This window comes from Lysobacter sp. A286 (genome assembly GCF_054052105.1).
The window spans coordinates 1-57,671 of the sequence record NZ_JBSVRJ010000006.1; the positions used below are offsets into that span (position 1 = coordinate 1).

The following is a 57,671-nucleotide window of genomic DNA, read 5'->3' on the forward strand; positions in this document are numbered from 1 at the left end:
CTACAGCACCGCGACCGGCACCGAAGCCACGGCAGCGGCCACCCAGGCCACCGCCAATGGTTTCCGCAGTGCGGCCAACGGCGACGGATCCACCGCCGTGGGCAGCTATACCGAAGCCGACGGTTTCCTGTCCTCGGCGATCGGTTACGGTTCGGTCGCCTCCAACGATTACGCCACGGCGCTGGGTGCATCCGCGACCGCGAGCGGCGCCAGCAGTACCGCAATAGGTGAGTCCAGCTCGGCTTCGGGCCTGGAAAGCACGGCGGTCGGTGGAACCGCTTTCGGGTTCATCGCCACCGAAGCCGCCGGCGAGGGCGCATCCGCCTTCGGCAATGGTTCCTGGGCCAGCGCCGACTACAGCACTTCCATCGGCTGGTTGAGCAGCGCCGACGGAATTGGCTCGACCACCGTGGGCGCCGCGGCGTGGGCCGAGGCGGATGATTCAACCGCACTGGGCTATGGCACATACGCTGCCGCTCCCAACAGCGTCGCTTTGGGCGCCGGATCGGTGGCTGACCGCGCCGACACCGTCTCCGTCGGCGAGGTCGGCGGCGAACGCCAGATCACCAACGTCGCCGCCGGTACCGAGGGCACCGATGCGGTGAACCTGGACCAGCTCAACTCCGTGGCGGACGCTGCCGAAGAGACCAGCCGACTGTTCCAGGCAACGGGCGACGGTGAAGCCATCGTTGCGGGCGAGGACTCCGTGGCCGCGGGCAGCAATGCTTACGCGGAAGGCGATTACGCCACCGCCATTGGCTCCAGCAGCAGCGCAATCGGTGACGGTGCCAGCGCGTCCGGCTCCGGCGCCGTGGCGGTCGGCACCCAGGCGACCGCCAACGGCTTCAATGCCGTGGCTTTGGCCGACAACGCGACCGCCAGCGGTGCCAACAGCAACGCGTCTGGCGAGTACGCCAGCGCCACCGGCGCCGAGAGCGAGGCCGGCGGGTTGTATGCCACCGCTACCGGTGCCGCGGCGATCGCCAGTGGTGATGGCAGCGTGGCGACCGGTTCGCTGAGTGAAGCCTCCGGAATCGAATCCACCGCAAGCGGGTTCTTCAGCCTGGCCAGTGGCGATGCCGCCACGGCACTGGGTGCGGAAAGTGTTGCCAGTGGCAATATTTCGGCGGCCGTAGGCTTCCTCGCCGAAGCCACCGGCGACTTCGCCACTTCGCTGGGCGGACTGTCCACGGCGTCCGGCTATAACAGCACCGCCGTCGGCAGCGCCGCCACGGCACCAGGCGATGACAGCACCGCTATCGGATCCGACAGCGTTGCCGATGCCGACAACAGCGTGGCATTGGGCGTGGGCTCGCATGCCGATCGCGCCAACAGCCTCTCTGTGGGAGGGGTCGGCAGCGAGCGACAGATCACCAATGTCGCGGCAGGAACATTCGACACCGACGCCGTCAACATGTTCCAGCTGAGCTCCATGGCCACTGCCTTGGGCGGCGGCGCAGGCTTTAGTGGAGGCATTTTCAGCGGGCCCAGTTACATGATCCAGGGCAGCAACTACACCAATGTCGGTGCTGCTTTCACTGCGATTGATGTCGAGCTTGGAATCATCAACGCGGTGATCGACAACCTGCCCCCAGGCCTGACCAGGCCGCGTCAGCTGTCGGCAACGACGCTGGTAGCCGAGACCGCCACCGCGGCGACTCCCACCTCCGCAGCAGCGCCCGCAGTCGCAACTGCAGCTGTAGCTGTAGCTGTAGCGTCGCAAAGTACGGCTCCTGCTGCCTCGGCAGGCTCCGACGGAGGAATCGCGATGGGCAATGGCAGCCACGCGGAGGACGGCAACGACATCGCGATTGGCAACAATAGCGTCGTCAATGCGGCCAACAGCACCGCGGTGGGTACCAACAGCAGCGTGGATGCGGCGGCAAGCAACGCGGTCGCGATCGGTGCCGATACCAACGTGACCGCCTCCGGCGGTGCCGCGTTGGGTCAAGGCGCCACGGTCACGGCCGAGGGTGCAGTTGCACTCGGCCAGGGGTCGGTGGCCGACGAGGCCAATACGGTCTCCGTCGGTTCGGCCAGCAACCAGCGCCGGGTAACCAACGTCGCGGCTGGCACCGCTGACACCGATGCCACCAACGTGGCGCAGGTGCAAGCCGGCAACGCCGCCACCCTGGCCAGCGCGCAGGGCTACACCGACACCACTGCGACCCAGACGCTGACCTCGGCCTACAACTACACCGACACCAGCACCACCAACGCGTTGAATTCGGCCAAGGCCTATACCGACCAGAGCATTGGCCTGCTCAACGACGACTTCAATGCGTTGCGCGGCGAGGTCAATGAGCGCTTCTACGAAGTCGACCACCGGTTCGACCAGATGGGCGCGATGAGCGCGGCGATGTTGAACATGGCCACCAGTGCAGCAGGCGTCCGTACCCCGAACCGGGTCGGTGTCGGCGTCGGCTTCCAGAACGGCGCATCGGCGCTGTCGGTCGGTTACCAGCGCGCCCTGTCCGACCGCGCCACGGTGACCTTCGGCGGAGCATTCAGCGGCGACGACGCTTCTGTCGGCGCTGGTGTCGGCTTTGGCTGGTAATTCCCCCGGCGGGGTCGGAATCAGGACTTCCTGGCCCCGCCACCGCAATGCTGCAGCAACAAGCCTGTTCCAGATCGACGCTTTTCAAATACCCGCATGTCAATCACCACGAGGAAGTGCCAGATGAATAGCAAGAACCCATCGTTCCGCATCAGCCTGCTCGCCACCGCAGTGGCAGTCACCCTCGCCGCCCCCGCGGCAATGGCTGCCGGCGTTGCACCGCTGCCGACCCGTGGTGCTCCCCAGGCTGCCCCCGCAGCCCAGGACGGCGCCCGCCTGATCATTCGCTACCAGGACAGCAACCTGTCCCGCGCAGCCAAGTTGCAGACCGTCAATACCGCCGCCTCGCGCAGCCGTGCAATGTTGTCGGCCAGCTCTCGCAGCGGCGCCAAGGCACCCGATTCCCGGTACATGCGCAAACTTGCCGTGGGCGCCGACCTGGTTCGGCTGGACCGGGATCTCGACCCGGCGGCACTGAAGGCACTGGTGCGGGAGCTTTCTGCCGACCCGGCGGTGAAGTCCGTCCAGGTCGACCGGATGATGCATGCGATCGACAAGACCAGCGGGCAGGTCGCCAGCCGCGACCTGGTACAGCCGCAACTGGTGGTCGACGACCCGTACTTCGCCCAGTACCAGTGGCACCTTCAAGACACGGCTGGAGGCATCAACGCACCGGAAGCCTGGGACATCTCCACCGGTGAAGGCGTAGTGGTGGCGGTGCTTGACACCGGCATCATCGACCATCCGGACATGGATGCGAACATGCTGGCCGGTTATGACTTCATCACCGACGCCGAGGTATCGCGTCGTCCGACCGATGAGCGCGTACCTGGCGCACACGACTACGGCGACTGGTATGACGCTGGCGAATGCGACGAGGTGGAACCCTCGGGCAGTTCGTTCCACGGCACCCACGTCTCTGGCACGATTGCCGAACTGAGCAACAACGGCGTCGGCATGGCAGGCGTTGCCCATAACGCCAAGGTCCTGCCGGTGCGCGTGCTCGGCAAATGCGGCGGCTACACCTCCGACATCGCCGACGCGATCGTCTGGGCCGCGGGCGGCGACGTTCCCGGCGTGCCCACCAATACCAACCCCGCCGAGATCATCAACATGAGCCTGGGCGGTACTGGCAGTTGCGACCCGACCAGCCAGGCGGCGATCAACCAGGCGGTCGGATTGGGTACCACGGTGGTGGTCGCGGCGGGCAACAGCAATAGCGATGCTGCCAACCACTCACCGGCCAGCTGCGACAACGTCATCTCGGTCGGCGCCGCCGGCATCACCGGCGCCCGCGCCTACTACTCCAACTACGGCGACAACGTCGACCTGTCAGGTCCCGGCGGTGGGGTTACCGATGGCAATCCAGACGGCTACGTCTGGCAGGCTGGCAACGACTCCGCTACGTCGCCGGAACTGGGTGCGGTCACTTACATGGGCATGGCCGGCACGTCGATGGCCGCCCCCCACGTTGCGGCAGTAGGCGCGCTGGTCCAGAGCACCGTGGTTGCAGCAGGCCAGGCACCCAAGACGCCGGCCGAACTGGAAGCCATCCTGGTCGACAGTGCACGGCCGTTCCCGTCTACTCCCGATCGCGACATCGGCAGTGGCCTGCTTGACGCCCCCGATGCACTTGCCAAGGCGATGGAAGTGCCGTGCGATCCTGCCGTGGAGGACTGCGCTCCGGATGCGATCGAGCTGACCAACAGGGTGGCCGTACGCAACCTGTCCGGCGCGTCGGGCAGCGAAACGCTGTACAGCATCGAGGTCCCGGCCGGCTCGCGGTTGCTGAACGTGATGACCTACGGCGGCAGCGGCAACATCAGCGTGTATGTCAGCGCCGGCGAGGCGCCGACCACCGCGGCGTATGACCACGAGTCCTCACGCCCGGGCAACAACGAGACCGTCCGCGTGCGTAACCCGGAAGCCACCACGTACTACATCCTGATGGTCGGTGAAAGCGCCTACAGCCGCGCGAGCATCCAGGCCCGCGTCGACTGACCAACCACGGCAAGGACGCACCACCAAAACCCCGGCTTCGGCCGGGGTTTTGGTTGCAGACCCTCCGCTACACTCGCAGACCTGATTCTCCGGAGCCCGTCATGCATCGTCGCCTGCTTGTTCCCGCACTGTTATCCAGCGTAGTTGCGCTATCGGGCTGCCAGCACGGCCTCACTCATCCAGGTACGGGCGCCCCCAAGGCCGAGGTCCAGCCGTCTGCCTTGGTTGCCGCAGCGGACGACAACCTCAACGCGGTTTTGTGGATGCAGTCATCGGTTGAGTTTCGTGCCACCGCGGCCCAGACCTATCGCGCCGCAGCGGACCAGCTCGACGCCGCCCTGGCCGACCCGCAATGGGATGCCCTGGTCGCCGATGAGCGCGCCAACCCCGCAACCGGGTTGAAGCCGGCAGTCATCGTCGACATCGACGAGACCGTGTTGGACAACTCGCCCTACCAAGCGCAATTGATCCAGACCGGGCTGCAATACGACCCTGTCACCTGGGCGGCGTGGGTCACCGAGGCAAGCGCCCGCCCGGTCCCCGGCGTGCTCGAGTTCGCGCAGGCGGCCAGTGCCCGCGGCATCACCATGATCTACATCTCCAACCGTAACCACGACCAGCAGGCCGCAACCCTGGCCAACCTGCGCGCGGTGGGCCTGCCGGTCGCCGACGACTCGGTGTTCCTGGGCAAGGGCCTGCAGGTCGAGCACTGCGAGCAACCCTCCAGCAGCGACAAGCAGTGCCGTCGCCAGTTGATTGGTCGCAACTATCGGGTGCTGATGCTGTTCGGCGACCAGTTGGGTGATTTTGTCCAGGTCGAACCCAACACAAGCACCCATCGGCAGGCGCTGTTGGAGCAATACGGCGACCGTTTCGGCGAGCGTTGGTGGATGCTGTCCAATCCGACTTATGGCGATTGGTTGCCGGCCCTGTTCGGTAACGACTGGAGCCTGTCGCCGGCAGCGCAACGCGAGGCAAAGCGCGCCGCGCTGGACACTGCGGGCGCTGTCGTGGAACCGGGTCACGATTGATCGTGTGCGCTCGCGCGTCCTTCTGCCTGCAAGTCCGTGGACGCTGACCGCGGTGGGCGGCCATTGTTGTCCAGCTCATCGACTCGGCTTGTAACGAGGGCCGGTGGCGGCGAAGATGCCGGACTGCGACTGGGGAGCCGCTGCATGCTATTGATCCGACGCAACACCTTCAGGCTGCTATCGACAAGACTGTTATCGGCCCTCGCGCTGCTGGCGATCATCACCACCGTGGGCGTCGCGTGCGACCGCACCCCGACCGAGGCCCCGGCCAGCGCCGAGCCAACCGGGCCGGTCGCCGCGGTTAACCGGCTGGTCGAGGACCTTCGAGCCAACGACGTGGCCGCTTACTCGCGCCACGCTTTGCCGCCAGCGTTGTACCAGCGGATGAGCGTTGCATGGAGCGAGGGACGCACTATCTGGCCACTGACCGAACTGCCCCTGGACGACCGCCTGCCGGGATTCATCACCCTGTTGGCGGAACCGGAGGCAGAGAAGACCCTGCTGGCCGCCTACAACCGCCAATTTGCCGGCGCAGACCGGGAGTTGCGCACCGCGGCGGCGACGTTGGGCTTGTTCGCCACCCAGTATGTGCAAGGCAGCGCTGACTACAGCACCGCGGAGCGCGAGCACTATGTGCAGCTGATCGCGGCGTTGAGCGAATGGGCCAAACAGGCTCCATTGGGTGACGTGGCCCAGGCCAGGATAGCCATACCCCAACTGGTGGCTGCTGCGCGCCTGACTGGTCTGGCCGCTCCCGATGCGTTTCGCACGACCGGGATGGATCGCAGCCTGGATCGCCTCGCCCCGTTCTTCGCACGTTTCAAACAGGCATTGACCGGCTACGGCCTGGATCTCGACCAGGCGCTGGATAGCGCCAAGGTCCGGCTTCTCGAACAGACCGGTGACCAGGCCCGGGTTTCGGTGGCTTACACCCTTGCCGGCATCGCCATCGAAGCCGAGGTTCGGGTCGAGCGGCACGATGGACACTGGTACCTGACCGACCTGTTGCGTCACGCCCGGTCCCAGGTTCCGGCTGCAAGTACCGGCGCTGAACCGGGCTCACCACCGGCCACCCTCGAAACGCCGACCGATCTCACCGTTCGCTGAGCCGTCTATCCATCGCGAGCGAACCGGCATAATGGCGCCGATGCCAAAACAGACACCCCTGCAGTTTCCTGGCGACGATGCCAATACGGACCCCGCCGCGAAAGCGACGGCGGGCCATCCGGACTTGCCGGGGTCGTCCGGCGATGCGGCCCACCCCACCCCGCCGGTGGCGGATCGCGCGCGCGACCAGTCGCTGTCCAGCTTCGAGCCGGGGTCGACCCTGGGCGATGAAGCCGAGCCGGTCACGGACAAGACAACGGCCGCAGGTGTCGCCTCGGAGCGCTCACAGGACTCGGGGCGACCCTGGTGGGCGCGCCTGCTGGGCCGCCTGTTGGCGCCATGGATCGCGCTGACGATTGAACCCAGGGAGCCGGCGGCCCATGCAGCCGGGCTGGGTGAGCATCCCATCTGCTATGTGATCGAGCATTACGGCCTGTCCAATGCCCTGATTCTGGAGCGGGCGTGTCAAGACAGCGGCCTGCCTTCACCGCTGCAACCGTTGCCCGGTGACCCACTGGGACGCAAACGCGCGTATGTCGCGCTGTCGCGGCGCAACGCCAGCACGTTGGCACCCCTGCAGCAGTCGCTGGGTAGCGCACCGCCATCATCCAAAAGCCACTCCGAATCGCTGGCACGGCTGCTGAAAGCCCACCGCGATGACCCCGCGCTCGACGTCCTGCTGGTGCCGGTATCGATCTTCGTCGGCCGCGCACCGGACAAGACCAGCGGTTGGTTTTCGGTCCTGTTCTCGGAGAACTGGGCATTGGTCGGCCGCTTCCGCCGCTTGCTGGCGATCCTGCTCAACGGCCGCGCCACCACGGTGAGGTTCGCGCCACCGATCAGCCTGCGCGGGATCATTGCCGAGAACCTGCCGCCGGAACGCACGGTGCGCAAGCTCTCACGCGTGCTACGCACCCATTTCCGCCGCATCCGCGCCGCGGTCATTGGCCCGGATCTGTCGACCCGACGCCTGTTGGTCGACAAGGTGCTGGCCACCGACTCGGTCAAGGACGCCATCGCCGACCAGGCACGACGCGACAATTCCAGCACCGCGGAGGCGTGGAAGAAGGCCCACGGCTACGCCTACGAAATCGCCGCCGACTATTCCCACCCGGTGGTGCGCTCGGCCAGCTTCCTGCTGACCCTGGTCTGGAACCGGATCTACCGCGGCGTGCTGGTCCATCACCTGGACAAGCTCAAGCAGGCCGCGCCGGGGCACGAGGTCATCTATGTGCCCTGCCATCGCAGCCACATGGATTACCTGCTGCTGAGCTACCTGCTGTACACCCGTGGCATCGTGCCGCCGCACATCGTCGCCGGCATCAACCTCAACCTGCCGGTCATCGGCACGTTGCTGCGCAAGGGCGGCGCGTTCTTCATCCGTCGCAGTATCCGCGGCAGCATGCTGTATTCGACCGTGCTCAGCGAGTACGTCGCCAAGCTGGTCTCCGGTGGCTACTCGATCGAGTACTTCGTCGAAGGCGGCCGGTCGCGTACCGGCCGGCTGCTGCCTCCCAAGGGCGGCATGGTATCGATGACCGTACGCGCGTTCCTGCGCCAGCCAACCCGCCCGGTATTGTTCCAGCCGGTCTACATCGGCTACGAGAAGCTGATGGAGGGCAACAGTTACCTGGACGAGTTGTCGGGCAAACAGAAGAAGGGCGAGTCGATCTGGCAACTGCTGGCCGGCATCCCGAAGGTACTGCGCTCCAACTACGGCCAGGTGGTGGTCAACTTCGGCGAGCCGATCAAGCTCGACGACGTGCTCGCCGAGCACGCGCCCGACTGGGAAGGCAAGGCGCTGGGCGATGACGAGAAGCCGGCCTGGCTGTCGGGAACGGTCGAGTCGCTGGCCCGGCGCATCCAGGTCAACGTCAACCGCGCGGCCGACGTCAACCCGATCAACCTGCTCGCACTGGCGCTGCTGTCGACGCCCAAGCACGCCATGGGCGAGGCCGACCTGCTGGCCCAGATCGCGCTGTCAACCACGCTGCTGGCCGAGCTGCCGTACTCGGACCGGGTCACCGTGACTCCGCACACACCGGCGCAGATCATCGCCCACGCCGAAGACATCGGCGTACTGACCCGCACCGCCCACCCACTGGGCGACGTGTTGCAGGTCGGCGGCGACCAGTCGGTGTTGCTGAGCTATTTCCGCAACAACGTGCTGCACCTGTTTACCGCGGCCTCGTGGATTGCCTGCTGCTTCCAGAACAACCGCCGCATGGCTCAGGACAGCGTGTTGCGGCTGGGCCGCAGCGTGTATCCGTTCCTGCAGACCGAGCTGTTCCTGCCGTGGAGCGAGGACGAGTTCGTGGAGCGCCTCACCGGCACCATCGACATCTTCGTGCGCGAAGGGCTGCTGGAGCGCGTCAATGACGAGGACGGCGGCATCCTGGCCCGCAATGCCGGTCAGAGCGACGAGGTGTTCCGGCTGCGCGCAATCGGCCATTCCCTGCAGCAGGCGTTCGAGCGCTATTACATCACCATCTCGGTGCTGGTGAAGAACGGCAGCGGCACCCTGTCCACCGGTCAGTTGGAAAGCCTGTGCCAGCTTGCCGCGCAACGTCTCAGCCTGCTCTACGCCCCGGCCGCGCCGGAGTTCTTCGACAAGACCCTGTTCCGCGGCTTCATCCAGAAGCTGCGCGAGATCAAGCTGGTCCGGCTCGACGAGAACGCCAAGCTGGTGTTCGACCAACTGCTGGAAACCTGGGCGCGCGATGCCAAGTTCATCCTCGGCCGGGAGCTTCGCCACAGTATCGAGAAGGTCAGTCCGGAGGCCGCCAAACCCGACCCGGATGCGCTTCCCACCAACCCCTGACCAGCGTGCTGCGGCCGGTTCATGGTAGAGGTAGGATGAATAGCGCCGCCGGATCCGTCGCGGGCCGGCCGTGATCGATGTATGCCGGCTTCGGGCCGGTCGCCGCGACCACAGCTCGAGGACTGTGCAATGGCTCAACCGCCACCCGCCGCCACTGCTGCTGCTGACACCGTCTTACCGGACGCGCCTGGTAGCGGCCAGTCACCCGACCCGCCACCGCCACTTGCCAATGCTCCGCAACAGCTGGTGGCCGGCCTGCTCGGCAAAGCCGACATCCGCATCAACGGCGATCGTCCCTGGGACATGCAACTGCACGATCCGGCCGCTCTGGAACGTGCCCTGGCAGAGGGCAACCTCGGCCTCGGCGAGGCCTACATGGCCGGCGCCTGGGACTGCGAGCAGCTGGACGGCTTCTTCGACCGTCTGTTGCGGGCCCATCTCGAACGCGAGGTAGCACCGGCGCGTATTGCCTGGCACGCGTTGCAGGTGCGGATGTTCAACCGCCAGAACCGCACCCGCGCATGGCAGGTCGGCAAGACCCATTACGACCTGGGCAACCGCTTCTATGAAGCGATGCTCGACCCGCTCATGGTCTACTCCTGCGGCTACTGGCGTGACGCCGACACTCTTGCCCAGGCCCAGGTCGCCAAGCTGGACCTGATCTGTCGCAAGCTGGACCTGAAGCCGGGCATGCGCGTGCTCGACATCGGTTGCGGCTGGGGCAGCTTCATGGGTTACGCCGCAGAACATTACGGCGTCCACTGCATCGGGGTGACGGTATCGAAGGAACAAGCCCGATACAGCCAGCAGCGTTACGCGGGGTTGCCGCTGGAGTTCCTCCTGCAGGATTATCGCGAGCTTGACCAGGACGCCCTCGGTGGGCCGGTCGACCGCATCGCCAGCGTCGGCATGTTCGAGCACGTCGGCCACAAGAACCACCGCGAGTACATGGAGGTTGCCGAGCGTTGCCTGGCCGACGATGGCCTGTTCCTGCTGCACTCCATCGGCAAGAACCAGCGCGACGCGGTGCCGGACCGGTGGATCGACAAGCATATCTTTCCCAACGGCGAGACACCATCGACTGGCCAGATCGGCGATGCCATCGACGGGCTGTTCGTTGCCGAGGACGTGCACAACTTCGGTGCCTATTACGACCCCACCCTGATGGCCTGGCATGCCAACTTCGAGGCGGCCTGGCCGCAGTTTGCCGACGAGCTGGGCGAGACGTTCCGCCGCAAGTGGCGTTATTACCTGCTCTCGTGCGCCGGTGCGTTCCGCGCCCGCGAGTTGCAGCTGTGGCAATGGGTGCTGTCGAAGAATGGCGTTGCCGGCGGTTACCAGCGACCGGGCTGATCCAACGCCGGCGGCTTCCACGCAGCGCCGGATTCCAGGCTCACGCAGGCCAGTCGGGGATCAATGCGCTTTGCAGGCGCGCGATGCAATCCTTCAGCCACAACTTGTGTTTCTTCAGCCGTTTCAAGGCCAGCTCGTCGGCTGCGTCCGGCCCGGACGCGACCAGCCGGGCGATCTCGGCATCGAGCTCACGGTGTTCGTGGCGCAGTTGCACCAGGCGTCGTTCGATGTCAGCTGGGTCGTCGCTGTCGTTCATCCCTGCACAATAGCGCGGCCGCGCAAGCGACACGACACTTGCCTACCGAAGCACGGGCAACGCGGGCCGCGGCCGGTAGAATGGCCAGTCCGCACGACCGCTGCCTCTTTCCCGGATATCGAATGTTCTTCCGCAACCTGACCCTGTTCCGCTTCCCCCCCAGCACCAAACTCGACGATCTCGATGCCGGCCTGCAGGAATGCCAGCTCAAGCCGGTCGGCGCACTGGAGCTGTCCTCACGCGGCTTCATCTCGCCGTTCGGCCGTGATGCCGAGGAGCTGTCGCATCGGCTGGGGGATGCGCTGTGGCTGACCATGGGTGGCGAGGATCGATTGCTGCCCGGCTCTGTGGTCAACGACATGCTGGCGCGCAAGCTGGCCCAGATCGAACAGACTGAAGGCCGCAAGCCTGGCGGGCGCACCCGCAAGCGGATCAAGGACGAGCTGATCACCGAGCTGATGCCGCGGGCGTTCATCAAGCCCAGCCGCACCGATGCGCTGCTCGACCTGGAACACGGCATCGTGGTGATCGACACCTCCAGCCGCAAGAGCGCGGAGAACGTCTGCAGCGAGATCCGCCGCGCGTTGGGCAGTTTCCCAGCCTTGCCGCTGAGCGCCGAAGTCGCTCCACGCTCGATCCTGACCGGCTGGGTTGCCGGCGAGCCATTGCCCGATGGCCTGAGCATCGGCGACGAATGCGAACTGCGCGATCCGGCCGATCACGGCGCGGTGGTCAAGGTGCAGCGCATGGAGCTGGACAACGACGAGATCGCCAAGCATCTGGAGACCGGCAAGCAGGTCACCCGACTGGCCCTGACTCTGGATGACCACGTCTCGTTCGTACTCGGCGAGGATCTGGTGGTGCGCAAGTTCAAGCTGCTTGACGGCGCCGTCGACCAGCTCGAGTCCACCGACAGTGATGACGTGCGCGCCGAGCTGGATGCGCGCTTTGCGCTGATGAGCGCGGAGGTCAAGCGATTGTTCGTGGTACTGGAAGCCGCGTTCAAGATCAGCAAGTCGGAATAGTCCGTCACCGGAACCGCCGTGAGCCCCAATCCGTTCCGCCCGCTGGCCCGCAAACCCCGATCGGTGGAGCGCGACGCGTTCGAGTTGATACTGGCGGACGGCCGGGTGTTGGTGGTGCAACGGTTCCGCGACCCGCGCGCGCGGCGGATCAAGCTGTCCGTTGACGAGCGCGGCCCACGCTTGACCTTGCCGCTGCGCGCCAGCCTGGCCAGCGGCGAGCGCTTCAGCCGCGAGCACGCCGATTGGTTGGCGGCACAGGTCGACCACCACACCGTGGACGTACCGGCGGCGGTGGATCGACTGCAGACCACGGCCTTGCCACTGCGAGGCCGGATGCTTCCCCTGCGCTGGCAATCCGGGCGTCACACCCGGCTCCAGCATGACGGTGAGGATGCCGACGCCTGTGGCACCGGCCTGGTCATCAGCCTGCCTGGCCGCGCTGGTCCCTCCGCGATCGCCCGCGCGCTGCGTGACTTCTACGAAGGTCAGGCGCGAGCCAACATTGGTCGTTGGCTGCCGGCGTACCAGGCCGGACTGCCACGGCCGCCGCGGCAATTCCGGTTCAAGCAGATGTCGTCGCAGTGGGGCTCGCTGGCACCCGATGGCACAGTGGCGCTGGACCTGTCACTGGTGCTGGCGCGACCGTCGGCGTTTGAGTATGTGCTGGTCCACGAGCTGTGCCATCTGCTCCAGGCCAACCACTCCGCTGCTTTCTGGACTGAAGTCGAGACGCGTTTCCCGGCGTGGCGGGAGGATCGGGATTACCTGAAAAGCGAGGGGCGCCGACTCAAGGCGACCTTGCGGGCGTTACTCGACGGGCAGCACTGAAAAAATCACCGATGGCCGTGGCAACCTCCGCAGGCGCTTCCATGTGTACGTGGTGGCCTCCCTGCAACACCACCAGATCCGCATCCACCAGGCAACCAAAACGTGCGCGGCGCAGTGTCTCCGGGAAGTAAACCTGGGCCGGCTCGGCATAGATCACCCGGACCGGGCAGGTGATTGCCGCCAACTGGCTACGCACTTGCGCTTCGCTCAGTCGTACCGCGGTGGGACGGGTCAGGCGCGGATCACTGCGCCAGCTGAAGCCGCGTGCCCGGTTCTCGCCGCGGGCGGGTGCCAGGCCGCGGGCGACCAGCAGGCTCGCCGCGGCTTCGCTGATTCCGCCGGCCATCATCCGGGCGCGGACTGCGGTCGCCGGGTCGGCAAACACCCGCAGCGGCTTTCGTTCGGCAGACCGCTGCGAAAAGGATCGATGCAGGCGAATCACGGCCTCCTCGTCCTCGTTGTCCTGCTCGGCCAACGCGCCCAGCGACTCAATCGTGCACAGCCGCTCGATCCGCTCCGGTGCGGCGGCGGCCATCACGCTGGCCACGGCGCCGCCCAGCGAGTGGCCAAGCAGCGAGAACCGCTCCCAACCCAGCGCATCGGCCGCGGCAAAGACCACCCGGGCGGTATTGACCACGGTGTATTCGGCAGCCGCTGGCAGGTGTCCGCTGGCACCATGGCCAGGCATATCCAGCGCGACCAGGTCGATCCCGTCCAGGCACCGCTGCAGCGGCACGAAACTGGCAGCGTTATCCAGCCAGCCGTGCAAAGCCAACACCCGCGGCGCCCCCGGCGCAGCATTGCGCAAGCCGGCAAACCGGCCCAGCGACGTGTCGAGGTTGATCTCGCGCATGCCGTGCGCATCGACGCTGCTCAAACCCATGCCTCCAACTCGCGTCGTGCGATTGCCGCCAATGCCGCGGCGTGTGCCGGGTTGTCGTTCAGGCACGGGATGTAGCGCAGCCGGCCACCGCGCGCGGCGAAGTCCTCGGCCAGCATGATTGCAATCTCCTCCAGGGTTTCCAGGCAGTCGGCCGCGAATCCCGGCGCCACGATGTCCACCTTGCGTACGCCACGGTCGGCCAACGCGACCAGCGTGTTGGCGGTGGCCGGCTCCAACCAGCGCTCACGGCCGAATCGCGATTGGTAGCTGACGCCCCATTGCGCCTCATCCAGCCCCAGCGCCGCCGCGATCGCCTGGGCACCGGCTTCGCATTGACGCTGGTAGGGGTCACCCGCGTCGACCAGGCGTTGCGGCAAGCCATGGAAGGAAAACAGCAGGAGCTCGCTGGCACCATGTTGGGCGCGGTGGGCCCGGATCGAGCTGGCCACGGCATCGACCCAGCCCGCATCCAGGTGATAGTCCTGGACCATGCGCAACGGCAGCGATCCGGCCCGCGCAACCACGTCGGCCACCGAAGCGGTGGTGGTGGTCGAATATTGCGGATACAACGGCAACACCAGCGCGCGCTGGATCCCTTCCGACGACAATCGCTGCAACACCTGCGCCAGTGAGGGCTCGCCGTAGCGCATCGTATCGATCACGCGCACCCCGGGCATTTCGCGCTGAACCGCTTCGGCCAGGCGCCGGGTATGCACGGCAAGCGGCGAGCCCTCATCCATCCACACGCTGGCGTACTTGGGCGCCACCTTTGGTGCACGCAGCGGCAGGATCAGCCCGTGCAACAAGGGCAGCCAGAACCACCGTGGCAGCGAAACCACCCGCCGATCGCCGAGGAACTCCCCCAGGTAACGACGGATCGCCGCAGCGGTGGGCGCGGCCGGGGTGCCCAGGTTGACCAGTACCAGTGCCGTGTCGGTTCCTACCTTATTCATCGCCTTCTCATTAGCCTGAACTCCATTCGCGCGTCGCGGTCAATTGCAGCGCACCCATTATGATTCGTTGCGCACCGCTTGCATCCACGTCCCCGGAGTTGCCCATGCCAATCCTGCCCCGACTCGCCATCGCCTTGCTCACGTTTGGTCTGGCCGCCCCTGCCATGGCGGGTGTTGCCGAGGACGAGCGTGCACGCAATGCGTTGCGCGTACTCAATGAAATCCAGGCCATCCCCGAGTCAAGCATTCCGGACATCCTGTTCGACGAGGCCAAGGCGATAGTGGTCGTGCCCGACACGCTCAAGATCGGCCTGGTGATCGGCGGTCGCCGTGGCCACGGCCTGGTTTCGGTCAAGACGCCGCAAGGGACGTGGTCCAATCCTGCCTTCGTCAAGCTGACCGGTGGCAGCATCGGCTTCCAGGCCGGCGTGCAGTCCTCCGACGTGGTGATGGTCTTCACCAGCCAGCGTGGCGTGGACTCCATCGTCAACGGCAAGATCACCCTGGGCGCGGATGCCAGCATCGCCGCCGGGCCGATCGGGCGAACCACCAGCCTGGCCACCGACGGCAAGTTGAAGGCGGAGATCTGGTCGTGGTCACGCGCCCGTGGCCTGTTTGCGGGCGTCGCGCTGGACGGGGGGGTAGTGAGCATCGACGACGACGCCAATGTTGCCGCCTACGGCCCGGGCACTACGCCGCGGATGATCTTCGAAGGCCGCGCCGAGGCGCGTCCATCCGACGCCATCGTGGGTTTCCGCGACCAGTTGGAAGAAGCCACGGCAGCGGCGCGTAGCGCGCGACAGGGCGATACGCCCGCACCGGCGGCCGCCGTGATTGCAGCCCCGCAATACACACCGCCGCCGGTCAATGCTCCAGTGAATGCGCCCACAAACCAGCCGCAGCCGTTCCAGACCGTGGACAGCCCCACCGCGCCACCCATCCAGACCGAACCACTGCCTCCGATCGAGTAGTGATCGCCAGCCGGCGACTGGCCGTTGGCTGAGGCACTGGCCAATATAGCGATGCCATTCGGTTAGGCTGGCTTGCGCTATCCTGCATCCCCACTTCCAGCGAGAGATCCGATGGGCAGTTTAAGTATTTGGCACTGGCTGGTCGTGCTGGTGATCGTGGTACTGGTGTTTGGAACCAAGCGCCTGAAAAACGTGGGCAAGGACGTGGGTGAGGCGGTCAAGGGCTTCAAGCAGGGAATCCACGACGCGGACGACGACACCGCACGCAAGGACCAGCCGCCGGCGCAGCTGTCGGATGCGGCTCGTCGCGACAGCGCCAACAACGAGACGCCTTCACACAACAAGGAAGCCGCGCACGACGACGAGCACACCCCGCGCTGAGCGCGGGCATCGGCGTCCTCCGGCTACCGGCATGTTCGACATCGGCTTTTCAGAGCTTTTCGTGGTGGCGATCGTGGCGTTGCTGGTACTGGGCCCCGAACGCCTGCCACGCGCTGCGCGATTCGCCGGACTGTGGGTTCGCCGCGCCCGCGCGCAGTGGTACTCGGTGAAGTCCGAACTGGAAAGAGAGTTGGCAGACGAGGATCTCAAGAACAGCCTGCGCAAGACCCAGGACGAATTGCGCGATGCCCGCGACCAGTTGCAGGCCAGCGGCGAGGGCCTGCGACGCGACCTGCAACACGGCCGCGTGATTGCCGAGCGTGAATGGAACCAAGCCACCCAGGCGCAACCGAGCGCCGACCACGAGTCGCATGGATCCGGGCAGCCCGTACTCGGCGGCGACCAGACACACGATGAATCATCTCCCGGCGAACCCGGTCCGCCGCGCGATGAGCCGACCGAGCCCGAGCACCGGGAACCCGGTCCAACTGCCCCGGAGCGGCGTGAGCCCGACCCTCTCGGCCCTGACCCGGTCCGACGCGACCCACCATCGCCTGACGAGCCGGTCCGCGACCCGCCGTCGTCGCGCCCATGACTACGCCGAACGAGCCACCTGATGCCGAGTCGGGCAACGACCCCCGCCTGCTCGATCACCTGATCGAACTGCGCTCACGGTTGTTGCGTGCGGTCGTCGGGTTGGTCGTGGTGCTGGTGGTGATGCTGCCGTTCGGCAATGACCTCTATGCCCTGCTCGCCGCGCCGCTGCTGGAAAAGTTGCCCGCCGGTGGCCAACTGATCGCGGTGGAGGTCGCCAGTCCGTTCTTCACTCCGGTGAAACTGGCCTTCTTCGCCGCCGTGATGGTGTCGATGCCCTGGCTGCTTTACCAGGCGTGGGCGTTCGTCGCACCGGGCCTGTACCAGCGCGAGAAGCGGCTCGCCATTCCGCTGCTCGCCTCGGCCGTCCTGCTTTTCTATGCCGGCTGCGCGTTCGCGTTCTTCCTGGTGCTGCCGATGGTATTCGGCTTCCTGACCCGCATCGCGCCCGATGGCGTGGCCATGATGACCGACATCAGCGCCTATCTAGATTTCGTGCTGGTGATCTTCCTGGCCTTCGGCGCCAGTTTCGAGCTGCCCGTCGCGCTGGTGATCGCGACGCTGCTCGGCTGGGTCACGCCGCAGCAGTTGCGTGAATCACGTGGTTACGCGGTGGTGGGTATCTTCATCGTCGCCGCGGTGATCACCCCGCCGGACGTGGTGTCGCAACTGATGCTGGCGATCCCGATGTGCCTGTTGTATGAGGTCGGCATCGTCGCATCGCGTTGGCTGGCCCCGCCCGCCGCGGTCGCCCCGGAAGAGTAGCTGTGACCGCGCATCCCGACGGCCGGCTGCTGACTCCCGCGGGGTTCTGGCAGCGTGCCGCGGCATGGTCAATCGATATGGCATCGATCATGCCGCTGGCCCTGCTGCTGGCTTGGCCGGTCATCTCGGCTCCGGCGCATGCCGTGCCGTCTCGGGTGACCGGCTTGTTGCAGGCGGCAAGCCAAGCCATGGCCGACGCGATCATTGATTACGTTCCCCTGCCGCAACTGGCGGCGGCAATGCTGCACAACCCGGCGTTGCATGAGGCGAGCCTGAGCTTGCAATCGACGTTGTGGTCGCTGACATGGCCGCTGCTACTCGCGATCGCCTTGCTTGGTGGCGGTTATCACGTCGCCTGCGAGGGCTCGCACCGACGAGCGACACCGGGCCAGCGACTGCTTGGTTTACAGGTCGTCGACCTGGGGGGCCAAACATTGACACCGGGCCACGCCCTCAACCGTCACCTTGCGGGCAGCCTGTCCTGGGCGACATTGAACGTCGGTCACCTGATGGCGGCATTGGCGCCGAGACACTTGGCCTTGCACGACCGCATCAGCGCGACGCGGGTCGTAGCCGCCCCAATGGCGACACCCCGAGCGGTGGCAACCGGTGGCCCAGGCGACAGACTGCCAACCTGGGCCTGGGTCTGGCTTGGAATACTCGCGATCGCCACCATCGCACTGACGCTATGGGGCATGACTGCGGCGATGGCGGTGATGCGCACCACGCTGGAGCAGGCACTGCTCTGACGCGGATCCGATCAGGCGGTAAGCGCTTCGGCCGGGGTGGTTGCATCGCTGCCGCCCTCACACACGTCGCGCCACAGGTGGTACATCACGCCAAACGCGACGACACACACGGCCAACAGGAACAGCAAATACAGCGGAATGCCGATCAGCATGGTGATCCACATGCCCAGGAACTTGCCCAATAAGCTCACCACCAGCACCACGATGCCCGCGATGATGACAAGCACGATCATCGCCACCACGTAGCTCACGAACAACACCAGCAGCGGCAAAACATTCTTGAATGCGCCGGCAACACCCTCACCAAACGCGGCAAAAACGCCGCGGCGGCGCAAGCAGATCTGTCCGATCGCAACCGACTGGATGGCGAAAAACAGCATGCCGACCACCATCATCACCAGGTAGGCAGCGCCCAGCCCGGCGGGCAGGCTGGCCATCATTGCCGTCGGATCGGCGAGCGCCTGCGATTGCATCATCTGCAGATACCAGGTCATGACGCCGCCGGCGAACACCGACAACAAGGCGGCCATGATGACGTTCTGCACGATGGCCATCAGCACCAGCAAGCCGATCAGGCGCGACGAGGTTGCCATGTCGCCCAGCCCGGAAAACACATCGACTACGCGTGCAGGACGCCCGTTCTCCGCTGCGTCGATCAGCCGCCAGTAGCCGACCATCAGCATGCCCATCACCACCAGGACCAGCACGCCCACGAGCATGCCGATGATGACCATGCCGACGAGGTTGTCTCCGAGCATGGCGAACATCGCGGCGGCCCCCAGCATCGCCACCACTCCCACCACGAGCATGGCCACCAGCAACAGCGCTGCGCCGCCGAATACCGCGACCGGATTGTTGCGGCCCAGATTGATGCCGCGTTTCAGCCAGTCAAAGCCGGCCATCGGACTCATTGCGTGTGTCGTCATTTTCCTTTCCCCTGTTGGTGTTGTTGTTTTGCCAACGTTCCCCGTAACGGCCGTCCTCCCCCGAGGACTGCGCCGCCACTGCATGCTCTGCTACTACATACCCCGTTGCTGCATGCCCGTCACACCTTGCGGCCGATCAGGCCTCGAAACCGCCTGCCGACACCACCGGTGTCGTTGGCGCGGTCGGTGCGTCACCGATCATCTGCCGCCAAGCGAGATAGGCCACCCCGCCCATCACCGGCAGAAGGATCGCCATCAGCAGCAGTTGGACCACGAACATCGACGCCATCGCCCCGATTGCCATGCTCAACACCATCCCGACCAGTTGCAACGCCAGGCTCAGCGCGACCATCGCTATCACCAACAGCACTAACAGCACCAATACCGCGCCGAGGTTGCTCAGGCAGGCGCGGAAGCTCAGCTTCATCGCCGCGAAGGCGCCGCGATCGGTGAACATCACCTCGGGAATCGCAACGAAGGTAAAGAATCCGGCGACTACGCCGACCACCAACGCGGCAATCATCCAGCCAAACAGCCTACCCAGCGGCAGCGACTCGACCAGCGCGGGATCCGGATTGACCTGCAGCTCGACCATGAGCTCGGATAGGCGCACCAGCTCCTGGCTTCCCACCATCGCCACCAGCAACACCATCACCACCACCAACGCGGCGATCTGCGGCAGCAGCATCGCCAACAGCTGCGGCACCTTGCCATCACGCACGCCCTGCACCAGGTCGGCCGGCGACGCCGGGCGCCCTTGGTCGACTTCACGCGTCGCGTAAACAACGCCGGCAAACAGGACCGGCCCAAGCACCGCCAACACCAGACTCAGCCAGACCTGCCCACCGACCGACGCCAAGGTCGACAGGCCACCCCAGATGACACCCAGCAGGCCCAGCGTCAGCGGCGCCTTGCGCAACAACGCCAACCCGCCCAGCAACCATTCCGCGCCTGCACCGGCAGGCACCTTGCGAATATCCGTCATGACCCGGTTTTCTCCCTTGTAGATACGCCCTGTGTCAGCCCGCGCGCATGGTGGACGAAGCGGCGCAGCACCCGTCGACCCTGCGGGCAAGCCCCCACCGCCGCCAGCATCGCACGTGGATCGAGCCCTTCGCGCTGCAATGCAATCTTGCGCGCATCGATATAACCACGCATATGGGTGGCGCTGAATTCGGGATGGAATTGGACCCCCCAGGCGTTATCGCCCCAGCGGAAGGCCTGGCAAGGGTCGGCTGCCGATCGCGCCAGCACCGTGGCGTCGGCGGGGGCGCGCAATACGGCCTGCAGGTGGGTCAGCTGTGCATCGAACGACGCAGGCAACGGCGCGAACAACGGATCCTGCGCGGCCGCAGGCAGCAGCTCGATCTCAACGGTGCCCATTTCGCGACCGGCCGGGTTGTCGCCGACTTCGCCGCCCAGCGCGTGCGCCAGCAGTTGATGGCCGTAGCAAATGCCAAACAGCGGCAAGCCCGCGTGCGCCGCGTCGCGCAACCAGGCCGCAGTGGCCTCGCTCCACGCCAGGCGCTCGGTGACCATCGCGGCCGACCCGGTCACGATCACACCGGCGAAGCCTTCGCGATTGGGCAATGCGTCACCGGTCTGGACATCGATCACCACCGCACCGTCGCGTGGCAAGCGCGCGGCCACCCGGATCCAGTGCGCAAAATCGCCGTGGCGGCGCAGGGGTTCGGCCGGCTGGCCGGTCGCGATAATCAGGAAAGGCATGGTCACGGACAGCGTATCCCAGTGTGAAACGGCGAAAAAACGACGCGTGCAAAGCGGGCCGTATACTAACTTGCTTTGCCCCACGGCCTTTCAAGCATGTCGCAGCCTGACTCACGCGCCTTGTCGCCCACGAGCTCCCAGCCTCCCACCTTCCAGCAACTCATCCAGCGCCTGAATGCGTACTGGGCCGAGCAGGGCTGCGTGTTGATCCAGCCGCTGGACTTGGAGGTCGGTGCCGGCACCTTCCATCCGGCCACCTTCCTGCGCGCGCTGGGGCCGGAGCCGTGGAACGCGGCGTACGTGCAACCCTGCCGCCGCCCGACCGACGGCCGCTACGGCGACAACCCCAACCGGTTGCAGCGTTACTACCAGTACCAGGTCGCGATGAAGCCCTCGCCCGACAATATCGTCGAGCTGTACTTCGACTCGCTGAAAGCACTCGGCGTGGACCCGCTGGTGCACGACCTGCGGCTGGTCGAGGACAACTGGGAATCGCCGACACTCGGCGCCTGGGGCCTGGGCTGGGAAGTCTGGCTCAACGGCATGGAGGTGACCCAGTTCACCTACTTCCAGCAGGCCGGCGGGATGGAATGCAGGCCGGTGCTGGGCGAGATCACCTACGGTCTGGAGCGCCTGTGCATGTACCTGCAAGGCGTAGACAACGTGTTCGACCTGGTCTGGACCCACGGCCCGGACGGCACGCCGGTGACCTACCGCGACGTCTACCACCAGAACGAGGTCGAGCAGAGCACCTACAACTTCGAGCATGCCAACGTGGAGGTGCTGTTCCGGCGCTTCGACGAGTGCGAGGCGGAGGCGCTGGCACTGGTCGAACTCAACCTGCCGCTGCCAGCCTATGAGCAGGTGATGAAGGCCAGCCACAGCTTCAACATGCTCGATGCGCGCCGCGCGATCAGCGTCACCGAGCGCCAGCGCTACATCCTGCGCGTGCGCAAGATCTCCCAGGCGGTGGCCGTGGCCTATCACGCCCAGCGCGAGAAGCTGGGGTTCCCGGGAATGAAGAGCGCCACCGCCCAGCAGGCCGGCAAGGAGAGCGTGTGATGAACAACATCACCTCGGGCAACACGGGCGTGCGGATGCAACCGCTGCTGATCGAACTGGGGACCGAAGAATTGCCGGTCAAGGCGTTGGCCGGGCTGGCGCAAGCGTTTTTCGATGGCGTCATCAACGGGCTGGTCACGCGCGGCGTCGCCTTCGAGCGCGACGAGGCCAAGCCGCTGTACACCCCACGCCGGCTTGCGGTGCTACTGCCCGGAGTGGCCGTTGAGCAACCCGTACAGTCTTCCGAAGTGCTGGGGCCGTACCTCAACATCGCGCTGGACGCCGATGGCCAGCCGACGCGCGCACTGCAGGGCTTTGCCGCCAAGGCCGGCGTCGAGTGGACCGCGCTGGAGAAGACCACCGACAACAAAGGGGAGCGTTTCGTGCACCGCTCGGTCAAGCCGGGCGCGAAGACCGCCGACCTGCTGGGCGCGATCATCAGCGACGCGCTGGCGGCGATGCCGATCCCCAAGCCGATGCGCTGGGGCGACCACGACTACCGCTTCGCCCGGCCGGTGCATTGGCTGGTGGTATTGCTGGGCAACAACGTGGTCGAGGTGGAGCTGCTGGGCGTGCGCAGCGATCGCATGAGTCGCGGTCATCGTTTCATGCATGACAAGCCGGTCTGGTTCAGCACGCCCGGCGATTACGTGGGGTCGCTGCGTGGCGCGAAAGTGCTGGTGGATGCCGACGAGCGGCGCGAAAGCATCGTTCGCCAGGTCGAGGCCGCGGCGCAGGCATGCAACGGCGTGGCGCGGATCGAGCCTGGCATCCTGGAAGAGGTCAACGGCCTGGTCGAATGGCCCAGCGCGATCACCTGCGGGTTCGAGTCCGAGTTCCTCGCGGTCCCGGCCGAGGCATTGATCGCGGCCATGGAAACCCACCAGAAGTTCTTCCCGGTGCTGGATGGGCAGGGCCGGCTCAGCGAGCATTTCGTCGCCATTGCCAACATCGACAGCAAGGATGAGGCCGAAGTCCGCAAGGGTTACGAGCGGGTGATCCGGCCGCGCTTCAGCGACGCCAAATTCTTCTTCGTGGAGGACATGAAGCAGGGACTGGCGTCGATGAGCGACGGCCTGAAAGCAGTGACGTATCAGGGCAAGCTGGGCAGCGTCGCCGACAAGGTCACGCGCGTGTCGGCATTGGCCGAGTGGATCGCCTCGCAGGTTGACGTCGACCCGAGCCTGGCCCGACGTGCCGCCGAGTTGTCCAAGGCCGACCTGCAATCGCGGCTGGTGGGCGAGTTTCCCGAGTTGCAGGGCATCGCCGGGCGCTACTACGCGGCCGTGGAGAACGAGCCGGTCGAGGTCGCCCATGCGATCGACGAGGCCTACATGCCGCGTTTCTCCGGCGATGCGATCGCGCCATCGAAGCTCGGCCAGGTGCTGGCCATCGCCGAGCGACTGGATACCCTGGCCGGCGGTTTTGTCGCCGGCCTGAAGCCGACCGGCAACAAGGATCCGTTCGCACTTCGGCGCAATGCGCTGAGCCTGGCGCGCACCTTGCTCGAAGGCGGCCACGATCTGTTGCTGCACGAACTGGTGGAGCGCGCCATCGCCGCCCAGCCACTGCAAAATCCGGACATCGGCAGTTTTGATGTCACCGCCTTCGTCTACGATCGCCTGCGCGGCTATTACGCCGACCAGGGCATCTCGGTGCAGCAGTTCGAGGCGGTGGCCCATGTGGCCCACGACTCGCTGCTCGATTTCGACCACCGCCTCAAGGCGATCGGGGCGTTTGCGGCCCTGCCGGAAGCGGCCGCATTGGCCGCCGCCAACAAGCGCAGCCGCAACATCCTCAAGAAGGTCGAGGGTCCGGTGCCGGACATCGTCGACACGAGCCTCTTTTGCGAGCCGGCCGAACGCGAGTTGGCGGAAGCGGTCGACGCGGCGATCGCCGACACCGACCCGCTGCTGGAGCAGGACGATTACGTGGCCGTACTCGGCCGGCTGGCCCGGCTGCGTCCGCAGGTCGATGCCTTCTTCGAGCAGGTGATGGTCAACGCCGACGATGAGAAGGTGCGCAACAACCGGCTGGCGCTGCTCAAGCGTCTGAGTGACCGGCTGGGCAGCGTGGCGGCAATCGAATACCTATCGATTTGAGGCCGGTCGATCTGAGGCCGGTCCTAATCCATTCTTGACACGCTACCGGTATCCTCGCCCGCATGCGCCTTCCCCGCCTCGCCCTGCCCATCGCCGCGTTGTGCTTGTTTGCCAGCGACCCGGCGCACGCAGCGAAGGTGGACAAGGTGATCGTCACCGGCCTGGACGACGCGATGACCGAGAACGTGCGCAGCGCCGTGGCGCTGGTCGACGTGGTCGGCAAGGACCTGTCAGGCCGACGGTTGGCCTACCTGGTGCGCGAGGCCGAAGACCAGACCCGTGAAGCACTGGAGCCGTTCGGCTATTACTCACCCACGATTACCGTGGAGCGCGACCGCGGCGACGCCACCTCCACGGTGACCATCGCGGTCGATCCCGGGGAGCCGGTGCGGGTGCGACGCGAGCACGTTGCCATCGAAGGCGACGGCGGCCGTGACCGGTACCTGACCGAAGACATCGCCGCGTTCCAGCCGGAGGTTGGCGAGGTGTTCGAGCACCCGGTATATGAAGCCAGCAAGACCCGCATCAGCCGACGGCTTGGCCAGCGCGGCTATTTCGACGCGGACTTTGCCCATCGCCGGGTGGAAGTCACTCGCGCGGAGCACGCGGCCGACATCGACCTGGTGTGGACCAGTGGCCCGCGCTACGACATGGGTGTGATCACGTTCGAGCAAAAGCCCAAGGCCATCCTGCGCACCTCGCTGCTCGACAATCTGGTCTATTGGGAAACCGGCAGCTATTACCACCAGGGCAAGCTGGATCGGCTGCGCGAGTCGCTGTCACGGCTGGATTATTTTTCCTCGGTCGTCATCAATCCCAACCCTGACGAGGCCGTCGATGGCCAGGTTCCCATCGACGTGCTGCTGTTCCCCGCCAAACGCAGCGTTTACAGCGCCGGCCTGAGCTATGGCACCGACAGTGGTCCGGGTGTGCGGCTGGGGATGGAGCGCCGTTACGTCAACGATCGTGGCCACAAGGCACTGGTCCAGCTCGACTACGCGCAGCGCCGCAAGACCCTGACCACGCAGTACCGCATCCCCGCGTTCGCGTGGGTGGATGGCTGGTATACCTTCAGTGCACAAGCGGCGGACGAACAGACCGACTACATAGACAGTCGCCGGATCGAGTTCGTCGGCAGTCGCAACGGACGCATCAACAACCATCTCAACGTCACCGCGTCGCTGCATGCGTTGCGCGAGCGCTGGTCCTATCTGGCCGATGACGATGGCGACGCCAGTACCGGCCCGGAGTACCGCTACGCAACCTTCACCTATCCGTCGTTGCGGGCCGAATACATCGATGCCGACAGTCTGGTCTTTCCGCGCGACGGCCTCGCCGGCACCTTGATGGTGCGCGGCGGTCTGGAAGGCGTGGGCAGCGATGCCAACTTTTCCCAGGCCAGGGCGACGCTGCGCTGGTATCGCGGGATGGGCGATCGCGACCGGTTGATCGTGCGCGGCGAACTGGGCCATACCTTTACCGACGACCTGGTCGCAATGCCGCCAAGCCTGCGCTTCTTTGCCGGCGGTGACCGCAGCATCCGTGGTTACGCCTGGCGCGAGGTCGGTCCACGTGTGGAGGGCAGCGACGGCAAGCTGTACGCACTGGGCGCGAAGAACGTGGCGACTGCCAGCGTCGAGTACGAGCACTACTTCACCCAGAACTGGGGCGCAGCGGCGTTCGTCGATAGCGGTAGCGCGTTCGACGGTACGCCGGACTGGCACACCGGCGTCGGCGCCGGCGTGCGCTGGCGCTCCCCGGTCGGCCCGGTCCGGGTCGATATCGGCCATGGCCTGGACGATCCCGACGCCGGGTTCCAGATCTACCTCAGCATCGGCGCGGACCTGTAGCCGATGGCCGGCATCCTGCGCCGACGGATCGATCCCGACCTCACGGCGGAACAACGCGAGCAGCGGATTGCCGAGCTGCGAGCGCGGCGCAAGGCGCGTGCGCGCTACCTGGCCATCCGTGGCGCAGTGCTGGTCGCTCTGGTGGTCGTCGGGCTGGGTGTATTTGGCTACTGGTTGCTGGGCAGCATCGGCGGACGCGAGTTCCTGCTCGGCCAGGTGGTCTCGCGCTTGCCCGATAACGCCACCTTGAGCTGGAGCAAGGCCGAAGGACCCGCGTCGGGACCGTTGACCATGCATGACGTGCGCTTTACCTACGACGCCATCGTGTTCACCGCGCAGCGTGTCACCGTGGACCCGGCGTTGCGTCCGCTGCTGGGCCGACGGCTGCGGCTGGACGCCATGCAGATCGAGAACGCGACGCTGGACCTGCCGCAAGGCGATGAGCCGTTTGAGTTGCCGCGCTGGCCTGACTCGTTACCGCAGATCGCTCCGCCGCTGGCGCTGCAGGCCGACGACGTGCAAATCGACGGCTTCCTGATCAGCAGCGAAGGGGTGCCCACCATCGATATCCATCGCCTGCGCGGCGGCCTCGACGCCGGCCCGGGCGCGCTGCATATCGAGCATCTGGTCGTCGACAGCGACCGTGGCCGGTTCACCGCACACGGCGATTACGTGCCCGCGGACCGCTACCGCAGCGACCTGGTGGCAACCGCGATACTGCCGGCGGCCACGGGGCGCACCCCGGCCCGGCTGGGTTTTGTGGCCAAAGGCGACCTGGACCGCATGGACGTGGCGCTGGCCGGCCGCGCACCGGAAGCCTTCCAGGTGACACTGGTGCTGCGCGGCGACGGCGGAGAACCGCAGCTGGTCACCGGCGCCGGCGAGGTCGTGTCGGGCCCGGCGATGACCGCCACCAAGGGACCGCGCTGGCAATTGCGCGCCAACGCCGAGGCACTCGATATCGGCTTGTTGACCGGCTCGAACGCCGCAGCTTCGCCGACACCAGTGGCATTTCAGTTCCAGGCCGACGGGATTGGCGGCGACGCCCGCTTGCGCGGCGAGCTGCGGCAAGGCGATTTCCAGGCCCGCGTGGTCAATTCCCGGCTTCAAGTCCAGGACCAGGTGCTGCAACTGAACCCGCTGCGGCTGCAGTTGTTGGGAGGCACGGTCATCGCGCGCGGCAGCGCCGACTTCAACAACCCGGACAATCCGGAATTTCGTTTCGCCACCAACGTGCGCGACCTGCAATGGGGTGGTTCCAACGGTGCGACCCCTTCGTCGGCGACTGTCGCTGACAATCCAATCATCCACGCCGATGCGGATTTGGGCCTGGCCGGCACGATGAAGGCTTGGGCGCTGGTTGGCACGGCCACCCTCTCCCGCGCCGGTGAGCAGGCGCAACTGACCCTGGACGGTCGCGGCGATGCCCAGCAGATGCAGCTGCAGCGCCTGGACGTACAGATGCCGACCGGCACCCTGGCCACCACCGGCACGGTGGCGTGGGCACCGAGCCTGGGTTGGAATCTCGACGCGAAACTGGCCGGCTTTGATCCGGGTTACTTCGCCGCCGGCTGGGATGGGGCGGTGAATGGCCACATCACCAGTGACGGACTCACCCGCGACGACGGCGGTCTGGACATCCATGCCGAACTGGCGGACCTGGGTGGCCGTCTGCGCGGGCGACCACTCGATGGCGACGCCAGCTTCACCATGCACGGTGCGGCGCCCACCGGAGGCAACGCAAGCTACGAGGGCGAGCTGGCCCTCACCCTCGGCGGCAGCCGCGTGGAAGCCCACGGCCGCGTCGGCGACACCCTGGACATCAACGCGCGGTTCTCGCCGCTGCAGCTGGCCGACCTGTTGCCCGACAGTGCCGGCAGCCTGAGCGGCGAGATCCACCTGACTGGCTCGCCCAAGGCACCCGACATCAGCGCTGACCTGGACGGCAACGGGATTGTCTTTGGCGATTACTCGGCCGGCTCGATCCGCATCGACGGCAGCTTGCCGTGGTCGCGCGGCAGCGGCTCGTTGAGCGTGCGTGCCGGCGACCTGGTCGCGGGCATCGAACTGGACACACTGGCCATCGACGCCCGTGGGGCCGTCGAGCATCTGGCGCTTGATTCCAACACCAGCGGCGCATTGGGCAGCCTGGCCCTGTCCGCCAAGCTCGACCGGCAAGGCCGTCGCTGGCAAGGCTTGCTGCAAACGCTGCGGCTGGAGCTACAACGCGGCGCGGACTGGCACTTGCTGCAACCGGCGGCCTTCGCCTGGAACCCGGCCCCCGCCGGCACCGGCAGCCTCGACAATGCGTGCCTGGCGTCCAGTGCCGGCGGCTCGGCGTGTGTGGCGGTTGACTGGCCGCGACCGGGCATCAACATCACCGGACAAGGGCTGCCATTGGCATTGGTGCAGCCCTACCTGCCACAACGCGAAGAGGATCGGCCGTGGGTGATGCGTGGCGAGATCGCCATCGATGCGCAACTGCGTCCCGTCGGCGACCACTGGGAAGGCAAGGTGCGGCTCAGCTCGGACAGTGGCGGCATCAAGGCCAGTCCGCGTGCGCGAAGCGAGCTGATTGAATACGACAACCTGTCGCTGACGGCGGACTTCCGCCGCCAGGGCATCGAGGCAGTGCTCGCCTCCGGGTTCAACGATGACGGCCGCATCGATGCGCACGTCATCACCGGCTGGGATGCCTATTCTCCCCTCTCCGGCCAGGTCTCGCTGGACACCGATGAGCTCACCTGGCTGGAATTGTTTGTTGCCGACATCGTCGAGCCGACCGGCCAGCTGAGCGCCGATATCCGCCTGGGCGGCACCCGCGCGGAGCCACAACTGGGCGGACAGGCGCAACTGACCGATTTCAGCACCGAGATTCCGGCACTGGCCATCACCCTGCGCGAGGGCAACCTGCAGCTCAACGCCCTGGCCGACGGGACGGCGCAGATCCATGGCAGCGTGCGTTCCGCATCGACCGCCGGCAACCCCGGCAGCGGCGTGCTCAACATCGATGGCAGCCTGGGCTGGCAAGGCAACGAGACGCCGCTGGTGCTCATGGTCCGCGGCACCGATGTTCTGGTGTCGGACAGCCTGGAGCTGCGCGTGGTCGCCAGCCCGGACCTGGAGCTGCAGTACCAGGCCGGCCAACCACTGCAACTGAGCGGTCGGGTAGAGGTGCCGGAGGCCCGCATCAACCTGGAACAACTCGACCAGACGGTAGCGGTGTCCGATGACGTGGTGGTGCTCGACCCGGTCGATCCCGAGGAAGGTCCCGGTACGCCGCTGCAGATGGAGCTGGTGATCCGGCTCGGCGACGACGTGCAGATGAACGGCTTCGGCCTGGACGGGAAGCTGGGCGGCGGCATGCGTATCGTGTCGCGCCCCGGCCGCGAGATGACCGCCACCGGCATCATCACCGTGGCGGGCGAGTACACCGCCTATGGGCAGGACCTGCGCATCACCAGCAGCCAGTTGAGCTGGTCCAACGATCCGATTGCCGACCCCGCGATCCGGCTGCGCGCGGAGCGGAAGATTGGCGATGTCACCGCCGGCGTCGATGTCAGTGGCCGCGCCTCCGACCCGCAGGCCGAGGTCTGGTCCAATCCCGCCAGCTCCCAGGCCGAATCGCTCGCCTACCTCACCCTGGGCCGCCCACTGTCGACCCTGAGCGGCAGCGAGCGCGGCCAGCTCAACGCCGCCAGCGCCGCCCTCACCGCCGGCGGCAGCCTGCTGGCCTCCCAGCTGGGTGCGAAGATCGGCTTGGACGAAGCCGGGGTGATGCAGAGCCAGGCGCTCGGCGGCAGCGTGTTCGGCGTTGGCAAGCAGCTCTCGCCAAGGCTGTACGTCGGCTACGGCGTGTCGTTGCTGGGCACCGGCCAGGTGTTGACGTTGAAGTACCTGCTCGACCACGGTTTTGATATCGAGATCGAATCCAGCTCGATCGAGAACCGCGGCTCGGTCAACTGGCGCAAGGAAAAATAACGCCGCGCTGTCAATGCCCGGTCGACTTGGCAATCACGCTGAGCTGGCCATTGGGCTCCACTGTCACCAGCGCCGCATCTTCAACTTTCTCCAGGCCGTTGAGTCGCAACTGACTCAGCAGCTCCAGCTCGGTGACCAGCTCCTGGCGCATCGCTCGTCGCAGCATCTCGCCTTCGCGCACGATCACCACCGGAGCCTCGACGGTCCAGCGCGCGAACAGCGGTGACCGGAACTCCAGCATGTTGATCAACCATGACCATGCCAGCACCACACCCGCCAGGACGACAAAATCCAGCGGGTGTTTCGCACCCGTCGACATCGAATCGGCCACCAGCCCGCCCATTATGACCAGCGCCAGCAGGTCCGTTGGCGAGAGCCCGCCGATCTCGCGTTTGGGGAGCAACCGCAGCACGATCGCCAGCGAGAAATAGATCAACGTGGCGCGCGCCAGCAACTTCCATAGCGGCATCGACAGTTCGAATATCTCCATCGGCATCCGCCTCGCTGGTCACGTCATGTCGTCGAGCCCGTGGCCCCTTCCGAAGGCCGCGCCAGCAGTGCTGGCAGATCGCCCGGCAAGCCGCATGGGTCGGGGCACAGTAGCTACGCACCTCGTCGAGCCGATGTGAAGCCGGCGCCAGACGGCTTCAGTCGTGTGCCGGCGCCTTCGCTGATGCCGTGGTGTCGATCAAGTGGCCGAGCTTGTCCTGCTTGGTCGCCAGGTAGCGCCGGTTGCTGGGATTGTGGCCGACCAGGATCGCGACCCGCTCGGTGACCGCAACGCCCACCGCCTGCATGGCCTTGACCTTGGCCGGGTTGTTGGTCATCAGGCGCAGCGCGCTCACGTCGAAATGCGCCAGCATCGGCTTGCATATCCCGTAATCACGCAGGTCCGGGGCAAACCCCAGCGCCTCGTTGGCTTCCACCGTGTCCGCACCGGCATCCTGCAGCGCATAGGCGCGGATCTTGTTGAGCAAGCCAATGCCGCGGCCTTCCTGGCGCAAGTACAGCAGCATGCCGCGACCTTCGGCGGCGATACGCTTGAGCGCCTCTTCCAGTTGCGCGCCGCAGTCACAGCGGCGGCTGAACATGGCATCGCCGGTCAGGCATTCCGAATGCACCCGCGCCAGCACCGGCTCGCCATCGGAAATCGAACCGAGGGTCAACACCACGTGTTCACCGCCGGTGACCCGATCGGCAAAACCGTGCATCCGGAAGTTCGCCCATGGCATCGGCAGATCGCAGCTGTCAACGTAGTCGAGGCGGGGTGCACGTTCCGCAGACGTTTCCAGGCCGGCGTCCATGTCGTTCAATTTGGCCCCGGTAGCGGCATGCAGCGAGGTCGCGGTATCGATGGCTGGTTTGGCATCACTCATGGGGGGCCTGCAAACGCTCCGTACTAGGGGCATGAATCAAGGGTATGTATCAAGGGCTGTATCAGCGGTCGTGGGCACTATCTTCCTCCAAACCGCTTGTCGGGCGAAGCCAAGCGCTCCCGCGGCCAGTGGACAAACAGCGGACAAACACGAATCCGGCAACCCGACCCACGCTACATGGGGGCGCCATGACCGAATAAAAAAGACCGGATCAGCGCAACGGATCGTTCTGCGCGACCGGCGATTGCATGACCGCACCGCGCAAACCCGGCGTGCCGTCCACGACCTCGGTCCAGACCACATGGGCGTCGCCACCGGCAAGGGCGATCTGCGGAAAGCCGGTACCGCGCCCACGCCCGGCGACCCTGGCCAGCTCGATGCGTTGCTCTTCCCGAACCAGCCCGGGCGAATAGCGCGCCAGTTGCAGGGACTGGCCCTGCGCGTCTTCACGCACCCACACCACCCACGCCGAATTGGCGTCCATGGCCACCGCGATACGCCCGTGCACCGTTTCACCGTGGTCCAGCGTGATCGGGGCGGCGAAGGTGTCGCCGGCATCGTCGCTGTAGGCAAGCTTGACGGTCGGGATATCGCCGGCAGGGGTGGATTGACTGGTGTACCAGCCGACCACGACCTGGTCGCCACTGGCGGCAATCGACGGGCCGTTGACCGGGCAGGCCGGCATTTCCCACTGGTCGGGATAGACGATATGCGGCGGCGTCCAGTTGCCGTCCTGCCATCGGGTGACCGCAATATCGCGGATCTCCCCGACGCTCCGGTCACGGTAGGCCAGCAGCGGGCCTTTGGACGTCACCGCGATGGCGGTCTGGCAACAGTCACACGTCATCGCGTCGATGCGGGTGTCGGCCGACTTGCGCAGCAGGACCTTGTCCGCACCCATGCCGGCGAACTGCGCGGCGTCAAACTGCGCGGCGCGCAAGCTCATCGCGCCCGCGTTGCCGGAATGGCCGTCATGCCCGGCGCTCGCATCGTGGCCGCCGCCCGCCGTCTGGCGACCATCCAGCCACGCCACGCCAAGTCCGGCCTCGCCCTGTGGCCACAATGAGACAAACCCATGCTCGGTCGCAGTGCCATCGTCGTTGACCAGTACCGGCGCCGACCACGTGCCGCCACCATCGTTGGATCGCACCAGAGCGATGTCATAGGCGTATACGGCGGCGGCGGATTTTTGCAGCCAGTGCGCCCACAACGCACCATCATTGCCCATTGCGATATGCGGGGTGTCGGCCCAGTTGACGAACCAGTCGTCCCCGGTCGCTATCGTCGCCGGCGCCGTCCAACCGGCCACGTCGTTGCCGTCAGGCTTCCCGGCAGCAGAAAAAACCAGCGCGTGGCCACCGGCCTGCCTGGGTTCAATCCAGGACAACAGCAAGGTGCCATCCGGCGCTGCCACCAGATCCGGCTGCGCCGCGCCGACCGGCGCCGGCAACCGCCATGGATGACGTTGATACTCGGTCGCGGTGGTCGAGGAGGGGGCGTCAAGCGCACCGTCGCCGATAGCCGCGCTATCGACCGCCGCGGTGCCGGCGTCTGGTGCCGGGCTGCAAGCGCCGCAAAGGATTGCGGTGGCCAAGACCGCAGTTGTCAGCACATCCAGGCGGGTCGGCTTCATCGCGACAGTCTACCGCTGCTGTCCGTCAACCGCCGACCCGGCGCCCACACTCGATGGCGCGGGTTGCCGCCAACATCAGGCGACGGCATGACCCAGCCACGACAGCAGCACGGTGGCGATCGCAAAGTAGATCAGGATGCCCACGCCATCGGCCAGTGACGTGATCAGTGGCGAGCTGGCCGATGCGGGGTCGGCCTTGAACCGGTTCAGCAGGAACGGCAGCGACATGCCCATGACGCTGCCCACCAGCACGATCAGCAGCATCGTCAAGGCCACCACCAGGGCAATCGCCGGACCGCCACGAAACAGGCCGATCGCACTCACGGCGAACGCCATCGTCAGCCCCAGCAACGTGGAGACCACCACCTCGCGCCCCAGCATCTTGCCCCAGTCGCGCATCTCCACGTCACCGGTCGCCAGCGCACGCACCATCAGCGTGGCCGACTGCGCACCGGCGTTGCCGCCGCTGGCGATCAGCAACGGCAGGAAGAACACCAGCGCCATGTTGGCCGCGATCAGGTCCTCGAAGTGGGCGATGCCGGCACCGGAGAACAGGTTCGCGAACACCAGCAGCACCAGCCAGTACACGCGCTGGCGGTACAGCAGCCCCACGGTGGCATCCTTCATGCTCATCGTCAGGCTGCCCAGGGTGCCGCCGGCCTTGTGGAAGTCCTCGGTCGCTTCCGCCTCGGCCACGTCCATCGCGTCATCGGCGGTGACGATGCCGACGATGCGCTCGTCATGGTCGACCACCGGCAATGCCATGAAGTCGTATCGCGCGATCTTGTTGGCGGCTTCGTTCTGGTCGGCATCGACGTGGACGGTGACGGGATTGGCGGCCATCACCTCCGACACCGGGGTGGCCGGATCGGCCAGGATCAAGCGCCGCAACGTGACCACACCCAGCAGATGGCGATCATGGTCGATCACGTAGGAGGTGTAGATGGTCTCCTTGTCGGGCGCGACCCGGCGCAACTCGGCGATTGCCTCGCCTGCGGTCAGCTCGGGCGTCAGGGTCGCGTATTCGGAGGTCATCAGCGCGCCGACGCTGTCGCGCGGGTAGCTGGCCAAGCGGCGGATATCGTCGCGTTCGGCTTGCGCCAATGCAGGCAACAGGCGCTCGCGCCGATCCGACGGCAAGGTGTTGAACAGGTCCACGCGCTCGTCAGCGGACATCAGCTTGAGCAGTTCCAGTACCGCCGGGCGTTGCATGCCGGCCACCAGCAAGGTCTGCAGTTCCAGCGGCAGGTAGCCAAACACCAGCGCGCGCTCGTCGGCGGCGATCAACGGCAGCACTGCGGCCTGTTGCTCCGGCGAAAGGCGGGTCAGCACGTCCGCCAGGTCGGCGGCCAGCACTTCGCTCAACGCGGTCTGCAGGGCCCCGAGATTGTCGCGCTCAAGCTGGTCGTGCCCAAGCTCGGCCGCGATCGCCTCGGCGACCAGGTCGGCATCGAAGTTGCCGTGGATATCGGCGCGGTAAAACGGCCGCACGGCCTGTTGGGGGTTGGGTTGCATCTTCATGCCTCCGGCCGGTCGCTATCGTGCGATCGCGGAAGCGGGCAACACCGGTTTACCGGGTCGTCGCAGGCTCCACGCATCGCCGCGCGAGCGTGCGGGCCATGGTGTCGGGGAATGTTCTAGATCGACTCGGTGTGTCCACGGTGTGGTCATGGCCGGGGGAGTGGGGCCCCGGCAAGCTGCCGCAGTTTAGGCAGCCGCCCGCAAACCGGTCAACCGGGAGTTGACGCCGGCACCAAGTCTCTCAGGCGACCTGGTGGCGTCGCGCGCCCACCAGGTGCACCAGCAGCAACGAGATCGCTGCCGGCGTCATGCCGGGGATGCGTTGGGCCTGACCGATGGTCTGCGGCCGCACCCGCTCGAGCTTGCCGCTGAGCTCCGCCGACAGTCCGCGAACCCGGGCAAAGTCGAAATCCGACGGAATCGCGGTGGTCTCATGGCGTTGCTGCCGGGCAATTTCCTCGTTCTGGCGGTTGAGGTAGCCCGAGTACTTCACCCCGATCTCGACCTGCTCGGCCACCGCCGGATCGGCCACCGCCGGCCCCAGCGAAGCCACTGTCACCAGCCGCGCATAGGTCACTTCCGGGCGCTTGAGCAGGTCGCGCGCGCTGCTCTCGCGGCTCAACTCGATCCCCAGGCTGGCGTTGATCTCGCGGCCCAGCGGATTGTTGGGCGAGGCCCAGATCGCAGCCAGCCGCGCGTTCTCGGTCTCGATTGCCTCGCGCTTGGCGGCAAACGCGGCCCAGCGCGCATCGCCGACCAGACCCAGGTTGCGGCCAGTTTCGGTCAGCCGCAGGTCGGCATTGTCCTCGCGCAGCTGCAGGCGGTACTCGGCACGGCTGGTGAACATCCGGTACGGCTCGACGGTGCCGTGGGTGATCAGGTCATCGACCAGCACACCGATGTACGCCTCGTCGCGGCGCGGACACCAACCGGCCTCCCCACGCACCTGACGCGCCGCATTGACCCCGGCCAGCAGCCCCTGCGCGGCGGCCTCCTCGTAACCGGTGGTGCCATTGATCTGACCGGCGAAGAACAAGCCCTCGACCGCCTTGGTTTCCAAGGTGCTCTTCAGCCCGCGCGGATCGAAAAAGTCGTACTCGATCGCGTAACCGGCGCGGGTGATGTGGGCATTCTCGAACCCGCGGATCGAGCGCACCAGCTCCAATTGCACATCGAACGGCAGCGAGGTGGAAATGCCGTTGGGGTAGATCTCGGCCACGCCCAGTCCCTCCGGCTCGACGAAGATCTGGTGGCTGGTCTTCTCGGCGAAACGCACCACCTTGTCCTCGATCGACGGGCAGTAGCGCGGGCCGATCCCCTCGATCTGGCCGGTGTACAGCGGCGAGCGGTCGAGCGCGCCGCGGATGATCTCGTGGGTGCGCTCGCAGGTCTCGGCGATCCAGCACGACAGCTGGCGCGGGTGGTCGTCGCGCGAGCCCATGAACGACATCACCGGGCGCGGATCGTCACCGGGCTGCTCGACCATCACCGAGTAGTCCAGGCTGCGTCCGTCGATACGCGGCGGGGTGCCGGTCTTCAGCCGGTCCACCACGAACGGGCCTTCGCGCAACCGCTGCGCCAAGGTGACTGATGGCGGATCGCCCGCGCGCCCGGCCGCGTAGGTGGTCAGGCCGACGTGCACCTTGCCGGCGAGGAAGGTGCCGGCGGTCAGGATCACCGCCGGCGCATGGAAGCGCAGGCCGGTCTGGGTGGTGACGCCGTTGACCTTGGCGTTGTCGAAATCGATGTCATCGACGCCGGCCTGGAACAGGGTCAGGTTGGGCTGGTTCTCCACCGCACGGCGGATAAAGGCGCGGTAGAGGCTGCGATCGGCCTGGCAACGCGTCGCCCGCACCGCCGGCCCCTTGCTCGCGTTGAGTCGACGCCACTGGATGCCTGCCGCATCGGCGGCGTGCGCCATGATGCCGCCGAGCGCATCGATCTCCCGCACCAGATGGCCCTTGCCGATCCCGCCGATCGCCGGGTTGCAACTCATCGCGCCGACCGTCTCGACGTTATGGGTCAGCAGCAGGGTGCGCGCCCCGGCGCGCGCCGACGCCAGCGCGGCCTCGGTGCCGGCATGGCCGCCACCGACCACGATCACGTCGTATTGAAAGAAATCATTGCTCATCGCAAGACCCTGGCCAATGGGCCGTCGTTGGGTGACCCGTCGTGACATCCCGAGCCGCCGCAGGGCGTGGATTCTACGCCGTTCACCGGTGTGTCGCGTTCGCGCATTCCGGCCAGACATACCGGACACGCCGGGAACTTGGCACGCTTCATGCTTTATCAATCATGCACCCAACAGGGCAGGCGCCTGGCGCCGGTCGGAATTGGAACAGGGCCGACCAAGTGCCTGTTGGGGAAGCACGGGGGCCGAATGTCGGGGGACATTCGGCCCTTTTTCTATGCATGAAATGAGACCGGTGTCGCACTTTGCGCGAATAAAAGCCGATCCCCTGCCCCGGCGACACACCTCGATCCACGGATTCCTGCCGGCCCCCGGAACATCCCAAACAAGCGAAAGCCCCGCCAGAGCGGGGCTTTCAGTGTAGGTGTCGACGTCAAACGAGGGCGGAACAGGGGGGATCCGAGATTCCTCGTGAGACGTCGACATTGAGACGATACCTGATTACGTCGCATTGCGACGCTCTCTGTCAATACCGGCGCATGGTAGTCATCCGGTGTTGGATTACCGGATCCGGCGTGAATGCGCTATTTCTGCCTGATGGGTTGGGAATTGTCCCGTCCGGCCTTGGACTTGCGGATCATCGTCTCCATCCGTGAACCACGATTGTTGCTGCTTCCCGATGATGGGCGCGTGGAGGTCGGGCGAACCGGCGCAGCGATGACACTACGCTGCACCGCCGCAGGCGAACCGGTCGGACGCTCGGAGCGCTGGATCCGTTCGCGCTGCAGGCGCTCGTAATCCCGCCACGGCGCACGATCGCGGTCGGTATCCGGTCGCGGCGTGTGGTTGCCGTTGTTGCCGTGATTGTTGTTGTGGCCGGGCCGCACCACGATCACCGGTGGCCGGTAGTAGCCATAGGGATAGCGGCGGTTATAGCTGTTGCCGTAATAGGCGTTGCCGTAATAGGCGTTGCCGTAGTAGCCCGGGTAACGATTACTGTAGTAGCCGTCGTTCCCGTACCGGTTGTAGTACCGGTAGTCGGTGCTCGGCTGACCGTAGTAGTAGTCGCCGCGAGCCTGTTGATAGCCGTATCCGCCGGTCATGCAACCGCCCAGCAGCGCCATCGCGGAAAGTGGCAAGATCAGTTTTCTAAGCATTGCGGGATCCCCCGTTATGATGTAGCCATCGTCGGCTTCCGGCATTGAACTAGCGCTTAACTCGGCAATTCGATCATTCAGCTCCATGCTGGCATGGCCGCTGGCCTGGCGCCGTCCGGCTTGCTGCGCCCCATCCTGTCGCGCCGGACTCATCCAATGCAAATCACCCTCCCCGAGATTCCGTCCGGTCAGCCGACCTCCGCTGCGCTGGATTTTGATGCCATCCTCCACGCCGCCGCGCGCATTGCGCCGCACGTCCACGCGACCCCCGTGTTGCGGTCGCGCACCCTGGACACCTTGGCCGGCTGCGAGCTCCATTTCAAATGCGAGAACCTGCAGCGGACCGGAGCGTTCAAGTTCCGCGGTGCGTGCAATACGATTTTCTCGCTGACCGAGACCGAACTCGCCCGCGGCATCGTCACCCAGAGCTCAGGCAACCACGGCGCGGCGATAGCGCTGGCGTGCCGGTTGCGCCACGCCGGGGCGACCGTGGTAGCGCCACGCAACGCCTCCGCGGTCAAGCTGGCGGCAATGCGCAATTACGGCGCGCGGGTGATCCTCTGCGATCCGACGCAGGCATCGCGCGACCAGGTCACAGCCGAGGTGCTGCGCGACACCGGCGCGATATTGGTGCATCCATTCAACGACACCCGGGTGATCGCCGGCCAGGGCACCGCGACGCTGGAACTGCTGCACAGCGTCGCCAACCTGGACACGGTGATCACACCCGTCAGTGGTGGTGGCCTGTTGTCGGGTGCGGCGTTGGCCGCGCATGGCATCGATCCGGCGATCGAGGTGCTGGGCGCCGAGCCCGAAGGCGCGCGCGACGCGCATGATTCGCTGCAGGCCGGGACGCGCATCTCCGGCCGCGCCGTCGACACCATCTGCGACGGCTTGCGCGCCGAACTGGGGACACTGACCTTCCCGATCGTGCAAGCCCACGTGCGCGCCATCCTGCTGGCCAGCGACCCACAGGTAGTGGCGGCGATGCGGCTGTTGTGGGAGCGCATGAAGCTGGTGGTGGAGCCGTCTGCCGCCGTGCCGCTGGCGGTGGTGCTGGCCCATCCCGGGCGTTTCGCCGGACGTCGCGTCGGCATCATCCTCTCCGGCGGCAACGTCGATCTGGACACGCTGCCGGCGTTGCTGGCGCTGGAAACCGCCTGAGGCTCCGTGCTATCGCAATGGCACAACGTCCGCGCCCGGCGCAGCGACACTGGTACCAATTGCCAACTGCTCCAGGCCTTCACCCAGCAACAGGCGTGCGACCGAGGCGCGTTCCGGTAACGGCCGGTCGTGCAACGCGTCCAGCAACCAGCCAATCGACCGGCAGCGGGCGTCGGTGTCAGTGCCATTCAGGCCGGCGACAAACCCGTCATTGACCAGTGCCGCGCGTACCCCGGCGGCTTTCAGTGACTGCCGTGCCACCGCCTCGTCGTAAGGCTGTACCGGCGCTTGCATGGCCGCGACAAACACGTTGGCCACTGCGGTGGCGAAGCGGTCCTGGTTGACCGGTCCCAGCCGGTTGGCGATCGCGTTCAGCCCGGCCAGGCTGCGGTCCGTGCCGGGATCGAACAACTGGCACAACGCGGCGGCTTCTTCCGGGCTACGGGTGCTTGCGTGGGCGGCCTGCAACAGTCCGTCAATGGCCGGGTCCGGCGCGCGACGCAGCAACTCGCGGCCGTCGGCCACCAGTACACCCGGATCAAACCCCCACTGTTCAATGACGCTGGTGGGCGCGTCCTGCGCGCGCACCGGCAGCAGACTGCTGACCAGCAGGGTGAGGACGGAAGTCGCCAAGGCTATGGAGGTTGGGCTGAACATGCTCGACTCGTTGCGTGGCGTGACGTGTGAACGAATCTAGCGGCCCGCGGCTGAACGCAACGTGCGTTTCAGGCGCGGCGTTTGCGCGTTCCAAGCGCCGCGCGAGGCGTTCTAGCCGCCGCGCTACTCGCGTTAAGCGCCGCGTTCGCTTCGCAAGTCCTGGATGGCACGCCGGTCACCGGCGGCGTTGCGGGCCGCTACCCAGCTGGAGCCGATAATGCCGACGATCACGATCCCCGCGCCCCACAACGCCAGCCCTTGCGGCCAAGCCTCGCCCAGCCAGAGCACCCCCATGATGGTGGCGAACAGGATCTCCGCCCCCTGCATCGCCTCGACCGCCGCCAGGCCCGTCGCGGTGTCGCGAACCATGCCGGTGGCCTGGAAAAACAGCACGGTGGCGATGATCCCGGCGCCCACTGCTACCCCGGCCGCCAACCACACCTGGTCGACGGGTGGCAGTCCGGCCTGGCTACCGGCATACAACGCCACCAGCAGCCACGCCGGCTGGCTCGCCAGGGTCAGTCCAAACACGCGCTGGGTGGCATTGAGCTCCGGGACACCGGGTTGGGCCACCCGCTCCAGGTGCAGCAACAAACCGCGGTTGCCCAGCGGAAAGGCCACCGCGGCGATCACGACGCAGAACAAGGCGATCCAACCGTCGCGATCAAGCCCCCCACCGCTGACGCCAAACTGCATCAGCAATACGCCCGCCACCACCACCAGTCCGGTGCCCAGTGCAGGCAGCGGAATGCGCGCACGTTCGTCGGAGTACAACAGCGGAGCGCACAACATCCCGGCAATCACGGTCAGCATGAAGGTGCCGGCCACCAACCATGACGGGCCGCTGGCGGCGGCGTAGCTCAGGCCGATGTAGAACAACACGAACCCCACCGTGCTCCAGCCCAACCACGGCCACGGATGCGCCCGGATCGCCCGCCACACCGGCTTGATTCCGCCCTGCCAGTGCATCAACGGCAGCATCAGCGGCAAAGCGATCAGGTAACGCAGCGCGGCCGTCCACGCCCAATGCCCGCCACTGGTCGCCGCCGCCCGGTTGAGCACATAGGTACTGGTGAAAAACAGCCCCGACAGCAACGCTATCGCGACCGCAAGCAAGGTCAATTTGCGCTGATTCAACGGCCAGATCCGGAGCGCTTGCGAACCTGGATGGTCGACAGTGGCACCTGCACTTCGTCGACCCCATCGACCCGGATCGGCGCACCCGGCGGCGGGCCCCAGGCGTGGGCGTAGATCACCTCCCAGGTCACCGGCAGCTGGCCATCGGCCCCGCGCAATGCTTCGTAGGCCAGGCAGGCCCGGGCAAACCTGGCACGGCCGGTAAGGCTGCGGCGACGCGTAGCCAGCGCGTTGGTGGCACCGAGCGCCTGCAGCTCGCGCATCAGACTGGCCAGGTCGGGGTGGCCGAGGCGGAACTCGTCGCGGTCCAGCACCGGGTCCTTGAAACCAGCCGCGATCAGCGCATCACCGAATGGGCCGATCGCGGTGAACGGGCTCACATGCGGCGCCTCATCCGCGTCGGCAAACGCCTGCCGCAACTCGATCAGGGTATCCATGCCGAACGTCGACACCAGCATCAGGCCACCGGGCTTGAGTACCCGCCGGATGCCGGCGAACACCGCCGGCAGGTCCTCGACCCATTGCAGGCACAGATTGGAAAACAGCACGTCGACGCTGCGGTCGGCCAGCGGCAGCGCGCGCGCGTCGGCGCAGACCGGAACCGGCTTGTTCGCAAACGGATTGAGGCGTGGCAGCCCGGCCGGGCGCCCGGCTGCACTTACCTGCGCCAGCATCCCCGGGGCCGCGTCGATCGCCAGCACCCGCGCCTTCGGCCAGCGCTTCTGCAACGTCGCCGACATATGCCCCGGCCCGCAGCCCAGGTCGACCACGACCTTTGGCGGCGCCAGTGCGAGCGCGGGGTCGTCGAGATAGTCCAGCGACTCGGCCAGCCGCGACGCGACTTCGCGCTGCAACGCGGCGGCGGAATCGTAGTCACTTGCGGCGCGCGAGAACGCGCGGCGCACCTGGCGATGGTCAAACAAGCCGTTCATGCCGGCTGCTCCGTATGGATCGATTGCATGAACGCGTCGATCTCGGTTGCGACTTCATCGGCGGCGCCCAGGAACGGCGCGTGACCGGCATTGCCAATCACCACGCTGCGCGCATTGGGCGCCAACGCGGCGGCGGCCGGCATCGCGGTGGCGGGAACCAGGCGGTCGCGGCGGCCGGACAACCACAGGCTGGGTACCTGCAGGTCCGCCAGTTCGGCACGCATATCCACCGAGTCCAGCAAGCGCAAGCCCTCCAATAGCGCGTGCGGCGCCGGCTCACCACGCTCGAACGCCTGGGTCTTCAGCTCACGCAGTTCTTCCTGCGCGCTGCTGGAGCCCAGCGCCTCCAGCGCCAGGAAGCCCTCCAGGGTGCCGCGAAAATCACGCATCAATGCTTGTCCGAAGTCCGCAAACAGCTCGCGCCCGACTCCGTGCGGCCAACTGTCATCGTCACTACGCACGAAGCGCGGCGAGGAGGCGACCATCACCAGGCCGCGGACGTTGTCGGGGTGGTCCAGTGCGGCACGCATCGCCACCTGGCCACCCAGTGACCAGCCCAGCCAGACCGCATCCGGCACTCGCGCCACCAGCGCTTGCGCCAATGCCGCCGGCTCCAGGCTGCTGGCGTCGTCACGGGAATGGCCGTGGCCGGGCAAGTCGACGCTGTGCAGCGTATAGCGTCCGGCCAGCCGGTCGACCAAGGGGGCGAACAGGCCGCCGTGCATCGCCCAGCCGTGGATCAGGCCGAGTGCCGGGCCGTGCCCGCGGGTTTGAATGTGCATGGTGTTCTTGCGGCTACCGCGGCTGGAGTGAGGAGAGGGTCGAGTGCATTGCCGCTCGCGCTACGCCATCGCCCCGGCCTGGATCGCGGCAACCCGCGCTTCCGCCTCGGCGCGGTCCCGGGCCCGAAGCAACGCCTCGACCAGCCCATCGATATCGCTGCTGGCATGCAACGCCGACAAGGTTACCCGCAGCCGCGCGCGACCGTCCGGAACCGTGGGCGGCCGGATCGCGGCGACCCAGTAACCCTCGCGCTCCAGGGCGGCGGCCATCGACAGCGCACGCGCATCATCACCGACCAGTACCGGCTGGATCGGTGTGTCCGACGGCAGCAGTGTCAGCCCGGCGCTGCGCGCACGAAAGCGGAAATGGGCCGCCAGCTCGACCAGCTTCTCGCGCCGCCAGTGCTCCTTGCGGGCCAGCCGCACCGCCGTCAGGCTGGCAGCGGCCTGGGCCGGCGGCAACGCGGTGGTATAGAGATAGGGCCGTGCGGTTTCCGCCAGGTGCTCGATCAAGTCATGGTCACCCACTACCGCTGCGCCATAACTGCCCAGCGCCTTGCCCAGGGTCGCCAGTTGCAGCGGGACCTGTTTCACCGACAAACCCGCTTCGGCCACGCTGCCTTGCCCATCGGGCCCCAGCACGCCAATGCCGTGGGCATCGTCGACATACAGCAGCGCGTTCTGGACGCGCGCGACCAACGCCAGCTGGCGCAGCGGCGCGACATCGCCATCCATGCTGAACACGCCATCGGTGGCCAGCATTGCAACGCCTTTGGGCAGGCTGCGCAGCTGGCGGATCGCACCCTCCGCGTCGGCGTGTGGATAGCGCCTCAGGTGGCAACCGGCCAGGCGCGCCGCATCGATCAGGCTGGCGTGGTTGAGGCGGTCCTGGACGCAGATATCCTCATCGCCGAGCAACGCCTGAACCACCGCCAGGTTGGCCAGAAACCCGCTGCCGAACAGCAGGGCCTGCGGCGCGCCGAGCCAATCGGCCAGCTCTTTCTCCAGCCGGTCGTGCAAGTCGTGGTGGCCGCAGACCAGGTGCGACCCCAGGCCACCGGCGCCCTCGCGCGCCGCCGCATCCTGCAGCGCACCGACTACGGCGTAATGTTGGGACAGGCCAAGGTAATCGTTGCTGCAGAAATTCAGCAGTTGGCGGCCATCGACGATGCAACGCGCGCCATCGCGATGGCTGACCACGCGCCGGACCCGGCTACGCGACGCGGCGACCCGCGCCAGACGCGCAGCCTCGATGCGTTCACGCCAGGACGCACGCGCCATGTTCAGACTACGCCGGCGGTGCGGACGGTATCCATGCCGGGAAGTGTATCCCGGGTTTCAATCTCGATGTGGTTCGCCTCGATGCGGCCAGTCTCCACGATGTCGGCGTGCACGGTCGCGCCCGGCGGCGGTGCCTGCTCGACGACCGGCATCGGCCGCAGACCCAGGCGCTCGAACAAGGCCCGATCGCGGTTGGTCTCGGGGTTGTCGGTGGTCAGCAACTTCTCGCCGTAGAAGATCGAGTTGGCGCCGGCCACGAAACACAGCGCCTGCAACTCGTCGGACATCTGCTGACGCCCGGCGGACAGGCGCACCATCGACAACGGCATCAGCAAGCGCGCCACGGCAATCGTGCGGGCAAACTCGAATGGATCCAGCTCGGCCAGGTTCTTGTCGTCGGCCAGCGGCGTGCCCTCGACCTTGACCAACCGGTTGATCGGCACCGACTCGGGATGCGACGGCAGGTTGGCCAGCGTCTGCAGCAGGCCGGCGCGCTGGTCGCGCGACTCGCCCAACCCGACGATGCCGCCGCAGCAGGTCTTCAGGCCGACGCCGCGCACGTGGGCCAGCGTATCCAGCCGGTCCTGGTAGTCGCGGGTGTGGATGATCTGGTCGTAGAACTCCGGCGCGGTGTCCAGGTTGTGGTTGTAGTAGTCCAGCCCCGCCGCTTTCAACGATTGTGCCTGGCCGCCGCTGAGCATTCCCAGCGTCGCGCAGGTCTCCAACCCTAGCGCCTTCACCTCGCGGATCATCGCGGCGACCTTCGGGATGTCGCGGTCGGCCGGTGAGCGCCACGCCGCGCCCATGCAGAACCGCGAAGCGCCGGCCGCCTTGGCCGCACGCGCCTTGTCCAGCACCGCGTCGGTCGACATCAGCTTCTGCGCGTCCACCCCGGTGTGATAGCGCTGCGCCTGCGGGCAGTAGGAGCAATCCTCGGGGCAGCCGCCGGTCTTTACCGACAACAAGGTGCTGACCTGGACCTCGTTGGGGTCGAAGTTGGCGCGATGCACGCTGGCCGCACGGAACAGCAACTCGGGAAACGGCAAGTCGAACAGGGCGCGCACTTCACTGCGGGTCCAGTCATGACGGATCCGGGGCGGCGCGACAGCTGGATCGCGGGCGGTGGTTTCACTGACAGCAGGCATGGCGGTTTTCCGACAGATGACGACAAGGCTAAACGTGGCAGTCTGGAAAGCATGGCCTGCACTGTCAACCAAATAGCTCCCAAGAAAGTTGACAGTCAACCACAACGCAAGACCAGCCGGCATGCACGCTGCAGGTGGTGCTAACGCGCCCCATGCATCGCCCAGCCGCCCGCGCGCTGGCGTGCGCTGTACTAGTGACTGGCACCAGCGACCGTCGCACTCTGGCCCTATGATCGCCAGCGTGGCCCTCGCAATCTGGCCCCATAGCCCGAGGAGCCTAGACCGTGACCGACCACACCCAACTGCAACAGCGCCGCATCGCCGCAATTCCCCGCGGGGTGGCGACCGCGATGTCGAACTTCGCCGACCGCGCCGAGAACGCCGAGCTGTGGGATACCGACGGCAAGCGTTTCGTCGATTTCGCCGGCGGCATCGCCGTGCTCAACGTCGGCCATCGCCATCCAAAAGTGATGGCGGCGGTGCGCGACCAGTTGGACCGCTATACCCACACCGCCTTCCAGGTCATGGCCTACGAGCCTTACGTGGCGCTGGCCGAACGCCTGAACGCGCTGGCGCCAATCGACGGCCCGGCCAAGACCATCCTGTTTTCCACCGGTGCCGAGGCGGTGGAGAACGCGGTCAAGATCGCCCGCGCCGCGACCCGTCGCCGGGCGGTGATCGCCTTCTCCGGAGGCTTCCACGGCCGCAGCTTCATGGCGATGGCGATGACCGGCAAGACCGTGCCGTACAAGCGCGGTTTCGGCCCCCTGCCGGGCGACGTCCACCACCTGCCGTTCCCGGCCGCGCACACGGGCGGCACGGTGGAAGAGAGTCTGGCTGCGCTGGATGCCCTGTTCCGCACCGACGTCTCGCCCGAGGACGTCGCGGCGATCGTGATCGAGCCGGTTCAGGGCGAAGGCGGCTTCCTGCCCGCGCCGACCGAGCTGATGCTCGCGTTGCGACGGATCGCCGACGAGCACGGCATCGTGCTGGTCGCCGACGAGGTCCAGACCGGCTTCGGCCGCACCGGGCGCATGTTCGGCATCGAACACACCGGCGTCCGCCCCGACCTCATGATCGTGGCCAAGTCGCTTGCCGGCGGCTTCCCGCTGTCCGGCGTGATCGGCCGCGCGGCGCTGATGGACGCGGCCGAGCCCGGCGGACTGGGCGGCACCTATGCCGGCTCGCCGATCGCCTGCGCCGCCGCGCTGGCGGTGCTGGACGTGATCGAGGAAGAAGCGCTGCTGGAGCGCGCGCGCGATCTCGGCAAGCGGGTCGAGGAGCGCCTGGCGGCCTTCGCACAGCGCGACGACCTGCGGCCGATCGGCAACGTCCGCGGCCTGGGCTCGATGCTCGCCTTCGACCTGCTGGCCAGGCGCGGCGACGCCGAGCCCGATCCGGCCGCGACCCGCGCGGTACTGCAGCGTGCGCATGCGCTGGGCCTGGTGCTGCTGGGCTGCGGCGGCCAGGGTGAATCGATCCGGCTGCTGTACCCGCTGACGATCACCGACGCCGTCTTCGAGGAGGGCATGGCGCTGCTGGAGAATGCCCTGAAGGCCGACTGACGATGCGATGAAGAACCAGCCCTGCACCGCCGACCTGCTGTCCATCACCCTGGATCCGGGCAGCCCGCTGAGCCTGCAGCAGCAGCTGCGGCAGCAGGTCACCGATGCGATCCTTCGCGGTGCCCTGAGACCGGGGCGGCGGCTGCCGTCCTCGCGCCTGCTGGCCGAGCGGATCGGCGTGTCGCGCAACACCGTCAGCCTCGCTTATGACGCGCTGCTCGCCGAGGGCCACCTGAGCAGCCGTCCGCGCAGCGGCCTGTACGTGTCGGCGCGCGCACCCGGACCGGTGGTGGGCCGGGCGGCGCGCGGCATCGAGCCGCCATCGCCACTGACCTCGCGCCTGCCTCCGGCACCGGAGGAGGATGGCTTCCGGTGTCCGCAACACTGGCACCGCTACCCGTTCCCGTTCATCGACGGACGCGTGGACCGGGAGTTGGCGCCGGTGGCCGAGTGGAGCGAGGCGATCCGCCTCGCGGGCTCGCGCCACGAGGTCGTGGAATGGCCGCTCGAAGCCGGCAGTCGCGACGATTCGATGCTGGTTGAGGAAATGCGCGGCAAGGTGCTGCCCATGCGCGGCATCGAAGCCGGCGCCGACGAACTGCTGATGACGATCTCGGCCGCTCAGGCGCTGTATCTCGCCGCGGAGATCCTGATCCGCCGCGGTACCCGGGTGGCACTGGAGCGGCCGATCGATGCCGAGTTCGAACGCCGACTGCGCCGGCGCGACGTGGAAGTCACGATCCTCGACCCGACCTCACGCGAGCCGCTACCGGCCGGCGTGGTGGTGGTCACCAGCGCGCGCCACGGCATCGCGGCCGAGTCGAGTTATCCGCGTGAACTGCTCGAACGCGTCGCCGCAGCGGACGGGCTGCTGATCGAGCAGGATGTCCCGGCCGGCGTGCAGGACGGCGGCCGCGTCGCACCGGCACTGCGCGCGCTGGACCAGCAAGGCCGGGTGGTCTACGTCGGCAGCCTGGCGCCGTCGGCCTCCTGCGGCGAACCTCCAGGCGTGCTGGTGGCACCGGCAGCCTTCATCGAGCGCGCGCGCCGGCTCCGTCGCCACCAGGGCGCAGTGCCACCGCGCGTGTTGCAGCGCGCATGGGCCTACTTCATCGGCCTGGGGCACTACTCGGCGTCGCTGGTGCGCGCCGGCCGCATCCTGGCCGAACGTCGCACCGCGCTGCGCGACGCACTCAACCATTACCTGCACGAGATGGTCAGCATCGATACCTCGCCCGGTGCCAGCGCGTACCGGGTGAGTTTCGGCACCGACATGGACGCGCGCGAACTGGCGCGCCAGGCGGCTCTGATCGGCGTGCTGGTCGAGCCGATGCGCTACGCCGACGGCCGCGAGGCACTGTGCATGGGCGTAACCGGCATCACCGCCTCCCGCATCCGCGAAGGCGTGCGCCACCTCGCGCACCTGGTCCGCGGCGACCTGGCACCGGCCTCGCGCCGCATCGGGGACGAGACCGCGGCGCCGGTGGCCGGCAGGGCGCTGCGCCGGGCCATGGCCGGCAGCACCCTGCTCTACAGCACCGTCTACGGCGAGCCCTGCACGCTGGAGATCCACACCACCGGCGGTCTGTCCGGTACCGCCGGCTACACCGACGAGGACTGCGACCAGGGCCACTGGTGGGTTGAGGGTGGCCGCTGGTACCGGCAGTGGCGGTCCTGGGCCTACGGCGAGGCGTCCGGCTTCACCGTGGTACTGGACGGCGACCAGGTGCGCTTCTATGGCGACGACGGCCTGCTGGTCGACACCGCGGTGCTGACCCGCAAGACCCCGGCGCATCGGCGCAGGTGAGCCCACTGGCTCCACCGCTTGTCCCCAACTGGATCTAAGCGCAGCCGCGATGCCGGGCCTACCGTCGGGCATATCGACATCGAACAGGATCACGCCTTGGGGAACCGAAACTCTTCACCCTCCTTCGGAATTGCCGGACTCCAGCTCGACCTCGCGTCGGGCGACAACCTGGAGCGGATCGCGAAGGAGGTCTCCCAGGTCGCCAGGCGCTTCCCCTGGGTGAGGATGGTGCTGCTGGGTGAGCTGGGCTGCTTTGGTGCCAACACCAGCCACGCGCAGTGCCTGCCCGGTGACGCCGAAGAGATCCTGCGCGGCATCGCCCGCGACAACGGCCTGTGGCTGATCCCCGGTTCGCTGTACGAACGTGACGGCGACAAGGTCTACAACACCACCCCGGTGATCGACCCCGAAGGGAACGTCATCGCGCGCTACCGCAAGATGTTCCCGTTCGCGCCCTACGAGCGCGATGTCGCGCCCGGCAGCGAGTTCGTGGTGTTCGACGTGCCCGGCGCCGGCCGCTTCGGCGTGTCGATCTGCTACGACATGTGGTTCCCGGAGACCACGCGATCGCTGGTCGCCCTGGGCGCGGAGGTGATCCTGCACCCGACACTGACCAACTCCATCGACCGCGAGGCGGAGCTCGCGATCGCCCGTGCCAGCGCGACCACCAACCAGTGCTATTTCGTCGACATCAACGTCGCCGGCCAGCTCGGCGTCGGCCGCTCGGTGGTCTGCGGACCCGGCGGCGAGGTCATCCACCAGGCCGGCAGCGGGCGCGAGGTGATCGCGTTCGAGGTCGACTTCGCCCACGTCCGCCGCTGCCGCGAACGCGGCTGGAACGGGCTCGGGCAGCCACTGAAGAGCTTCCGCGACAGCACTGCCGTGTTTCCCGCCTACGGCGCCGCGTCGGCGCCCTCGACCGCACTGGACGCACTCGGGCCGCTGCAACTGCCCGGGGCCGAATGAGCCCGCAACCCATCCGCCACGTTTCCAAATTCTTGCCTGGGGAGGCCGAGAACATGAACGCAACGCACACACGCAAGACCCTGCCGCACCACTATCGCCCTCGCTGTTCTCCGCTCGCCGTCGCGATCATGGTCGGACTATTGGCGCAGGCGCCCGCGTTCGCACAGCAGGCGCCACCGGCCGACGAACCGGCCAGCACGCCCACCGAGCTCGACACCATCGTGGTGACCGCACAGGGACGCGAGCAGGACATCCTGACGGTGCCCTACAACATCAGCGTGGTGTCCGGCGAGGCGATCGAGAACCGGCACATCCTCGACACCGCCGAGCTGATGCGCAGCGTCCCCGGCGTGGCCGTGGTCGACCGCGGCGCGCGCAACTCCAGCGTGGTCAGCGGCATCCGCATCCGCGGCCTCAACGTCGACAGCTCGGCGCTGGGCGACTACGCGGTCTCGGCGATGTCGCCGGTGGCCACGTACATCGACAAGACCCCGCTGTTTGCCAACTTCCTGCTCTCCGACATCGACCGCGTCGAGGTGCTGCGCGGGCCGCAGGGCACGCTGTACGGCTCGGGCGCGCTGGGGGGCGCGGTGCGCTTCCTGCTGCGCCAGCCCGAGCTGGATACCTGGGACGCGCGGGCGAGCGTCAGCGCGTCGAGCGTCGACAACTCCGGCGGCATCGGCTGGTCGGGATCGGGAACACTCAACGTCCCCGTATCGGACACCGTGGCCATGCGCTTCAACGTCACCGGCAACGACTTCGCGGGCGCCACCGACTACCGCAACGTCTACCGCCTGGACGGCGACGGCGTCCCGACCGCTCCGGACGGCATCCTCGCCCCGACGGCCGAGTACGAAAACGCCCGCGACGCCGACACCGTGCGCCAGAACTATGGCCGCGCCTCGATGTTGTGGAAGCCCAACGACGCCTTCGACCTGACCCTGAGCTACATGGCCCAGGCCGACCGCTTCGGCGGCCGCCGCGCCACCAGCCTGGGCAGCGACGGCTGGGGCGAGCCCTACGGCGACCTCGAGGTCGGCTCGGTGCAGCGCGAACCGGCCGCGCGCCACGTCAACCTCACCAGCCTGGAGGCCAACGTCGACCTCGGCTTCGCCACGCTCACCTCCAGTACTTCGTCCTACAACCACGAGGGCGACATCACCAGCGAGAACACCGGCTTCTACGCCCAGAACGGCTGGCTCGGTTTCTACTACAACTACCCGCGGCCGCTGGCCACCGCGGACCGCAGCTACGGCGAGAAAGCCTTCACCCAGGAGCTGCGCCTGATCTCGAAGACCGATGGTGCGTTCGACTACGTCGTCGGCGCCTATTACCAGGACCAGGACCGCTTCGCGACCCAGATCAGCTACCTGCGCGGCTTCAAGAACTGGTGGGACGCCGCCTTCCCGGGCGCGGAGGGCGCGGTGATCAGCGACGTCGACTACGACTACCGCCAGGACGAGAACTTCAAGGAGACTGCGGTCTACGGCGAGCTGACCTGGCACGCCACCGACAGCCTGCAGTTCACCGGCGGCTTCCGCCACTTCCGCCACGAGGCGGAGACCGACGTCGCGCAGACCACCAGCAACTGGGCGTCGCTGGTCGACAGCTCGCAATCGCACGGCGAAGAGAGCGACACCCGCACCCTGTTCAAGGGCAACGCGTCGTGGTTCTTCAGCGCCGACAGCCAGCTTTACGCCACCATCTCGGAAGGCTACCGCCGCGGCGGCACCAACGGCACGCCGACCACCGGCAACTTCGCCGAGGACCCGGCCTGGACCACCTACAAGTCCGACACCGTGCGCAACCACGAGCTGGGCGTGAAGGGCCGCATCGGCCGCAACACCTACAACGCCAACGTGTTCTACGTCGACTGGGAGGACCCGCAGGTCAACAGTTCGACCACGTGGTGGGGCTTCTTCGCGGTGCAGAACGCGGAGAAGGCCAGCACCCGCGGCGTCGAGCTGGAACTGTCCGGCGGCCTCGGCGAAGGCTTCAACTACAGCCTTGGCTATACGTATACCAAGGCGCAGCTGGAGGCCGATGCCATCGCCGCCGACGGTGCCTACCTCTACGGCTACAAGGGCGACTCGCTGCCCGGCGTACCCGAGCACCGCTTCAACGCCGCCGGCAGCTATGGCATCCCGGTCGGCCGCGGCCTGCTGACGCTGCGCGGCGACGCCTATTACCAGTCGGAATCGGAAAACGCGCTCAGCCTCAACCCGAAGTTCCAGCGCACGCTCGACGGCTTCCCGATCTTCAACGCGTCCGCCACGTACAGCGTCGACAACTGGGACGTGACACTGTGGATGAAGAACCTCGCCAACGAGGAAGGCATCAGCGGCCTTTACACCGAGGAGTACATGGGCACGGCACCCTCGGAGGGCTACTTCGGCAACGGCTCCAAGGCGCTGATTGCACTGCCGCGCACCGTGGGCGTGACGATCGGCTACCGTTTCTGACATGAGTGCAGGCCGGCCAGACCAAGCGGCGGACACCGCCGCGGCCGAAGCGCTGCAGCGGATCGACGACTTCCATCGCGCGGGCTATGCCGCCACGTGCATCGCGGCAATGGATGCGCTGGCGGCGGACGCCCGTGGCCAGCCGGATGTGCTGCAAGAGCTCGGCCTGCGCTACACCCTGCTCGGCCTGTTCCATGAGGCCGAGCGCTGCTACGCACTTGCGGTCGGGCAGCGCCCCGACGATCCGTCCTGCCTCTACAACCACGCCACCACGCTGATCGCGCTGGGCCGGCTGGACGAGGCGGAAGCGGCGCTGGACCGGGTGATAAGACTGGCGCCCGGCGATGGCGACGCCTGGTACAACCGCTCCACGCTGCGCCGGCAGACACCGCAGCGCAACCACGTGGCCGACATCGAGGCCCGACTTGCGCAGATCCCCGACGCCGATCCTGCCGTCGTGCCGTTGTGCCACGCGCTGGCCAGGGAGCGCGAGGATCTGGGCGAGCACGCCGCCTCGTTCGCGGCGCTGAAGCGCGGTGCCGGCGCACGCAGGCGCCGGCTGCAGTACCGGGTCGAGGACGACCTCGACACCATGCGGCTGATCGCCGACACCTTCGACGCCGATTTCTTCGCGCGCCAGCACGCCGGGCACGACGACGCCAGGCCGCTGTTCGTGGTCGGCCTGCCGCGCAGCGGCACCACCTTGGTCGACCGCACCCTCAGCTCGCACGGCGCGGTGACCAGCCGCGGCGAAAGCGCCGACCTGGCGCAGGCGGTGGTGCGCCTGGCCGGCCCGGCCAGCGGCAAGGCCGAGCTGGTGCGACGCTCGGCGCAGATGGACTTCGCCGCGCTGGGCCGCGCCTACTGCGGCACCCTGCTGGCCGGCGATCACGCGCGCGTGATCGACAAGACACCGGGCAACGTCCTCTACCTCGGGTTGATCGCTGCGGCTCTGCCGCAAGCGCGCATCGTCCACCTGCGGCGCAACCCGATGGACGCCTGCTACGCCATGTACAAGACGCTGTTCCGCATGGCCTATCCGTTCTCCTACGACCTCGACGACCTCGGCCGCTACTGGCTCGGCCACAGCGCGCTGATGGCGCACTGGCGGCGGGTGCTGCCCGCGGAGCGCTTCCTGGAGGTCGACTATGAGGACCTGGTCGCCGACCACGAGGCCGTGAGCCGCCGCCTGGTCGCCCACGCCGGTCTGGACTGGGACGATGCCTGCCTGGCCTTCGACCGCAACCCGCAGCCGACCCTGACTGCCAGCGCGGCGCAGGTGCGGCAGCCGGTCTACCGCTCCTCGGTCGGGCTGTGGCGGAACCACGAACGCGAACTCGCGCCGTTGCGGCGGCGTTTTGAAGATGCCGGCGTGCCGATCGGCGAACGCATGATCGACAACCGCAAGGATCCCGCCGCATGACCGCCACCGCGAACACGAACGCGCCCACCATCACCATCGACGCCCCCGTCGCACAGGCTCCGGACCGGCTCTGGCTGTACGCCCTGCTGGCGCTGGTGGCCACCGCCGGCTTCTTCTACGTCAACATCATGTCCGCGATCGTCGATGGCCTGATCACCGGTCTGGGGTTCAGCAACGCACAGGCCGGCACCGTCGGCGCGGCCAACATCTACGGCGCCAGCGTCGGCAGCTTCATCGCGGTGCTGCTGGTACGACGCGTGCGCTGGCGGCCGACGCTGTTCGCGCTGCTGTCACTGCTACTGCTGCTCGACCTGGGTTCGTTGGCAATCCATGGCGCCGGCCCGCTCACCGCTATGCGCGCGCTGCACGGGCTGGTCGGCGGCATGGCGGTCGGCGTCGCCTATTCGGTGATGGCCAGGACCCATTCGCCGGACCGCGCGTTCGGCATGCTGCTGCTGGTGCAGTTCGGCCTCGGCGGACTGGGGGTGATGTTCCTGCCCACACTGGTGCCCGAGTTCGGCACGCGGATCCTGTTCCTGTCGCTGGCGGCGCTGACCGCCTGCGCGCTGGTGGCGATCTTCGCGATTCCGCATCTGGCCGACTCGCGTCCGGCCGCCGACGGCGCCGTCGCGCAGCGCATGTCCAGCACCGCGCGTACCACCGCGCTGCTGGCACTGCTCGCGTTGTTCCTGTTCCAGGCCGGCAACATGGCGCTGTCGGCCTTCATCATCCGCCTCGGCGAGCATTTCGAGCTCGGCCGCGGCTTCATCGGCCAGGCCCTCGGCTGGGCGACGTGGGTCGGCGCCGCGGGCGCGGGTCTGGTGATCTTCATGGGCACCCGCTTCGGCCGCCTGCGCCCGATGCTGGTGGCGATGCTGCTCACCCTGGCCGGCACCGCCGGCTTCTTCTGGAGCGGCAGTCAGCCGGTGTTCTTCATCGCCAACGTCGGCACCGCGATCACCTGGTCGTTCGTGGTGCCGTACCTGTTCGGCATGCTGTCGCGGCTGGACCTGTCCGGCCGCCTGGCGACGCTGGGCGGCTTCATGTCCAAGCTCGGTCTGGCCTCCGGCCCGATGGCGGCCGGCCTGCTGCTGCACGACGACGACTTCCCCTTGCTGATCGCGTCGGCGATCGTGGCGCTGGCGCTGTCCGGCGTGGCGATGCTGGCCGCCGCACGACGGATCGACCGACTGGAACCCCAGACATGAGCACGACCATGAACGACACGACCTCCTCCTTCGCGCAGTCCCTGTCCGATCCCGACCTGTTGCGCAGCCGCGGCCTGATCGGCGGCGAATGGCGCGACGCTGACGGCGGCGGCACCTGCGAGGTGCGCAATCCCGCAACGGGCGCCGTGCTGGGCACGATCCCGGACATGGGCGCCGGCGAGACCCGCCGCGCGATCGACGCCGCGCACGCCGCCTTCAAAACCTGGTCGAGCACCACCGCGAAGCAGCGCGCCGACGTCCTCAAGCGCATGCACAAGCTGATGCTCGAGCACCAGGATGACCTGGCACGGCTGATGACCGCCGAGCAGGGCAAGCCGCTGGCCGAATCGAAGGGCGAGATCGCGTACGCGGCGGGCTACCTGGAGTGGTTCGCCGAAGAAGCTCGGCGCATGTACGGCGACACCATCCCCGGCCACGCCGCCGACAAACGCATCATGACCCTGCGCCAGCCGGTGGGCGTGGTCGCCGCGATCACGCCGTGGAACTTTCCCTCGGCGATGCTCGGCCGCAAGATCGCGCCGGCGCTGGCCGCCGGCTGCACCGTGGTCTGCAAGCCGGCAACGCAGACCCCGTACTCGGCGCTGGCGTTGGGGGTGCTGGCCGAGCGCGCGGGCCTGCCGCCCGGCGTGCTCAACATCGTCACCGGCCGTGACGCCGCGGCGATCGGCAGCGAGCTGACCGGCAACGCCAAGGTTCGCAAGCTCAGCTTCACCGGCTCCACCGGCGTCGGCAAGAAGCTGATGGCGCAATGTGCCGAAACCATGAAACGCATCTCGATGGAGCTCGGCGGCAACGCGCCCTTCATCGTGTTCGAGGACGCCGACCTCGACGCCGCGGTGGACGGCGCGATGGCCAGCAAATTCCGCAACACCGGGCAGACCTGCGTCTGCGCCAACCGCCTGTTCGTGCACGAGGCGGTGTACGACGCCTTCGCCGGGAAGCTGGCCGAGGCGATCGCAAAGCTTCGCGTCGGCGATGGCCTCGCCGGCGCTACCGACCAGGGGCCGCTGATCGACGCCAAGGCGCTGGAGAAGGTCGAAGAGCACGTCGCCGACGCACTGGCCAAGGGCGCGCGCGTGGCCATGGGCGGCAAGCGCCACGACCTGGGCGGCACCTTCTACGAGCCGACGCTGCTGCTGGATGCGAAGCCCGAGATGCTGCTCGCCCGCGAGGAGACCTTCGGCCCGGTGGCGCCGCTGTTTCGCTTCTCCAGCGAGGACGAGGTGCTCGCTCTCGCCAACGACACCGAGGTCGGCCTGGCCGGCTACTTCTACACCCGCGACCTGGCGCGCGCCTTCCGCGTGGCCGAAGCGCTGGAGTGCGGCATCGTCGGCGTCAACACCGGGCTGGTCTCCACCGAGGTCGCACCCTTCGGCGGCATCAAGGAATCCGGGGTCGGCCGCGAAGGGTCGAAGTACGGCCTCGCCGACTACACCGAGCTCAAGTACGTGTGCATCGGCGGGATCTGATGGCGGCGGTGCGCGCGCTCGCAGGCCTCGTCGCCGGGCTGTCGATGTTCGTCGCCACCAGCACCGGCGCGCGCGAACTGCTGGACCGCGACACCCTGCTCTCGGGTACCTACCGTCACAGCGTCGACCTGTCCGCGTACGCGCCTGCCGCCGACGCGCTACCGCCGAGCCATCGCTTCGAAGGCCGCCTGCGCCTGTCCGGCCAGCCGTCCACGCGCACCCTCGTGGCGCTGGACGGTTTCCTCGGCCACAACGACGTCGAAGCCGCACGCACGCTGCCGCAGGACATCGACATCACCTTCGTGCAGGACGGCAACGCCCTGCTTCCGACGCAACGCGGGCCGATCCCCGGCAGCCATCCCTGGTGGGAGGTGGTGTTCGAAGCCGGACGCGTCTGGGACGAGCCAGGCGACGGTGGCTGGACCCGCGCCGCGATCCCCTTCGCGCTGGTGCAGCGGAACGCCAACTGCACCCACAACGGCGTGCTGATGCTGCTGTTCAAGGACGACGGCGCCGTATCGCACGCCGCCATGCAGGTCAGCAGCGAAACCTGCCACTACCTGCAGCTGGACATGTGGGGCGCGCTGCAGGCGGAGTACACGCCCGGGCCGGTCGCCGGCCGCGATGCGCTGGTCGCGGCCTACCGCGCAGAAGTTGCCGCCCGCCTGCCGGTGCGGTCGCTGTCGGCACTGACCATCGACCATCCGGGCGTGGATCCGGACAGGTTCGCCATCGGCGCGGCGAGCGGACGCACCACGTACGGCGTCGTGGTCGACGGCGTCCACTACCGCTCCGGATGCGACACCCGCCATGGCGCGTATCCCTACTGCGACGCTCTGGACATCCCATCGTATTCGGTCGCGAAGTCGGCGGTCGCAGGGCTCGCACTGATGCGGATGGAACGGCTGCACCCGGGCGTAAAGGATCTGCCGGTCGGCCCGTTCACGCACGCCAGCGGCTGTCTCGCCGACAAGTGGGCCGGCGTCACCTTCCAGCACCTGCTCGACATGGCCACCGGGCAATACGACTCGCCCGTCTACATGGACGACGAGGACGACGCGCGCATGCGCGATTTCTTGGCACCCGACACGCACGCCCACCGGCTAGCCTTTGCCTGCGAGGCCTATCCGCGCCACGTCGCACCCGGAACGCGCTGGGTCTACCACACCTCCGACACCTATCTGCTGGGGACGGTGCTGCAGCAGGCGCTGCGCCGCCTCCCGGGCCGCGAAGGCGAGGACATCTTCGGCGACGTGCTCTGGGCCGACGTGTTCGCGCCGCTGGGCCTGAGCCCCACCGCGCGCGTCACCCGTCGCAGCTACGACGACGTGCGCCAGCCGCTGTTCGGCTTCGGCCTGACACTGCTCAGCGACGACATCGCCAAGCTCGCGCGCTTCCTCGGCGAACAGCGCGGCCGCATCGACGGCCACCAGGTCGTCGACGAGGCCATGTTCGAGGCCGCCATGCAACGCGACCCCGAGCGGCGCGGGCTGCAGGTGGCCACACTCGAGCGTTACCGCTACCAGCACGGCTTCTGGGCGCGCGACCTGCAGGAAGAACTCGGCTGCGCGCAGCCGACATGGATACCCTTCATGTCCGGCTTCGGCGGCATCACCGTGACGATGTTCCCCAACGGCGTCGCCTGGTACAACGTGGCCGACGACGGCCTGCTGGCCTCGATCGACTTCGCGGTCCCGGCAGCGGAGGCGGCGAAGCTGGGCCCGATCTGCAGCCACGCGGGCTGACGCGGCGACCCACTGGCGGGCGAGCGCGACCCAGGCGGCCACCGACAGCCGGCATGGCGGTTTTCCGACAGTCACGACCCAGCCAGCATGGCAGTCTGGAAGTCATGGCCGGAACCATCAACCCAACCCGACCCCGGAAAGACAGCACCCGCAGACGGCTGGCGA

The 57,671-nt window shown here is 67.2% G+C and carries 45 protein-coding genes (1 of these 45 running past the window's edge); 27 read left to right on the plus strand and 18 right to left on the minus strand.

What is annotated here, in order from left to right; genetic code table 11:
• The 6 genes from ACW7G0_RS13665 to cfa form a co-directional block, all read left to right on the plus strand.
• Nucleotides 1-2,557: YadA family autotransporter adhesin (locus ACW7G0_RS13665; RefSeq protein WP_456990455.1), on the plus strand; the 2,557-nt coding region annotated here is incomplete at its 5' end.
• Between the two features lie 123 nt (nucleotides 2,558-2,680).
• The gene (locus tag ACW7G0_RS13670; RefSeq protein WP_456990457.1) at nucleotides 2,681-4,558 is read left to right on the plus strand and encodes a S8 family peptidase; all 1,878 of its coding nucleotides are present in this window, start codon (nucleotides 2,681-2,683) and stop codon (nucleotides 4,556-4,558) included.
• A gap of 101 nt (nucleotides 4,559-4,659) precedes the next feature.
• Nucleotides 4,660-5,589, plus strand: a complete 930-nt coding sequence (locus tag ACW7G0_RS13675; RefSeq protein WP_456990459.1) for a 5'-nucleotidase, lipoprotein e(P4) family — start codon at nucleotides 4,660-4,662, stop codon at nucleotides 5,587-5,589.
• A 144-nt stretch (nucleotides 5,590-5,733) separates the two neighbouring features.
• Nucleotides 5,734-6,696 (plus strand): hypothetical protein, encoded by a 963-nt coding sequence (locus ACW7G0_RS13680; protein WP_456990461.1) that lies wholly within the window; start codon nucleotides 5,734-5,736, stop codon nucleotides 6,694-6,696.
• 31 nt (nucleotides 6,697-6,727) lie between these two features.
• The gene (gene plsB / locus ACW7G0_RS13685; RefSeq protein ID WP_456990463.1) at nucleotides 6,728-9,517 is read left to right on the plus strand and encodes a glycerol-3-phosphate 1-O-acyltransferase PlsB; all 2,790 of its coding nucleotides are present in this window, start codon (nucleotides 6,728-6,730) and stop codon (nucleotides 9,515-9,517) included.
• Between the two features lie 129 nt (nucleotides 9,518-9,646).
• Nucleotides 9,647-10,870 carry a cyclopropane fatty acyl phospholipid synthase gene (cfa, locus tag ACW7G0_RS13690; RefSeq protein WP_456990465.1) on the plus strand — a complete coding sequence of 408 codons (1,224 nt, stop codon included), beginning with the start codon at nucleotides 9,647-9,649 and terminating at the stop codon, nucleotides 10,868-10,870.
• A 40-nt stretch (nucleotides 10,871-10,910) separates the two neighbouring features.
• On the opposite strand, the gene ACW7G0_RS13695 is transcribed toward cfa, so the two are convergent.
• Nucleotides 10,911-11,126 carry a YdcH family protein gene (locus ACW7G0_RS13695; RefSeq protein WP_456990467.1) on the minus strand — a complete coding sequence of 72 codons (216 nt, stop codon included), beginning with the start codon at nucleotides 11,124-11,126 and terminating at the stop codon, nucleotides 10,911-10,913.
• Nucleotides 11,127-11,248: 122 nt separating this feature from the next.
• On the opposite strand from ACW7G0_RS13695, the gene ACW7G0_RS13700 reads away from it, so the two are divergent.
• Nucleotides 11,249-12,151, plus strand: coding sequence for a recombination-associated protein RdgC (locus ACW7G0_RS13700; RefSeq protein WP_456962828.1), 903 nt, complete (start codon nucleotides 11,249-11,251; stop codon nucleotides 12,149-12,151).
• Nucleotides 12,152-12,169: 18 nt separating this feature from the next.
• Complete coding sequence (locus ACW7G0_RS13705; protein WP_456990469.1) at nucleotides 12,170-12,979, plus strand: M48 family metallopeptidase; 810 nt, start codon at nucleotides 12,170-12,172, stop codon at nucleotides 12,977-12,979.
• Here ACW7G0_RS13705 and ACW7G0_RS13710 read toward each other — a convergent pair.
• A complete protein-coding gene (locus tag ACW7G0_RS13710; RefSeq protein ID WP_456990554.1) occupies nucleotides 12,939-13,832 on the minus strand; it encodes an alpha/beta fold hydrolase in 894 nt (297 codons plus the stop codon). The genes ACW7G0_RS13705 and ACW7G0_RS13710 overlap by 41 nt on opposite strands.
• A 20-nt stretch (nucleotides 13,833-13,852) precedes the next feature.
• On the minus strand, nucleotides 13,853-14,815 hold the full coding sequence (hemH, locus tag ACW7G0_RS13715) for a ferrochelatase (RefSeq protein WP_456990471.1): 963 nt from the start codon (nucleotides 14,813-14,815) through the stop codon (nucleotides 13,853-13,855).
• A gap of 104 nt (nucleotides 14,816-14,919) precedes the next feature.
• Here hemH and ACW7G0_RS13720 point away from each other — a divergent pair, with 104 nt between their 5' ends.
• The 5 genes from ACW7G0_RS13720 (at nucleotide 14,920) to ACW7G0_RS13740 (ending at nucleotide 18,275) form a co-directional block, all read left to right on the plus strand.
• A complete protein-coding gene (locus ACW7G0_RS13720) occupies nucleotides 14,920-15,786 on the plus strand; it encodes a lipid-binding SYLF domain-containing protein (protein ID WP_456990473.1) in 867 nt (288 codons plus the stop codon).
• A 111-nt stretch (nucleotides 15,787-15,897) separates the two neighbouring features.
• Nucleotides 15,898-16,167, plus strand: a complete 270-nt coding sequence (gene tatA, locus ACW7G0_RS13725; RefSeq protein WP_456990475.1) for a Sec-independent protein translocase subunit TatA — start codon at nucleotides 15,898-15,900, stop codon at nucleotides 16,165-16,167.
• A 31-nt stretch (nucleotides 16,168-16,198) separates the two neighbouring features.
• Nucleotides 16,199-16,762, plus strand: a complete 564-nt coding sequence (gene tatB / locus ACW7G0_RS13730; RefSeq protein WP_456990477.1) for a Sec-independent protein translocase protein TatB — start codon at nucleotides 16,199-16,201, stop codon at nucleotides 16,760-16,762.
• Nucleotides 16,759-17,526, plus strand: coding sequence for a twin-arginine translocase subunit TatC (gene tatC / locus ACW7G0_RS13735; RefSeq protein WP_456990479.1), 768 nt, complete (start codon nucleotides 16,759-16,761; stop codon nucleotides 17,524-17,526). The genes tatB and tatC overlap by 4 nt, the downstream gene beginning before the upstream one ends.
• Before the next feature lie 2 nt (nucleotides 17,527-17,528).
• Nucleotides 17,529-18,275 carry an RDD family protein gene (locus tag ACW7G0_RS13740; protein WP_456990481.1) on the plus strand — a complete coding sequence of 249 codons (747 nt, stop codon included), beginning with the start codon at nucleotides 17,529-17,531 and terminating at the stop codon, nucleotides 18,273-18,275.
• Nucleotides 18,276-18,286: 11 nt separating this feature from the next.
• Here ACW7G0_RS13740 and ACW7G0_RS13745 read toward each other — a convergent pair whose 3' ends face one another.
• From ACW7G0_RS13745 to ACW7G0_RS13755, 3 genes are all read right to left on the minus strand, one after another.
• Nucleotides 18,287-19,201 carry a hypothetical protein gene (locus ACW7G0_RS13745; protein WP_456990483.1) on the minus strand — a complete coding sequence of 305 codons (915 nt, stop codon included), beginning with the start codon at nucleotides 19,199-19,201 and terminating at the stop codon, nucleotides 18,287-18,289.
• Between the two features lie 136 nt (nucleotides 19,202-19,337).
• Complete coding sequence (locus ACW7G0_RS13750; protein WP_456990485.1) at nucleotides 19,338-20,186, minus strand: BPSS1780 family membrane protein; 849 nt, start codon at nucleotides 20,184-20,186, stop codon at nucleotides 19,338-19,340.
• Nucleotides 20,183-20,929 carry a glutamine amidotransferase gene (locus ACW7G0_RS13755; protein WP_456990487.1) on the minus strand — a complete coding sequence of 249 codons (747 nt, stop codon included), beginning with the start codon at nucleotides 20,927-20,929 and terminating at the stop codon, nucleotides 20,183-20,185. The genes ACW7G0_RS13750 and ACW7G0_RS13755 overlap by 4 nt, the downstream gene beginning before the upstream one ends.
• 96 nt (nucleotides 20,930-21,025) lie before the next feature.
• Here ACW7G0_RS13755 and glyQ point away from each other — a divergent pair, with 96 nt between their 5' ends.
• The 4 genes from glyQ (at nucleotide 21,026) to ACW7G0_RS13775 (ending at nucleotide 29,924) form a co-directional block, all read left to right on the plus strand.
• A complete protein-coding gene (gene glyQ, locus ACW7G0_RS13760; protein ID WP_456990489.1) occupies nucleotides 21,026-21,991 on the plus strand; it encodes a glycine--tRNA ligase subunit alpha in 966 nt (321 codons plus the stop codon).
• Entirely contained in the window at nucleotides 21,991-24,093 is a 2,103-nt protein-coding gene (glyS, locus tag ACW7G0_RS13765) for a glycine--tRNA ligase subunit beta (RefSeq protein ID WP_456990491.1), read from the plus strand. The genes glyQ and glyS overlap by 1 nt, the downstream gene beginning before the upstream one ends.
• 62 nt (nucleotides 24,094-24,155) lie before the next feature.
• Nucleotides 24,156-25,943 (plus strand): autotransporter assembly complex protein TamA, encoded by a 1,788-nt coding sequence (locus tag ACW7G0_RS13770; RefSeq protein ID WP_456990493.1) that lies wholly within the window; start codon nucleotides 24,156-24,158, stop codon nucleotides 25,941-25,943.
• 3 nt (nucleotides 25,944-25,946) lie between these two features.
• Complete coding sequence (locus tag ACW7G0_RS13775; RefSeq protein ID WP_456990495.1) at nucleotides 25,947-29,924, plus strand: translocation/assembly module TamB domain-containing protein; 3,978 nt, start codon at nucleotides 25,947-25,949, stop codon at nucleotides 29,922-29,924.
• 10 nt (nucleotides 29,925-29,934) lie between these two features.
• Here ACW7G0_RS13775 and ACW7G0_RS13780 read toward each other — a convergent pair whose 3' ends face one another.
• The 6 genes from ACW7G0_RS13780 to ACW7G0_RS13805 form a co-directional block, all read right to left on the minus strand.
• Nucleotides 29,935-30,414, minus strand: coding sequence for a DUF421 domain-containing protein (locus ACW7G0_RS13780; RefSeq protein ID WP_456990497.1), 480 nt, complete (start codon nucleotides 30,412-30,414; stop codon nucleotides 29,935-29,937).
• 157 nt (nucleotides 30,415-30,571) lie between these two features.
• Nucleotides 30,572-31,300: a GTP cyclohydrolase II gene (gene ribA / locus ACW7G0_RS13785; RefSeq protein WP_456990499.1), complete on the minus strand. Its 729-nt coding sequence runs from the start codon at nucleotides 31,298-31,300 to the stop codon at nucleotides 30,572-30,574.
• Nucleotides 31,301-31,511: 211 nt separating this feature from the next.
• Nucleotides 31,512-32,933, minus strand: coding sequence for a sialidase family protein (locus ACW7G0_RS13790; RefSeq protein WP_456990501.1), 1,422 nt, complete (start codon nucleotides 32,931-32,933; stop codon nucleotides 31,512-31,514).
• Nucleotides 32,934-33,008: 75 nt separating this feature from the next.
• Nucleotides 33,009-34,448, minus strand: coding sequence for a magnesium transporter (gene mgtE, locus ACW7G0_RS13795; RefSeq protein ID WP_456990503.1), 1,440 nt, complete (start codon nucleotides 34,446-34,448; stop codon nucleotides 33,009-33,011).
• 247 nt (nucleotides 34,449-34,695) lie between these two features.
• Entirely contained in the window at nucleotides 34,696-36,585 is a 1,890-nt protein-coding gene (mnmG, locus tag ACW7G0_RS13800) for a tRNA uridine-5-carboxymethylaminomethyl(34) synthesis enzyme MnmG (protein WP_456990505.1), read from the minus strand.
• A gap of 584 nt (nucleotides 36,586-37,169) precedes the next feature.
• Nucleotides 37,170-37,829: a hypothetical protein gene (locus ACW7G0_RS13805; protein WP_456990507.1), complete on the minus strand. Its 660-nt coding sequence runs from the start codon at nucleotides 37,827-37,829 to the stop codon at nucleotides 37,170-37,172.
• 69 nt (nucleotides 37,830-37,898) lie between these two features.
• Between ACW7G0_RS13805 and ACW7G0_RS13810 the strand changes: the two genes are divergently transcribed.
• Nucleotides 37,899-38,906 carry a pyridoxal-phosphate dependent enzyme gene (locus ACW7G0_RS13810; RefSeq protein WP_456990509.1) on the plus strand — a complete coding sequence of 336 codons (1,008 nt, stop codon included), beginning with the start codon at nucleotides 37,899-37,901 and terminating at the stop codon, nucleotides 38,904-38,906.
• Nucleotides 38,907-38,915: 9 nt separating this feature from the next.
• On the opposite strand, the gene ACW7G0_RS13815 is transcribed toward ACW7G0_RS13810, so the two are convergent.
• The 6 genes from ACW7G0_RS13815 to bioB all read right to left on the minus strand — a co-directional run bounded on the left by ACW7G0_RS13815 (nucleotide 38,916) and on the right by bioB (nucleotide 44,840).
• Entirely contained in the window at nucleotides 38,916-39,563 is a 648-nt protein-coding gene (locus ACW7G0_RS13815; protein ID WP_456990511.1) for a hypothetical protein, read from the minus strand.
• A 132-nt stretch (nucleotides 39,564-39,695) separates the two neighbouring features.
• Nucleotides 39,696-40,700: a multidrug resistance efflux transporter family protein gene (locus tag ACW7G0_RS13820; RefSeq protein ID WP_456990513.1), complete on the minus strand. Its 1,005-nt coding sequence runs from the start codon at nucleotides 40,698-40,700 to the stop codon at nucleotides 39,696-39,698.
• Nucleotides 40,697-41,632, minus strand: coding sequence for a malonyl-ACP O-methyltransferase BioC (bioC, locus tag ACW7G0_RS13825; protein WP_456990515.1), 936 nt, complete (start codon nucleotides 41,630-41,632; stop codon nucleotides 40,697-40,699). Before bioC ends, ACW7G0_RS13820 begins: the two co-directional genes overlap by 4 nt.
• On the minus strand, nucleotides 41,629-42,414 hold the full coding sequence (bioH, locus tag ACW7G0_RS13830) for a pimeloyl-ACP methyl ester esterase BioH (protein WP_456990517.1): 786 nt from the start codon (nucleotides 42,412-42,414) through the stop codon (nucleotides 41,629-41,631). Before bioH ends, bioC begins: the two co-directional genes overlap by 4 nt.
• A 60-nt stretch (nucleotides 42,415-42,474) precedes the next feature.
• Nucleotides 42,475-43,695: an 8-amino-7-oxononanoate synthase gene (bioF, locus tag ACW7G0_RS13835; RefSeq protein WP_456990519.1), complete on the minus strand. Its 1,221-nt coding sequence runs from the start codon at nucleotides 43,693-43,695 to the stop codon at nucleotides 42,475-42,477.
• Between the two features lie 2 nt (nucleotides 43,696-43,697).
• Nucleotides 43,698-44,840 carry a biotin synthase BioB gene (gene bioB / locus ACW7G0_RS13840; RefSeq protein WP_456990521.1) on the minus strand — a complete coding sequence of 381 codons (1,143 nt, stop codon included), beginning with the start codon at nucleotides 44,838-44,840 and terminating at the stop codon, nucleotides 43,698-43,700.
• A 284-nt stretch (nucleotides 44,841-45,124) separates the two neighbouring features.
• Between bioB and gabT the strand changes: the two genes are divergently transcribed.
• From gabT to ACW7G0_RS13885, 9 genes are all read left to right on the plus strand, one after another.
• Nucleotides 45,125-46,405, plus strand: a complete 1,281-nt coding sequence (gene gabT, locus ACW7G0_RS13845; RefSeq protein WP_456990523.1) for a 4-aminobutyrate--2-oxoglutarate transaminase — start codon at nucleotides 45,125-45,127, stop codon at nucleotides 46,403-46,405.
• 7 nt (nucleotides 46,406-46,412) lie between these two features.
• On the plus strand, nucleotides 46,413-48,212 hold the full coding sequence (locus ACW7G0_RS13850) for an aminotransferase-like domain-containing protein (RefSeq protein ID WP_456990525.1): 1,800 nt from the start codon (nucleotides 46,413-46,415) through the stop codon (nucleotides 48,210-48,212).
• Between the two features lie 96 nt (nucleotides 48,213-48,308).
• The gene (locus tag ACW7G0_RS13855) at nucleotides 48,309-49,178 is read left to right on the plus strand and encodes a carbon-nitrogen hydrolase family protein (RefSeq protein ID WP_456990527.1); all 870 of its coding nucleotides are present in this window, start codon (nucleotides 48,309-48,311) and stop codon (nucleotides 49,176-49,178) included.
• 53 nt (nucleotides 49,179-49,231) lie between these two features.
• The gene (locus tag ACW7G0_RS13860) at nucleotides 49,232-51,640 is read left to right on the plus strand and encodes a TonB-dependent receptor (protein WP_456990529.1); all 2,409 of its coding nucleotides are present in this window, start codon (nucleotides 49,232-49,234) and stop codon (nucleotides 51,638-51,640) included.
• Between the two features lies 1 nt (nucleotide 51,641).
• The gene (locus ACW7G0_RS13865) at nucleotides 51,642-53,063 is read left to right on the plus strand and encodes a sulfotransferase (protein ID WP_456990531.1); all 1,422 of its coding nucleotides are present in this window, start codon (nucleotides 51,642-51,644) and stop codon (nucleotides 53,061-53,063) included.
• The gene (locus tag ACW7G0_RS13870) at nucleotides 53,060-54,271 is read left to right on the plus strand and encodes an MFS transporter (RefSeq protein ID WP_456990533.1); all 1,212 of its coding nucleotides are present in this window, start codon (nucleotides 53,060-53,062) and stop codon (nucleotides 54,269-54,271) included. Before ACW7G0_RS13865 ends, ACW7G0_RS13870 begins: the two co-directional genes overlap by 4 nt.
• A complete protein-coding gene (locus tag ACW7G0_RS13875) occupies nucleotides 54,268-55,761 on the plus strand; it encodes an NAD-dependent succinate-semialdehyde dehydrogenase (protein WP_456990535.1) in 1,494 nt (497 codons plus the stop codon). The genes ACW7G0_RS13870 and ACW7G0_RS13875 overlap by 4 nt, the downstream gene beginning before the upstream one ends.
• Entirely contained in the window at nucleotides 55,761-57,506 is a 1,746-nt protein-coding gene (locus tag ACW7G0_RS13880; RefSeq protein WP_456990537.1) for a serine hydrolase, read from the plus strand. Before ACW7G0_RS13875 ends, ACW7G0_RS13880 begins: the two co-directional genes overlap by 1 nt.
• A 104-nt stretch (nucleotides 57,507-57,610) precedes the next feature.
• A protein-coding gene (locus ACW7G0_RS13885) for a double zinc ribbon domain-containing protein (protein WP_456990556.1) crosses the window boundary here: on the plus strand, nucleotides 57,611-57,671 show its beginning. Its footprint extends 725 nt past the window's final position; 61 of the gene's 786 nt are visible here — the first part of the coding sequence; the start codon lies at nucleotides 57,611-57,613; its stop codon lies off the right edge, out of view.

Excerpts from the sequence above, each read along its gene's own strand:
- ACW7G0_RS13670 (WP_456990457.1), top strand. The coding sequence starts at position 2,681 with ATGAATAGCAAGAACCCATCGTTCCGCATCAGCCTGCTCGCCACCGCA.
- ACW7G0_RS13675 (WP_456990459.1), top strand. The coding sequence starts at position 4,660 with ATGCATCGTCGCCTGCTTGTTCCCGCACTGTTATCCAGCGTAGTTGCG.
- ACW7G0_RS13680 (WP_456990461.1), top strand. The coding sequence starts at position 5,734 with ATGCTATTGATCCGACGCAACACCTTCAGGCTGCTATCGACAAGACTG.
- plsB (WP_456990463.1), top strand. The coding sequence starts at position 6,728 with ATGGCGCCGATGCCAAAACAGACACCCCTGCAGTTTCCTGGCGACGAT.
- cfa (WP_456990465.1), top strand. The coding sequence starts at position 9,647 with ATGGCTCAACCGCCACCCGCCGCCACTGCTGCTGCTGACACCGTCTTA.
- ACW7G0_RS13695 (WP_456990467.1), bottom strand. The coding sequence starts at position 11,126 with ATGAACGACAGCGACGACCCAGCTGACATCGAACGACGCCTGGTGCAA.
- ACW7G0_RS13700 (WP_456962828.1), top strand. The coding sequence starts at position 11,249 with ATGTTCTTCCGCAACCTGACCCTGTTCCGCTTCCCCCCCAGCACCAAA.
- ACW7G0_RS13710 (WP_456990554.1), bottom strand. The coding sequence starts at position 13,832 with ATGCGCGAGATCAACCTCGACACGTCGCTGGGCCGGTTTGCCGGCTTG.
- hemH (WP_456990471.1), bottom strand. The coding sequence starts at position 14,815 with ATGAATAAGGTAGGAACCGACACGGCACTGGTACTGGTCAACCTGGGC.
- ACW7G0_RS13720 (WP_456990473.1), top strand. The coding sequence starts at position 14,920 with ATGCCAATCCTGCCCCGACTCGCCATCGCCTTGCTCACGTTTGGTCTG.
- tatA (WP_456990475.1), top strand. The coding sequence starts at position 15,898 with ATGGGCAGTTTAAGTATTTGGCACTGGCTGGTCGTGCTGGTGATCGTG.
- tatB (WP_456990477.1), top strand. The coding sequence starts at position 16,199 with ATGTTCGACATCGGCTTTTCAGAGCTTTTCGTGGTGGCGATCGTGGCG.
- tatC (WP_456990479.1), top strand. The coding sequence starts at position 16,759 with ATGACTACGCCGAACGAGCCACCTGATGCCGAGTCGGGCAACGACCCC.
- ACW7G0_RS13745 (WP_456990483.1), bottom strand. The coding sequence starts at position 19,201 with ATGACGACACACGCAATGAGTCCGATGGCCGGCTTTGACTGGCTGAAA.
- ACW7G0_RS13750 (WP_456990485.1), bottom strand. The coding sequence starts at position 20,186 with ATGACGGATATTCGCAAGGTGCCTGCCGGTGCAGGCGCGGAATGGTTG.
- ACW7G0_RS13755 (WP_456990487.1), bottom strand. The coding sequence starts at position 20,929 with ATGCCTTTCCTGATTATCGCGACCGGCCAGCCGGCCGAACCCCTGCGC.
- glyQ (WP_456990489.1), top strand. The coding sequence starts at position 21,026 with ATGTCGCAGCCTGACTCACGCGCCTTGTCGCCCACGAGCTCCCAGCCT.
- glyS (WP_456990491.1), top strand. The coding sequence starts at position 21,991 with ATGAACAACATCACCTCGGGCAACACGGGCGTGCGGATGCAACCGCTG.
- ACW7G0_RS13770 (WP_456990493.1), top strand. The coding sequence starts at position 24,156 with ATGCGCCTTCCCCGCCTCGCCCTGCCCATCGCCGCGTTGTGCTTGTTT.
- ACW7G0_RS13775 (WP_456990495.1), top strand. The coding sequence starts at position 25,947 with ATGGCCGGCATCCTGCGCCGACGGATCGATCCCGACCTCACGGCGGAA.
- ACW7G0_RS13780 (WP_456990497.1), bottom strand. The coding sequence starts at position 30,414 with ATGGAGATATTCGAACTGTCGATGCCGCTATGGAAGTTGCTGGCGCGC.
- ribA (WP_456990499.1), bottom strand. The coding sequence starts at position 31,300 with ATGAGTGATGCCAAACCAGCCATCGATACCGCGACCTCGCTGCATGCC.
- ACW7G0_RS13790 (WP_456990501.1), bottom strand. The coding sequence starts at position 32,933 with ATGAAGCCGACCCGCCTGGATGTGCTGACAACTGCGGTCTTGGCCACC.
- mgtE (WP_456990503.1), bottom strand. The coding sequence starts at position 34,448 with ATGCAACCCAACCCCCAACAGGCCGTGCGGCCGTTTTACCGCGCCGAT.
- mnmG (WP_456990505.1), bottom strand. The coding sequence starts at position 36,585 with ATGAGCAATGATTTCTTTCAATACGACGTGATCGTGGTCGGTGGCGGC.
- ACW7G0_RS13805 (WP_456990507.1), bottom strand. The coding sequence starts at position 37,829 with ATGGAGCTGAATGATCGAATTGCCGAGTTAAGCGCTAGTTCAATGCCG.
- ACW7G0_RS13810 (WP_456990509.1), top strand. The coding sequence starts at position 37,899 with ATGCAAATCACCCTCCCCGAGATTCCGTCCGGTCAGCCGACCTCCGCT.
- ACW7G0_RS13815 (WP_456990511.1), bottom strand. The coding sequence starts at position 39,563 with ATGTTCAGCCCAACCTCCATAGCCTTGGCGACTTCCGTCCTCACCCTG.
- bioC (WP_456990515.1), bottom strand. The coding sequence starts at position 41,632 with ATGAACGGCTTGTTTGACCATCGCCAGGTGCGCCGCGCGTTCTCGCGC.
- bioH (WP_456990517.1), bottom strand. The coding sequence starts at position 42,414 with ATGCACATTCAAACCCGCGGGCACGGCCCGGCACTCGGCCTGATCCAC.
- bioF (WP_456990519.1), bottom strand. The coding sequence starts at position 43,695 with ATGGCGCGTGCGTCCTGGCGTGAACGCATCGAGGCTGCGCGTCTGGCG.
- bioB (WP_456990521.1), bottom strand. The coding sequence starts at position 44,840 with ATGCCTGCTGTCAGTGAAACCACCGCCCGCGATCCAGCTGTCGCGCCG.
- ACW7G0_RS13850 (WP_456990525.1), top strand. The coding sequence starts at position 46,413 with ATGAAGAACCAGCCCTGCACCGCCGACCTGCTGTCCATCACCCTGGAT.
- ACW7G0_RS13860 (WP_456990529.1), top strand. The coding sequence starts at position 49,232 with ATGAACGCAACGCACACACGCAAGACCCTGCCGCACCACTATCGCCCT.
- ACW7G0_RS13865 (WP_456990531.1), top strand. The coding sequence starts at position 51,642 with ATGAGTGCAGGCCGGCCAGACCAAGCGGCGGACACCGCCGCGGCCGAA.
- ACW7G0_RS13870 (WP_456990533.1), top strand. The coding sequence starts at position 53,060 with ATGACCGCCACCGCGAACACGAACGCGCCCACCATCACCATCGACGCC.
- ACW7G0_RS13875 (WP_456990535.1), top strand. The coding sequence starts at position 54,268 with ATGAGCACGACCATGAACGACACGACCTCCTCCTTCGCGCAGTCCCTG.
- ACW7G0_RS13880 (WP_456990537.1), top strand. The coding sequence starts at position 55,761 with ATGGCGGCGGTGCGCGCGCTCGCAGGCCTCGTCGCCGGGCTGTCGATG.